This window comes from Veillonella sp. KGMB01456 (assembly GCF_023051165.1).
Taxonomy (GTDB): Bacteria; Bacillota; Negativicutes; order Veillonellales; family Veillonellaceae; genus Veillonella_A.
Genome location: NZ_JALKIG010000014.1, coordinates 1 through 53,494, shown reverse-complemented (window position 1 = coordinate 53,494; position 53,494 = coordinate 1). Strand labels below are relative to the sequence as shown.

At 41.4% G+C, this 53,494-nt stretch carries 58 protein-coding genes; 50 read left to right on the top strand and 8 right to left on the bottom strand.

All coding sequences use genetic code 11. The features are described 5' to 3' along the window. The first annotated feature begins 241 nt into the window (after window positions 1-241). From hsdR to MXE28_RS05825, 3 genes are read left to right on the top strand one after another with little or no spacing between them, the layout of a single operon-like run. Window positions 242-3,481, top strand: coding sequence for a type I restriction-modification system endonuclease (hsdR, locus tag MXE28_RS05835; RefSeq protein WP_226974676.1), 3,240 nt, complete (start codon window positions 242-244; stop codon window positions 3,479-3,481). A gap of 16 nt (window positions 3,482-3,497) precedes the next feature. Then, the gene (locus MXE28_RS05830; RefSeq protein ID WP_021840203.1) at window positions 3,498-4,937 is read left to right on the top strand and encodes an N-6 DNA methylase; all 1,440 of its coding nucleotides are present in this window, start codon (window positions 3,498-3,500) and stop codon (window positions 4,935-4,937) included. Further along, on the top strand, window positions 4,934-6,445 hold the full coding sequence (locus tag MXE28_RS05825) for a restriction endonuclease subunit S (protein WP_226974675.1): 1,512 nt from the start codon (window positions 4,934-4,936) through the stop codon (window positions 6,443-6,445). Before MXE28_RS05830 ends, MXE28_RS05825 begins: the two co-directional genes overlap by 4 nt. Window positions 6,446-7,096: 651 nt before the next feature. Here the strand turns inward: MXE28_RS05825 and tnpA are convergent. From tnpA to MXE28_RS05810, 3 genes are all read right to left on the bottom strand, one after another. Continuing rightward, window positions 7,097-7,561 carry an IS200/IS605 family transposase gene (gene tnpA, locus MXE28_RS05820; protein WP_156703932.1) on the bottom strand — a complete coding sequence of 155 codons (465 nt, stop codon included), beginning with the start codon at window positions 7,559-7,561 and terminating at the stop codon, window positions 7,097-7,099. 197 nt (window positions 7,562-7,758) lie between these two features. Beyond that, a complete protein-coding gene (locus tag MXE28_RS05815; RefSeq protein ID WP_021840201.1) occupies window positions 7,759-8,565 on the bottom strand; it encodes a tyrosine-type recombinase/integrase in 807 nt (268 codons plus the stop codon). 102 nt (window positions 8,566-8,667) lie between these two features. Further along, a complete protein-coding gene (locus tag MXE28_RS05810) occupies window positions 8,668-9,927 on the bottom strand; it encodes a restriction endonuclease subunit S (RefSeq protein ID WP_226974533.1) in 1,260 nt (419 codons plus the stop codon). 184 nt (window positions 9,928-10,111) lie between these two features. On the opposite strand from MXE28_RS05810, the gene MXE28_RS05805 reads away from it, so the two are divergent. Both MXE28_RS05805 and MXE28_RS05800 read left to right on the top strand, forming a co-directional pair. Then, window positions 10,112-10,540: a peptidylprolyl isomerase gene (locus MXE28_RS05805; protein WP_021842327.1), complete on the top strand. Its 429-nt coding sequence runs from the start codon at window positions 10,112-10,114 to the stop codon at window positions 10,538-10,540. A gap of 557 nt (window positions 10,541-11,097) precedes the next feature. Next, complete coding sequence (locus MXE28_RS05800) at window positions 11,098-12,513, top strand: aspartate ammonia-lyase (protein WP_021842328.1); 1,416 nt, start codon at window positions 11,098-11,100, stop codon at window positions 12,511-12,513. A 196-nt stretch (window positions 12,514-12,709) separates the two neighbouring features. On the opposite strand, the gene MXE28_RS05795 is transcribed toward MXE28_RS05800, so the two are convergent. The 5 genes from MXE28_RS05795 to thiS form a co-directional block, all read right to left on the bottom strand. Continuing rightward, a complete protein-coding gene (locus MXE28_RS05795) occupies window positions 12,710-13,465 on the bottom strand; it encodes a thiamine phosphate synthase (protein ID WP_021842329.1) in 756 nt (251 codons plus the stop codon). Continuing rightward, the gene (gene thiH, locus MXE28_RS05790; protein ID WP_226974534.1) at window positions 13,446-14,684 is read right to left on the bottom strand and encodes a 2-iminoacetate synthase ThiH; all 1,239 of its coding nucleotides are present in this window, start codon (window positions 14,682-14,684) and stop codon (window positions 13,446-13,448) included. Before thiH ends, MXE28_RS05795 begins: the two co-directional genes overlap by 20 nt. Window positions 14,685-14,802: 118 nt before the next feature. Then, entirely contained in the window at window positions 14,803-15,627 is an 825-nt protein-coding gene (locus tag MXE28_RS05785; RefSeq protein ID WP_021842331.1) for a thiazole synthase, read from the bottom strand. Between the two features lie 4 nt (window positions 15,628-15,631). After that, window positions 15,632-16,423 carry a sulfur carrier protein ThiS adenylyltransferase ThiF gene (thiF, locus tag MXE28_RS05780; protein WP_226974535.1) on the bottom strand — a complete coding sequence of 264 codons (792 nt, stop codon included), beginning with the start codon at window positions 16,421-16,423 and terminating at the stop codon, window positions 15,632-15,634. Next, window positions 16,423-16,617 (bottom strand): sulfur carrier protein ThiS, encoded by a 195-nt coding sequence (gene thiS / locus MXE28_RS05775; RefSeq protein ID WP_021842333.1) that lies wholly within the window; start codon window positions 16,615-16,617, stop codon window positions 16,423-16,425. Before thiS ends, thiF begins: the two co-directional genes overlap by 1 nt. 516 nt (window positions 16,618-17,133) lie before the next feature. Here thiS and rpoB point away from each other — a divergent pair. From rpoB to queF, 45 genes are all read left to right on the top strand, one after another. Beyond that, a complete protein-coding gene (gene rpoB / locus MXE28_RS05770) occupies window positions 17,134-21,285 on the top strand; it encodes a DNA-directed RNA polymerase subunit beta (protein WP_226974536.1) in 4,152 nt (1,383 codons plus the stop codon). Window positions 21,286-21,318: 33 nt separating this feature from the next. Beyond that, window positions 21,319-25,530, top strand: coding sequence for a DNA-directed RNA polymerase subunit beta' (rpoC, locus tag MXE28_RS05765; protein WP_295247110.1), 4,212 nt, complete (start codon window positions 21,319-21,321; stop codon window positions 25,528-25,530). A gap of 398 nt (window positions 25,531-25,928) precedes the next feature. Beyond that, the gene (locus tag MXE28_RS05760; protein WP_006555647.1) at window positions 25,929-26,174 is read left to right on the top strand and encodes a ribosomal L7Ae/L30e/S12e/Gadd45 family protein; all 246 of its coding nucleotides are present in this window, start codon (window positions 25,929-25,931) and stop codon (window positions 26,172-26,174) included. Window positions 26,175-26,251: 77 nt separating this feature from the next. Next, window positions 26,252-26,626, top strand: a complete 375-nt coding sequence (gene rpsL / locus MXE28_RS05755) for a 30S ribosomal protein S12 (protein WP_226974537.1) — start codon at window positions 26,252-26,254, stop codon at window positions 26,624-26,626. A gap of 46 nt (window positions 26,627-26,672) precedes the next feature. Continuing rightward, complete coding sequence (gene rpsG, locus MXE28_RS05750; RefSeq protein ID WP_006555649.1) at window positions 26,673-27,143, top strand: 30S ribosomal protein S7; 471 nt, start codon at window positions 26,673-26,675, stop codon at window positions 27,141-27,143. A gap of 22 nt (window positions 27,144-27,165) precedes the next feature. Beyond that, window positions 27,166-29,241 (top strand): elongation factor G, encoded by a 2,076-nt coding sequence (gene fusA, locus MXE28_RS05745; protein ID WP_226974538.1) that lies wholly within the window; start codon window positions 27,166-27,168, stop codon window positions 29,239-29,241. A gap of 57 nt (window positions 29,242-29,298) precedes the next feature. Next, on the top strand, window positions 29,299-30,489 hold the full coding sequence (gene tuf / locus MXE28_RS05740) for an elongation factor Tu (RefSeq protein WP_226980776.1): 1,191 nt from the start codon (window positions 29,299-29,301) through the stop codon (window positions 30,487-30,489). Between the two features lie 168 nt (window positions 30,490-30,657). Beyond that, window positions 30,658-30,969: a 30S ribosomal protein S10 gene (rpsJ, locus tag MXE28_RS05735; RefSeq protein WP_040770779.1), complete on the top strand. Its 312-nt coding sequence runs from the start codon at window positions 30,658-30,660 to the stop codon at window positions 30,967-30,969. A gap of 15 nt (window positions 30,970-30,984) precedes the next feature. Next, a complete protein-coding gene (gene rplC, locus MXE28_RS05730) occupies window positions 30,985-31,626 on the top strand; it encodes a 50S ribosomal protein L3 (RefSeq protein ID WP_006555653.1) in 642 nt (213 codons plus the stop codon). Window positions 31,627-31,649: 23 nt separating this feature from the next. After that, the gene (gene rplD, locus MXE28_RS05725) at window positions 31,650-32,273 is read left to right on the top strand and encodes a 50S ribosomal protein L4 (protein WP_021842136.1); all 624 of its coding nucleotides are present in this window, start codon (window positions 31,650-31,652) and stop codon (window positions 32,271-32,273) included. After that, window positions 32,273-32,557: a 50S ribosomal protein L23 gene (gene rplW, locus MXE28_RS05720; RefSeq protein WP_006555655.1), complete on the top strand. Its 285-nt coding sequence runs from the start codon at window positions 32,273-32,275 to the stop codon at window positions 32,555-32,557. The genes rplD and rplW overlap by 1 nt, the downstream gene beginning before the upstream one ends. Before the next feature lie 25 nt (window positions 32,558-32,582). Continuing rightward, window positions 32,583-33,413 carry a 50S ribosomal protein L2 gene (gene rplB / locus MXE28_RS05715; protein WP_247239917.1) on the top strand — a complete coding sequence of 277 codons (831 nt, stop codon included), beginning with the start codon at window positions 32,583-32,585 and terminating at the stop codon, window positions 33,411-33,413. Window positions 33,414-33,436: 23 nt separating this feature from the next. Continuing rightward, window positions 33,437-33,718 carry a 30S ribosomal protein S19 gene (gene rpsS, locus MXE28_RS05710; protein ID WP_021842138.1) on the top strand — a complete coding sequence of 94 codons (282 nt, stop codon included), beginning with the start codon at window positions 33,437-33,439 and terminating at the stop codon, window positions 33,716-33,718. Between the two features lie 18 nt (window positions 33,719-33,736). Continuing rightward, complete coding sequence (rplV, locus tag MXE28_RS05705; protein ID WP_006555658.1) at window positions 33,737-34,072, top strand: 50S ribosomal protein L22; 336 nt, start codon at window positions 33,737-33,739, stop codon at window positions 34,070-34,072. Between the two features lie 17 nt (window positions 34,073-34,089). Continuing rightward, window positions 34,090-34,758, top strand: a complete 669-nt coding sequence (gene rpsC / locus MXE28_RS05700; protein WP_006555659.1) for a 30S ribosomal protein S3 — start codon at window positions 34,090-34,092, stop codon at window positions 34,756-34,758. After that, entirely contained in the window at window positions 34,758-35,195 is a 438-nt protein-coding gene (gene rplP, locus MXE28_RS05695) for a 50S ribosomal protein L16 (RefSeq protein WP_006555660.1), read from the top strand. The genes rpsC and rplP overlap by 1 nt, the downstream gene beginning before the upstream one ends. Then, entirely contained in the window at window positions 35,185-35,385 is a 201-nt protein-coding gene (rpmC, locus tag MXE28_RS05690) for a 50S ribosomal protein L29 (RefSeq protein WP_006555661.1), read from the top strand. The genes rplP and rpmC overlap by 11 nt, the downstream gene beginning before the upstream one ends. 39 nt (window positions 35,386-35,424) lie before the next feature. Then, window positions 35,425-35,685, top strand: coding sequence for a 30S ribosomal protein S17 (rpsQ, locus tag MXE28_RS05685; RefSeq protein WP_277600414.1), 261 nt, complete (start codon window positions 35,425-35,427; stop codon window positions 35,683-35,685). Between the two features lie 24 nt (window positions 35,686-35,709). Next, a complete protein-coding gene (rplN, locus tag MXE28_RS05680) occupies window positions 35,710-36,078 on the top strand; it encodes a 50S ribosomal protein L14 (protein ID WP_006555663.1) in 369 nt (122 codons plus the stop codon). Continuing rightward, window positions 36,072-36,422 (top strand): 50S ribosomal protein L24, encoded by a 351-nt coding sequence (rplX, locus tag MXE28_RS05675; RefSeq protein WP_348644760.1) that lies wholly within the window; start codon window positions 36,072-36,074, stop codon window positions 36,420-36,422. Before rplN ends, rplX begins: the two co-directional genes overlap by 7 nt. A gap of 25 nt (window positions 36,423-36,447) precedes the next feature. Then, complete coding sequence (gene rplE, locus MXE28_RS05670) at window positions 36,448-36,987, top strand: 50S ribosomal protein L5 (protein ID WP_006555665.1); 540 nt, start codon at window positions 36,448-36,450, stop codon at window positions 36,985-36,987. Window positions 36,988-37,004: 17 nt separating this feature from the next. Further along, complete coding sequence (gene rpsN / locus MXE28_RS05665; protein ID WP_006555666.1) at window positions 37,005-37,274, top strand: 30S ribosomal protein S14; 270 nt, start codon at window positions 37,005-37,007, stop codon at window positions 37,272-37,274. Window positions 37,275-37,302: 28 nt separating this feature from the next. Beyond that, on the top strand, window positions 37,303-37,701 hold the full coding sequence (gene rpsH, locus MXE28_RS05660; RefSeq protein WP_006555667.1) for a 30S ribosomal protein S8: 399 nt from the start codon (window positions 37,303-37,305) through the stop codon (window positions 37,699-37,701). Window positions 37,702-37,724: 23 nt separating this feature from the next. Continuing rightward, the gene (gene rplF / locus MXE28_RS05655) at window positions 37,725-38,270 is read left to right on the top strand and encodes a 50S ribosomal protein L6 (protein WP_021842141.1); all 546 of its coding nucleotides are present in this window, start codon (window positions 37,725-37,727) and stop codon (window positions 38,268-38,270) included. Between the two features lie 31 nt (window positions 38,271-38,301). Next, window positions 38,302-38,664: a 50S ribosomal protein L18 gene (gene rplR / locus MXE28_RS05650; RefSeq protein ID WP_247239916.1), complete on the top strand. Its 363-nt coding sequence runs from the start codon at window positions 38,302-38,304 to the stop codon at window positions 38,662-38,664. A gap of 18 nt (window positions 38,665-38,682) precedes the next feature. Then, window positions 38,683-39,183: a 30S ribosomal protein S5 gene (gene rpsE / locus MXE28_RS05645; RefSeq protein WP_021842143.1), complete on the top strand. Its 501-nt coding sequence runs from the start codon at window positions 38,683-38,685 to the stop codon at window positions 39,181-39,183. A gap of 18 nt (window positions 39,184-39,201) precedes the next feature. Further along, window positions 39,202-39,381, top strand: a complete 180-nt coding sequence (gene rpmD / locus MXE28_RS05640; RefSeq protein ID WP_006555671.1) for a 50S ribosomal protein L30 — start codon at window positions 39,202-39,204, stop codon at window positions 39,379-39,381. 22 nt (window positions 39,382-39,403) lie between these two features. Next, complete coding sequence (rplO, locus tag MXE28_RS05635) at window positions 39,404-39,844, top strand: 50S ribosomal protein L15 (protein WP_006555672.1); 441 nt, start codon at window positions 39,404-39,406, stop codon at window positions 39,842-39,844. Between the two features lies 1 nt (window position 39,845). Then, entirely contained in the window at window positions 39,846-41,108 is a 1,263-nt protein-coding gene (gene secY / locus MXE28_RS05630; RefSeq protein WP_021842144.1) for a preprotein translocase subunit SecY, read from the top strand. A gap of 13 nt (window positions 41,109-41,121) precedes the next feature. Further along, window positions 41,122-41,685 carry an adenylate kinase gene (locus MXE28_RS05625; protein ID WP_021842145.1) on the top strand — a complete coding sequence of 188 codons (564 nt, stop codon included), beginning with the start codon at window positions 41,122-41,124 and terminating at the stop codon, window positions 41,683-41,685. Window positions 41,686-41,688: 3 nt separating this feature from the next. Further along, window positions 41,689-42,459, top strand: a complete 771-nt coding sequence (map, locus tag MXE28_RS05620; protein WP_127059297.1) for a type I methionyl aminopeptidase — start codon at window positions 41,689-41,691, stop codon at window positions 42,457-42,459. A gap of 21 nt (window positions 42,460-42,480) precedes the next feature. Next, window positions 42,481-42,699 (top strand): translation initiation factor IF-1, encoded by a 219-nt coding sequence (gene infA, locus MXE28_RS05615; RefSeq protein ID WP_005377071.1) that lies wholly within the window; start codon window positions 42,481-42,483, stop codon window positions 42,697-42,699. 29 nt (window positions 42,700-42,728) lie between these two features. Further along, on the top strand, window positions 42,729-42,842 hold the full coding sequence (gene rpmJ, locus MXE28_RS05610) for a 50S ribosomal protein L36 (protein WP_006555676.1): 114 nt from the start codon (window positions 42,729-42,731) through the stop codon (window positions 42,840-42,842). Between the two features lie 22 nt (window positions 42,843-42,864). Then, a complete protein-coding gene (gene rpsM / locus MXE28_RS05605; RefSeq protein WP_021842147.1) occupies window positions 42,865-43,233 on the top strand; it encodes a 30S ribosomal protein S13 in 369 nt (122 codons plus the stop codon). A 17-nt stretch (window positions 43,234-43,250) separates the two neighbouring features. After that, complete coding sequence (gene rpsK, locus MXE28_RS05600) at window positions 43,251-43,640, top strand: 30S ribosomal protein S11 (RefSeq protein ID WP_006555678.1); 390 nt, start codon at window positions 43,251-43,253, stop codon at window positions 43,638-43,640. A gap of 82 nt (window positions 43,641-43,722) precedes the next feature. Then, on the top strand, window positions 43,723-44,727 hold the full coding sequence (locus MXE28_RS05595) for a DNA-directed RNA polymerase subunit alpha (protein WP_226974527.1): 1,005 nt from the start codon (window positions 43,723-43,725) through the stop codon (window positions 44,725-44,727). A gap of 12 nt (window positions 44,728-44,739) precedes the next feature. Further along, entirely contained in the window at window positions 44,740-45,075 is a 336-nt protein-coding gene (gene rplQ, locus MXE28_RS05590) for a 50S ribosomal protein L17 (protein WP_006555680.1), read from the top strand. 295 nt (window positions 45,076-45,370) lie between these two features. Further along, on the top strand, window positions 45,371-46,213 hold the full coding sequence (locus tag MXE28_RS05585; protein WP_226974528.1) for an energy-coupling factor transporter ATPase: 843 nt from the start codon (window positions 45,371-45,373) through the stop codon (window positions 46,211-46,213). Then, window positions 46,204-47,073, top strand: coding sequence for an energy-coupling factor transporter ATPase (locus tag MXE28_RS05580; RefSeq protein WP_021842150.1), 870 nt, complete (start codon window positions 46,204-46,206; stop codon window positions 47,071-47,073). Before MXE28_RS05585 ends, MXE28_RS05580 begins: the two co-directional genes overlap by 10 nt. Continuing rightward, on the top strand, window positions 47,063-47,869 hold the full coding sequence (locus MXE28_RS05575) for an energy-coupling factor transporter transmembrane component T (RefSeq protein WP_226974529.1): 807 nt from the start codon (window positions 47,063-47,065) through the stop codon (window positions 47,867-47,869). The genes MXE28_RS05580 and MXE28_RS05575 overlap by 11 nt, the downstream gene beginning before the upstream one ends. Window positions 47,870-47,881: 12 nt before the next feature. After that, window positions 47,882-48,670, top strand: a complete 789-nt coding sequence (gene truA / locus MXE28_RS05570; RefSeq protein WP_021842152.1) for a tRNA pseudouridine(38-40) synthase TruA — start codon at window positions 47,882-47,884, stop codon at window positions 48,668-48,670. Window positions 48,671-49,335: 665 nt separating this feature from the next. Further along, entirely contained in the window at window positions 49,336-51,087 is a 1,752-nt protein-coding gene (locus tag MXE28_RS05565; protein ID WP_156705492.1) for a 2-oxoacid:acceptor oxidoreductase subunit alpha, read from the top strand. A gap of 1 nt (window position 51,088) precedes the next feature. Then, on the top strand, window positions 51,089-51,967 hold the full coding sequence (locus MXE28_RS05560; protein WP_156705494.1) for a 2-oxoacid:ferredoxin oxidoreductase subunit beta: 879 nt from the start codon (window positions 51,089-51,091) through the stop codon (window positions 51,965-51,967). Window positions 51,968-52,130: 163 nt separating this feature from the next. Continuing rightward, entirely contained in the window at window positions 52,131-52,709 is a 579-nt protein-coding gene (locus MXE28_RS05555; protein ID WP_021842155.1) for a QueT transporter family protein, read from the top strand. A 117-nt stretch (window positions 52,710-52,826) separates the two neighbouring features. Next, window positions 52,827-53,327: a preQ(1) synthase gene (gene queF / locus MXE28_RS05550; RefSeq protein ID WP_127008807.1), complete on the top strand. Its 501-nt coding sequence runs from the start codon at window positions 52,827-52,829 to the stop codon at window positions 53,325-53,327. Window positions 53,328-53,494: the final 167 nt, after the last annotated feature.

Below are 53,494 nucleotides of genomic sequence, written 5' to 3'. Positions count from 1 at the left end.
AAACCGACCTCCTTAAAATTAGATTTTTAGGTCTAACTTTAAGGGGTCGGTTCATGATGAAAAATTCATCAAGCGGTCTTTTTTGTTATATTTGAGATAATATCTAGAAGTCAAATATTTTATAATATAAAATCATATTTCATGGGTGATGTGATATAATAATATAAAATAATACTTCCTATAATAATAAATATATGGAAGATACTCATGGAAGCATAGATTAGGAAAATGGGGTATTTATATGAGTAACTTTGATATGATGAAGGATGAATGGAGTCTTTTGGGGCATCTGGGAGAAACAGCGGAGTACAATGTTTATAGAGATCCAAATGTAACATTGGTTAAAATTAGACAGTTTGCAGAAAGTATGGTAGAAGCAATATTTTCTCTCGAGCAGATTGAAGTTGATTCTGAGTGCTCGTTAATCAAACGGTTAAGAATATTAGAATTGAGAAATGTTTTAGAACCAGAGCTATTAGAAGTTTTTCATAATATTCGTAAACATGGTAATTTGGCAGTTCATACAAATTATGGTGATTTTACTACAGCACTAAATAGTGTTCGGTGGGCACATTTTCTTGCAAATTGGTTCATGGAAGTATATGTTTCTTATGATTATGAAGGGAAAGCTTTTTCCAATCCCGAAAAACCACAAGATAATCCTAATAGTACAATTGATGAGTTAAATGAAAAGATTAAATTATTAGAGGCTATACTGGAAAGCGAACGATTAGATTATGGTTTAAAATTACAAAAGTTAAGTAAAAATTCAGGAAACATTATTAATAAGAATGTTACTAAAGTTCGTAGATCTCAGTCTCAAAAATATCTTAAAAATAAACCCCTTTCTGAAAAAGAGACTCGGCTTAATTTTATTGATGAGCAGTTGCGTAATGCAGGTTGGTTAGCGGATACTGATAAAATAGCTTGGTCTCAAGGTGAAAGACCGGAAAAAAATAAGAATAAGGCTATTGCTGAAGTTCCTGTTAATGGGGGATATGCTGATTATGCTCTTTTTATTGGTTTGGATTTGGTGGGTATAATAGAAGCAAAACAATATAATTTTTCAATAGCCGGTCATATAGAACAAGCAAAGACTTATGCTAAAAATATAAAAGACATGGATGAATATGAGGTGCCATTTATAGATGGAGAATATAAAGTACCTTTTATATATGCAACTAATGGTCGTTCGTATATAGAACAATTCAAAGAACAATCTGGAATATGGTTCTGGGATAGTAGATACCCTGAAAAAACTTCTTTTCCTTTAGAAGGGTGGCATAGTCCGGATGATTTAAAAGAAAAGCTTAAAGTAGATGAAAATAAGGCTAATGCTGAATTAATTAATGAACCTTATCCAGATTTTGTAGAACGTTATTATCAAATTGAGGCAATAAAGGCTGTTGAAAAGGGATTAGCTGATAATAAACGTCGAATGCTATTGGCAATGGCTACAGGTACTGGAAAAACTCGTTTGGCGATAGCATTAATGTATCGATTAATTAAAACTAAACGTGTAAGGAGAGTGCTCTTTTTAGTTGATCGTAGAAGTTTAGGTATTCAGGCGGCCGATGCGCTTGGGGATATAAAAATTGAAAATTTATCTGTTGCAGATATTTATGATGTCAAATCGATAGGTGAACCTGATCCTGAAACGGCTACAAAGATTCATATTTCAACCGTTCAAGGTATGGTTAAGAGGCTTTTTTATTCTGATGATAGAATATTATCTGTTGGAACATATGATTTCATTATTGTTGACGAAGCTCATAGAGGATATCTTTATGACAAAGAAATGACTGATGATGAAATTTTATTTAGAGACCAACAAGAATATATTAGTCAATATAGAAGAGTTATTGATTATTTTGACGCTACGGTGGTGGGGCTTACGGCAACTCCAGCTTTACATACTACAAAAATTTTTAATGCACCTATATATACTTATTCGTATTCTGATGCTGTGATTGATGGTTTTTTAGTTGATCATGAGCCGCCATATAGATTTGAGACAGAGCTATTAAAAAATGGGATAACTTTTGCTGCAAAATCAGATGTCGATATATGGGATGAAGAAAAGAAGGTTTTTGATAAGGCCTATTTAGAGGATGAATTAAGTTTTGAAGTAGACAATTTTAATAAAAAGGTAATTACAGAGGATTTTAATAAAGTAATCTTAGAAAAATTAACTGATTATTTAGATACAGACGACGATGGGAAAACTCTTATTTTTGCAGCCAATGATTTACATGCTGATATGGTAGTTCGACTTTTAAAAAAGGCATATGAAGATAAGGGTATTCCGGTACATGATGATGCCATTATTAAAATTACAGGATATATTAAGAATCCAGAAGAAGCAATTAAGCGATTTAAAAATGAGAAATATCCTAATATAGTGGTAACCGTAGATTTATTAACTACAGGTATTGATGTGCCAAAAATAATTAATTTAGTCTTTTTGCGGAGAGTACGTTCTCGCATTTTATATGATCAAATGTTAGGTCGTGCAACAAGGCTTTGTCCGAAGATTGGTAAGACATCATTTTATATTTTCGATGCGGTTCATTTATATGATCATTTGAAGAATATTACTGATATGAAACCGGTTGTAGTAAATACTAATCTATCTTTAATGGAGTTGTATCAGAGAGCATTAGATGCTACAGATAACGAAACATATGAATATTTTAAAAATGAGCTCATTGCTAAAATGCAGCAAAAAAAACAACGAATTGATAGAACTGAAGAAAATAATATAGAAATATCAGCTTCTTTTGGTACATTGGATTCGTGGCTATTAGACTTAAAGAGCATGAGCCAAAAACAGTTGGGAGCCGAAAAAGATAAAATAGACTCTTTTGATCGTTTGCACACAAATTCAAAATATCCAAATATTAAATATATTTCTAAGCATCCGGATAAGCTTTTGGAAGTAATTCAAACGTATGGTCCTAAGAATATGAAACCTAATGACTATTTAGAAGAGTTTTCAAAGTTTATAAACGATAATATAAATAAAATTGCAGCTTTAAATATTATAGTTAATAGACCAAAAGATTTGACTTTTAACGAATTGCGCTCTATTCAATTAGAATTAAAACGTAATCATTACGATGAAAATATGTTGAATTCTGCGTGGCAAAAAGCCAAAAAAGAATATATTGTTGCAGATATTATTAGCTTTATTAGACAAGCTGCAATTGGAAGTGCATTAGTTTCTCATGAGACACGTATAGAAAATGCCATGGAAAAAGTATATAATATGAAATCTTGGACACCGAAACAAATGGAGTGGCTGAAACGTATTAGAGCCCAACTTTTGAGTACGCCGGTATTGGCGCCAACAGCACAGGTATATTTTGATGAGACAACTGTATGGCGTGAAAAAGGCGGATATAACGGGATGAAACGAAGAATAGGAGAAGATATAGACAAAGTTATTGAATTACTTAATGATGAATTGTATATATCATAGTGATAGGAGATAAATTGTGACAAATAATGAAATTGTACAAAAACTATGGAAAATGGCAGATATTTTACGAGATGATGGGATTAGTTATCAAAACTATGTAACTGAGTTAACTTATGTTTTGTTTCTTAAAATGATGAAAGAACAAAACTCTGAAGAAGTAATTCCGGAGATGTATCGTTGGGATGAGTTAGTTTCTAAAGAAGGTTTAAAGCTTAAGAAATTTTATAAAAGGTTATTGCTCGACTTAGGAGATCCTGCAATTACGGCGAATAGAACATTAAATATGATTTATGCAGACGCTTCAACCCATATAGATGAACCTAAGAATCTAGAAAAGATAATTAAATCTATTGATGATTTAGAATGGTATTCGGCCAAAGAAGAAGGTCTTGGAGATTTGTATGAGGGGTTATTAGAGAAAAATGCTAATGAAACAAAATCTGGTGCAGGTCAATATTTTACACCACGAGCTTTAATTGATGTCATGGTGGAATTAGTCAATCCAGTTAAAGGAGAAAAACTAAATGATCCAGCAGCAGGTACATTTGGTTTTATGATCGCAGCAAATCATTATCTTAAATCAAAGTATGACGAGTTTTTTGAACTATCGCCTGATGAGGTTGAGTTTCAAAAACAAAAGGCTTTAAGTGGTATGGAATTAGTTCCTAATACACATAAATTAGCATTGATGAATGCATTGCTTCATGACATAGATTGTAGATTAGTGCAGGGAGACTCTTTATCTTCTAATGGGAAGTGGATGAAGGATTTTGATGTTGTTTTAACCAATCCACCTTTTGGAACAAAGTCAGGAGGAGAACGAGCGACTCGTGATGATTTAACATACGAGACAAGTAATAAGCAGCTGAATTTTCTTCAGATAATTTATAATTCTTTGAAGCCCAATGGAAAATCAAGGGCTGCAGTCGTTGTTCCAGACAATGTTTTATTTGATAGTGGTGTAGGAGAGTTAATTAGGCGAGACTTAATGAATAAATGTAATTTACACACTATCTTGCGGTTACCAACGGGAATTTTTTATGCTAAAGGTGTTCAAACAAATGTATTGTTTTTTGAAAGAGGCGCAACAGAAACAAACAATACTAAGGAGATTTGGATATATGATCTACGTAATAATATGAGAACATTTGGAAAACGAAATCCTTTGAATAAAGATGATTTTAAAGAATTTGTTGAATGTTATAAACGAGATTATCGTGAGGAGCGTCAGGAACTTTGGAATGAGTCTAACACTAATGGTCGATGGCGTAAGTATAGCATTGAAGAGATCTTAAAAAGGGATAGTGTGAATTTAGATATTTCTTGGATTGAACCTGAAAGCGAGGAAACAGAATATACTATTTTAGAAATGTTAGATCTTATGCAGGAAAAATCAGATAATATAGCGCATGCTGTAGCACAACTGAAGGAGCTTTTAGGTGAGGTTGAAGAATGATAGATACAAAAGCGCTGAAAGATAAAATTTTAGATTTGGCAATGAGAGGGAAATTGACTCCCCAAGACCCTAATGATGAACCAGCAAGTGAACTCCTAAAAAGGATTAAAGCAGAAAAAGAAAAGCTAATTAATCAAAAAAAGATTAAACGAGAAAAAAATGGTTCTGAAATTTTTCAAGGTGATGATGGTTTACATTATGAGAAGTTTGCTGATGAGACTATTAAAGAGATAGAAGTCCCCTATGAATTGCCTGAAGGATGGGCATGGGCAAGAATATCACAATTTGCTCAAGCAAAAGGCGGTAAAAGAGTTCCTAAAGGAATGAATTTGCAAGCTATTAAAACCTTATATCCTTATCTTCGAGTGACAGATATGAAGGAAGAAACGATATTATTAGATAAATTATTATATGCCTCTGAGTCTATTTGGGAAAAAATTAAAGGTTATACTATTAATAATGAAGATATTTATTTGACTATAGCTGGCACCATTGGCAGAGCTGGAAGTGTACCATTGGAACTTAACAACTCCCTTCTGACAGAAAACGCTTTAAAAATCATTAATTATTCTCCCATGAATAAATCTTATTTAATCAAAGCGTTAAATTCTAATGTAGCTCAAAATCAGTTCAATAATTTATTCAAGCAAGTTGCTCAACCTAAGTTATCAATAAAAAGTACTTTATCTACATTAATACCGATTCCTCCTTTAGCAGAACAAATAAGGATCGTAGACAGACTATCGGAAGGAATGGAATTAGTTAAACTAATTGAGTTAGAGCAACATGATTTACAGGAATTATCATCTCGTCTAAAGAAATTAGTTTTAGACGGTGCTATGCAAGGGACACTCCTTCCGCAAAATTCGGACGATGAACCAGCTTCAATATTATTAGATAAAATTAGAGCCGAAAAACAAAAACTCTTTAAGGAAGGGAAAATAAAAAAGAAAGATTTAGAAGAAATTCAACCCACTTTAGATGAGGATAACGCCTATTATCAGAACCAACCTATCGGTTGGACTCAAACACAACTAAAAACAGTAATTGTATTAACTTCTGGAAGAGATTTACCTTCTGACAAATACTATGATGATTGCAAAACTGGAGTCCCCTATATTACAGGTGCTAATAACTTTTCGAAAGATACTATAAATACGAATCGTTATACTTGTGAACCAGAAACGCTTGCTTACAAAGGTAATATTCTTCTTTCTGTAAAAGGAACAATAGGAAAAATCGCCCAATCCCCCTATGAAAAAGCACATATTGCAAGACAAATAATGGCAATTGATTCACTTTTAATGTCATCATCATTTGTAAAATATTTTTTAGAATGGAAAGTGCCATATTTACAATTTTTAGCAAGAAGTATGATTCCCGGAATATCTAGAACAGATATTTTGAACTTAACAATACTATGTCCGCCATTAAATGAACAATATAGAATTGTAGGTTTACTCACTTTAATATATCAATATATCGAAAGCATCGAATTAAGTGTTTAACAATTCTCTTTTGTTCTAATACTGGAGGTACAGGAACCAAAATTTTTCGAATTTCTCCGGTAGTAATTGATTTAAATATAGTTCCACTAGCATTGGCATTCAAAAAATTCTTTAATCTAGATAAAAAATAGAGATATTCTAGTAATCCTATATACGGTTTTATAGCAGCTAAACTTCTGCTAATTACAATAGGTCTATCATATAATAATATTTACATCCCTAACTGGAGCACGAACTGACATAACTAAACTGGGGTAAATAATCTTCTTTGAAAGTTTTGATGTCCAACGGCCAGAATTCATGAAATAATCTCTGCCAAAATGAAACTTTCCTTGATGAAACTCAATGCCATTATTTATTGGCATTGAAAATATATCCTCATTTTTTGTGATTGTCCCATTACAATTAGTGCAATATTAATTAAAGGCATTAGCAACCAACTTGGTGATAAGTTTTGATAATAGGAGAAAATACTATAATTACTTAATAGTAAAGCGAGATATTAAATCATAACCACCCGTAGAACGGGTGGTTTGCTCTGACCCTATAAGGGTCTTTCTCTAGTGGTTGCCCTCTAAAGAGGGCTTTGAGTAATCTGACAACCACTCTATTACCACTGGCTGCCCCCTACTCGGGGGCTTTTATTTTTGCCTACTTTACCTGCTCACCCGTGAACGGGTCCATATATTCTTTAAAATTTAACGTATCTTGAGCTATATCTTCTTGTAATTGATTGCGAATATACTCCTTTATCGCTCCTTCGTATCTGCCTACCGTATCCACATAATATCCTCTACACCAAAAATGTCGATTCCCATACTTATATTTTAAATTAGCATGTTTATCGAATATCATGAGGCTACTTTTACTCTTTAAATACCCCATAAAACTTGATACACTTAAATGTGGAGGTATAGTAACGAGCATATGTATATGATCGGGGCAGCACTCCGCCTCTATAATCTCCACATTCTTTCTTGTACATAAATCTCTTAATATTTTCCCTATATCAACTTTTATTCGCCCATATATAACTTGTCGTCTATACTTAGGTGCAAAGACAATATGGTATTTACATCTCCATTTACTATGTGATAAGCTTTTTACGTCATTCATTGACATTGAACCTCCTAAGTTGAAATGTTGTGGTTGCCAGACCAACTTCATTGTATCATTAGGAGGTTCTTTCCTTTTCTATAAGAATTTTTTACCGACCCCCAGTTTAACTGGGGGTTTTGTCATGCCTATTCGGCGTACAACGAAAAAGCGTATGATATTTTATTAATATCATACGCTTTTTCTAAATCAAAATTTTACCAAGTTACAATTTTATCTACCAGTTGCTGTTGTTCACTCGTAGTCCTTCTTAAATAGATTCTGGTTGTTTCTATTGATTCATGCCCCAATAGGTCAGCTAATAAAGAAATATCATTAAATTTTTCTAAAAAACGTTTGGCATACATATGGCGAAAAGAATGAGGATAAATAACTTTTTTCTCTAATCCATATTTATCAGCATAAAATTTTAATTGTTGAGAAATTCCACGAGGGCTAATTGGCTCTTTATATCGATTTAAAAAAAGATAGCCGGTATTACGATTTTCCGTACTCAACCAATCTAAAGCTTCGAATTTTAACCTTTTAGGAATATATAATCGACGTATTTTTCCACCTTTTGAATAAACATCAAAATAGCCAATATGAATATGTTCTACTTTTAGCCTGATAAGCTCGCTAACACGTGCTCCTGTAGCGCCTAAAAACCAAACAACAAAATGCCATTTTAAATTTTCTTCTTTTTTTAGAGCTTTTTTTAAAAATAAGTAATCAGCATAACTAATTACATTTTCTAAAAAGTTTTTTTGCTGAATTTTCAATGCACGTAAACATAAATCTTCTTTTCCTATAAATTTCAAATACGAATTTATCGCTTGTATTCGTAAATTTACTGTTTTGGGTTTAAATTTTTCAATTAGATATCCTTTATACTCTAAAATCGATTCTAGATTTAACTCATAATTAGCTCTAAAATAATTAATCGCAAAAAGATAAGCTGATACTGTATTCTTAGATAACCCTTCTTTTTTTAGGTGTAACTCAAATTCATTTACCGATTTCACATAATTCTCCTTTTATTGAATTTGAAATTCCACCGCACGTTATTCTATTGTACTCGTATTTTAGCAAGTGTGCATCTTGAATTATATTGCAATTCAAAGAAACTATTTTATAAAGTCAACAATATTATTGACTCTATAGATTGCTCTCAATATTTTATGTTGTTGCATTTTTGGAGGCAAAGCAATCACAAATTTTGAAAGATCCGAAGCGGCCAAATTAGGTTGTGCCGTGCCATTATTATATTTGTTTAATTCACTTGATATTTGGGTAGAGTTACAATATGCCAATAAAAAAAGAGGAGAAATTAATCTCTTATTATAAGAGCGTAAAATTACTAATGAAGATGCTATAGCACCTTTTGTAAATTTAGAAATACCATTTTTTGCCAATGAGCCTCTAATACAAAAAAGAATATCGTCCTTTTTTATTTTGCCACTTCTTAAAAGATTATATTGCTCATCATTTAAATATTTTAAAGATTCTTTAGATACAAGGCCATTTTTCAAATTGATAGCGCTAATAAATGGAATATTTCCAGAAAAACTTAATTTCTCTTTAGATGGGTAATTTTTACCGCGGTCACCATTTAAAATATATACAATTGTCTTCAAACAAACTAAACTCCAACTTTTAGGAATATTCTGATAATAGGCGTTATCCTCATCTAAAGTGGGTTGAATTTCTTCTAAATCTTTCTTTTTTATTTTCCCTTCCTTAAAGAGTTTTTGTTTTTCGGCTCTAATTTTATCTAATAATATTGAAGCTGGTTCATCGTTAATATTTTGTGGAATTAATTTCCCTTGCATAGATATATCTAAAATTTTTTGTTTCAAATTAGTACTAATCAAGTTTAATTCATTTTGATTTTGTTTAATCGCACAAACTAAGACAAGAGATTTATTAATTTGCTTTATTATACGCGTCTGTTCATTTAATGGTGGAACTGCGATTAGATGTTTTTTTATACCTTTCACAGTGATAGATTTAAACGTACTTCCAGATGCATTTTGTTCAAGACCTTCTTTTTCTAAAGATAAGTAATAAAATAAGTACTTTATATTAATTTGAGGGATAAGCCCTGCTATCCCGCGACCAATTACAATTGGCCTATTAATTATATTAACGTCACCAACAGGTGCTCTTACCGACATTAATACTGCATCAGTTTCTATTAATTGTGTAATTTCCGTTGTCCATTTTTTTGATTCATTTACATAAACTTCAGAAAAATGACTTTTCCCCTGATGGAATTCAACGCAATTTAAAATAGGTTTATTATAAATATTATTACCTGATGGTGATGAACCCATAACAATATTTGTGACTTGATTAAGATTTGCCCATGCCCATCCTTCAGGCAATTCATAGGGGACTTCTATTTCTTTAATAGTCCCATCAGCAAACTTCTCATAATGTAAATTATATTACCCATTAAGAATTGGAATTAGCGATTATTTAGATAGTTTTACTTTATGACTTACTTAGTGTACAATGAAAAGGATTTGAATATTTTTCAGAAATTCTCTAAACAGAATGGAGCTAAACATGAGCAACGAAAACAAAAAAGTACAAGTACATTACACCGGCACGTTTAATGACGGCACGAAGTTTGATTCTTCTTACGATCGTGGTGAACCATTAGAATTCATTTGTGGTGCCGGCATGATGATTAAAGGTTTTGACGAAGCCGTTAAAGACATGGCTGTAGGCGAAGTAAAAGATATTCACTTGATGCCTGCTGATGCTTACGGCGAAGCAAATCCTGCTTATATTTTAACAATTGAAATTGCTGAATTACCGGGTTCTGAAAAACTCGAAGTAGGCAATCGTGTTCAGTTAACTAATACTGCAGGTCAACCGGTACCGGCTAAAGTAATCGACAAAACTGAAACAATGATTACTTTCGACGCTAACCATGAAATGGCCGGCAAAGAACTTAACTTCAAAATTGAATTGGTGTCTGTAGAAGACTAATATATCGGACATTTACTCAAACCATAATTGAGCTGTAGCGAAAACAGTGCATCTGTATTTCGCTGCGGCTCTTTTTATTTGTAGGAAGAGGCTGATGAGCCTTTATATTCTATAGTCTTAGCCAAATGCATATTACCGTACTAAAAAGCGTCAAAACTCGTCAGAGCTATGCGTCAAACTCATTGTTGTTATACCGTTGTAGCTAGTGGCTTTGTTAACTGTTCTATAGAAAAAGACATGACCTATGCCAGCTATATCCTTATTTGATATAGCTTTATGGCCCTTTTAGCCTTTGTTGTACATTGTATACATGTTATAATGAACGTGTCCGGTAGATATTGGATGGAGCGAACTTAGCCCATACCGGACATTTCCTATATGCAGCTTGAATAATGAAGTTTTAAGACAAAGGATAATACAGTCTTAAAGTTGTACAGAAGGAATCCAATGAGCGAACAAAAACTAACAGTAACATAACAATAATATAACAATGATTTTAACCGGTTTGCGATAATCGGTTCAACATAGTAGGTACTAGAAGAAATGAGGTAAAACGTATGCGTAAGGAACATGATTTTTTAGGCGAATTAGAAGTTGCTGACGAATTGTATTATGGTGTGCAAACTCTTCGCGCAATGGAAAATTTTACAATTACAGGGAAACATCTTGACCGTGATTTCATTAAATCCATGGCTATGGTTAAAAAAGCCAGTGCTTTGGCTAACATGAAGACAGGTCGTATGGATCCGACTATCGGTAATGCCATCGTGCAGGCTGCCGATGAAATCATTGCCGGCCAATGGGTAGAACAATTCCCAATCGATCCGATTCAAGGTGGTGCCGGTACATCCTTCAACATGAACATGAACGAAGTGTTGGCGAACCGTGGTCTTGAAATCTTAGGTCATGCCAAAGGCAGTTATGACATTATTTCTCCAAACAACCACTGCAACATGGCTCAGTCCACGAACGATACATTCCCGACAGCTATTAAAGTGTGTGCTATTTTAAAAAGCAAACCGTTAATTGAAGCATTGCAGCGCTTAGTTGACGAATTGGAAAAGAAAGCGGAAGAATACAAAGAAGTTTTGAAAATGGGCCGTACTCATTTACAAGACGCTGTGCCGATTACCCTTGGTCAGGAAATGGGCTCTTACGCTTCCGGTATTCGCCGTGGCATTAAACGTATTCAGTCTTCCATTGAAGGTGCTCATGTTGTGAACATGGGGGCGACTGCTGTAGGTACGGGTCTTAACGCCGAACCTTCTTACATCGAAGACGTAGCTCATGAATTATCTGAAGTGGTTGGTGAAAAATTTGTTACCGCTGATAACTTGATCGATGCTACGAACAACACCGATATTTTTGCCGACATTTCCAGTGGCATGAAAGTAACGGCTCTCGTGTTGATTAAAATGGCGAACGATTTCCGCTTGATGGCATCCGGCCCTCGTTGCGGTATTGGCGAATTGAAATTACCACCTCGTCAACCGGGTTCTTCCATTATGCCGGGCAAAGTTAACCCTGTAATTGCGGAAGTATTGAACCAGGTCTGCTACCAGGTAGTAGCTAACGACTTAGCCGTAACCTTGGGCGTTGAAAACGGCCAGTTCGAATTGAACGTTATGGAACCGGTTATTGCGTACAACTTGTTCAATGCTATGTGCTATTTGAAAAACGGCGTAAATACTTTCGTTGATAAATTATTAATCGACCTCGAAGTTGACCGCGAACGTTGCGAATACTGGTTGAACCGCAGTGTGGGCATCGTAACCGCTTTGTTACCGCATGTTGGTTATGAAAACGCATCCGCTTTGGCTAAAGAAGCGTACACAACGGGCCGCGCTATTAAAGAAATCATTTTGGAAAAAGGTTTGTTGACCGAAGCCGAAATGAACCATATCTTATCGCCGGCTGAAATGACAAAACCTGGTATTGCCGGTGCTGACATTTTAAAAGTAAAAGGCAACTAATAATACAAAGTATTAGATACTGAATGCCGAATACAAAGTATTAGATATTGAGTACTGGATTTTAAATCCTAGATGCGGAATATCAAATACTACATATTCAATACAATAAAAATATAGCCAATGACCCTTATAAAAGGCGCCTGAATCTATCTCTGCTTAGATTCAAGCGCCTTTTGTAGTTAATAGAAAACTAAGTTTATTCAATGCCGCTTAACAGTTGCCGCCATTTTTTCGTGTAACCGTAAATATCTTCCTGTTCCATGGTTTCCGTCATTACATAGATGCCCGCAAATCCTTTTGGAAGTTGGCTGAACGTGTTAAAGTTTATGCCGCCGATAGCGTGAAGGGGGATATGGTGGGCTTTCGCGAACTCAAGCACGTCCTGGCATTCGGCGCTATTTCGCGGTGCCAGTCCCGGTTTGCAGCGAGAAGGGAATAAGTGCCCTAAGACTAACCATTTGGCACCCTGAGATTCTCCTTTTTGGGCTTCACCTAAAGAATGAACTGAAACCCCAAATTTAAACGGGGCAGGCATAAGAACTTTATATCCTAAAACAGACTCTGCCTGGGCTTGAGCCGTTATATCGAGACATTCGGGCACTGAAAGTTGAGCCGGCAAATTATATTTTATGGCTAAGTCGATATGGTGGCTGATGATGAGCTCCGTGCCGACCGTTTTAGCTATGGGAAGAAGTTCTGTGAGTAGGTCCTCATACTCTTTGATGGATAATTCCTTAGCTCGAAGCAATACTGCATCGGGACCGGACTTAATTAGAGCTCGTAAATAGTCGGTCGGTGACAAGGGTGAATTTATTTTTCCTAAAAACTCATAGAGTGCGGGTAAATGAGTGACATAGGTTAGTTTCATAGAACCTTGTGTGGTTGCGTCCCCTTGCGCAGTTGAGGGAGCTTTTAAGTTGAAAACTTCGTTTTTAGACACGGATGTGGTCATGGTACACTACCTGGAGGCCCAGTTTTTGAATATCATCATGCATTTCGGCAACGCTGCGGGTATCGCTAATGTCAAATTGGTCGCTACTGCGATGTTTATTACTGGCACTGTGGCCGCCCACATCCACTTGAACGCCGGCCGATACTTTGGTGGCACAAATATTCATGACTGCATTGCGGAATTCTTTGCTTTCGCGGCTGGATACGGTAATTTGTGCTTGCGGAACAAACAAACGATAGGCACACATGATTTGTAAGAAGTCACGGTCGCTCACTAAATGGTTGAAGTGTCCCAGTTCACCGTTAACCGGACGCAAGCGTGGTACGGAAAAACTGAGTTCGGCGGCCGGGAAGGCTTGTTGCGTAGACCAGACGTGAAGCCCGGTGGCTAAGGCATCGTAGCGGAAATTGCTAAGACCTAATAAAGCGGCAAAGCCGGCGCCTCTAAAGCCGCTGTTCAAAGCCCGTTCTTGGGCATAAAAGCGATACGGGAAGGAGCGTTTATTGCCGTAAGGGTGGTAGTATTCATACGCTTTAAGGTCGTAAGACTCTTGGAATACAGTGATGAAGTCCGCGCCTGCTTGATGGAGAATTTCGTAGTCCGCTTGATTGGCCGGATAGATTTCTATGCCGATGTTGGCAAAATATGGTTTGGCCAGTTCGAGGGCGGCTGCAATATATTCGATGGAAGAGCGCGATTCTGATTCACCGGTTAAAAATAGAATTTCTTGTAAGCCTGTTTGAGCAATGCTTTCTAACTCGCGTTTCACATCATCCATGGAAAGTTGGGCGCGTTTAATCGTTTGTTTACTGTTAAAACCACAGTAACGACAACCGTTATGGCAGTAGTTGGCGATATAGAGGGGCGTGAATAGTTGCACGTTATTGCCGAAGCGAGCCCGCGTTAAGGTTTTGGCTTTTTGCGCCATCGCCTCTAAATAGGGAGCGGCAGCCGTACTGAGGAGGGCCATAAAATCTTCCGGCTCCAATGTGTCTTTGGCCAAGGCTTGCTCTACATGGTGGGCGGTAAAGTTTTTATCAGAAAAGCTGTTTTTAGTATTCAGCACATAGTTGAGCCGCGTCATATCCAATTGGTCCATGGACGAAGTGTAGGCCATGATGTTATTTTTTAATACAGCTTCGTCGTCGGGCGTGGCCGTTTTGATGTGGCCATTGAGCTTGGGCGGCATCATATGACGAGGAGTAGGTAATATATTCATTATGATCTCCTAAATTATTTAGCTTGAGTTTAATTGCGCATTAGGAAAGTAATCCGGTGATCAATGTCGGAAGAACTTGTCTTGAAGATGCGCACGTAATCATTTCGTGTGTATGTATTTAATCGTTCAAGAAGCCCGTGAGTGGGCTGGATGCTTCCGCTTGGTCCGCAATAACGCGGCCCGTTTGGCCAAGGTACGCCAGGCGACCGGCTTCGATGGCGAGGCGAAAAGCTTTACACATTTGCGCTACATTGCCGGCCGTGGCGATGGCCGTGTTGCACATGATGGCGGTGACACCCATCTCCATGGCTTCGCATGCTTCCGACGGTTTGCCGATGCCTGCATCGACGATAACCGGCAAGTCCGTACTTTTTAGAACAATGTCGATGAAAGCTTTGGTACAAAGACCGCGGTTACTGCCAATCGGTGCGGCGAGGGGCATGATGGCGGCTGCGCCGGCTTCTTCAAGAGCCTTAGTGGCATAGTAATCGGGATACATATAAGGGAGTACGACAAAGCCTTTATCGGCCAGCATTTTGGTGGCACGGATGGTTTCTTGGTTATCCGGCAAGAGCCAGCGGGCATCGCTAATGATTTCTACTTTGACAAAATCGCCGCAGCCCATGGCACGGGAGAGTTCGGCAATGCGCACCGCTTCTTCCGCTGTGCGGGCACCTGAGGTATTTGGCAATAAGGTTACATCTTTAGGCATAAAGTCTAAGATGTTTTCTTGCCCGTCCGGCGTGGCGCGACGCAAAGCTAAGGTGATGATTTGAGCCTTGCCTTCTTCGGCGACGGCTTTTATAAGGGGTAGTGAAAATTTGCCGGAACCTAAGATAAGGCGGGAAGAAAATGTTTTGCCGCCCAGCGTGAAGGTATCGCCTTCCGGTGTAAATTTAGAACTTGGTTCGATGGTGGCCTGTTGTGAGGCTGTTGTTGACATAGTGTCACTCCTTTTGAGTCAGTAATAAATGTAAGAGCATGGTTGCTTCGTGAGCGGCACAGAGCATGACACGCGGTGCCAAAAGTCCGAGGGTGCTTTCGCTGTGGCCGTCACCTGTTTGGTAATAGCGGCTGAATAATTCTTTGGTTTGGACCGTATTCGGATGATCGTAACCGCTGACGCCGCTGGCCCCGATTAACGTTGTTGCGGGATAATGCGTTAGTACATAGCTTGTTAATTCCGCCTTGTTTTCAGCCGAGTCGAAGGCTTCGATGATGTAGGGGAAGCCTTTTAAATAGTTGTCAAAATTACTGCTGTTGATGGTGGTGTGGACGGCGTTCACTTTGATGAACGGATTGATGCGGTGAAGAATATCTTTTAAGGCTACAACTTTCGGTTTGCCCAAATCCGTCATTTCATAAGCTTGGCGACCAAGGTTCGTAATGTCTACCACATCCTTGTCGATGATGGTGAGCTCGCCGATGCCAAGCCGCGCGAGGCTAATGGCGATATGTGAGCCAAGACCGCCGGCACCGCAGATGGGAATGTGGCTCGACTTTAGCTTGTTATAAATGGTTTTGCCGTAACGAGCGTTCCATACGGCGTCGTACGTTGCTTCGTCAGGTGCTTCAGTGCGTGACACGCGTAATAAAGCATCGCCCTCTTTGAGGGGCGTTGCCCCATCGACGGCAAAGCCGTTTAGTAACCAAAGGTCATCGCTGCCGTTGGTAATGATATCCGCCGTAACCGAGCCGGGAGCTACCGACCGGGCTTGGCCGTTTACTGTAATATTCATCAGCCGCCTCCTACGAAGTGAACAATTTCCAGCGTGTCGCTGTCCAGTAACCAAGTTGATTCGAATTCGCTTTGCGGAATGATGATGCGGTTTCGCTCCACCACAACGCGTTTGGAATTGTAGCCCGCAGTTTCGAGAAAGGCGGAAACTGTCACAGATTCCGTAAGCGTTTGTTCTTTGCCGTTGACAATCATGGATGCCTCCTTATAAAATTCCTATAAAAAAAGACATGAAGGGAGAGCACCCTTTTGGTGGTGCTCCCCCTTCATGTCATGGTTATATATTGATTTCAGTATAGCAGAGTTTTGAGAATGGGCAAAGTGATTTTTCAAAAAATTTTTTGCAGTCATTGTCCGGGAATTTTTTTTGTAAAATATTTTTGACAAAGCAATTTTATAATGATATAATACTAAATTGCAAATGTACTCAGATATATATTGATTAATGTATAATATTATTTTATAGGCGTACGAATGCGTCGTATAAATTAAGGGGTACTCAATAATATGACTATAACATCGTTACTGATAAAGGGTAAATCTTCCAAGGTTGTGTTAACCGAAGGCGAAGCAAGGTTCAAAATAAAAAAATGAGAGCCTTGCTTATTTTGTCATTGCGTTAACAGGAAAACTGAGACCTGGATTTTTGTCTGATGTCATACCGTTATAGAATAGAAGGTAAGCCAATTGAAATGAGGGGTGAAAGCTGGTATGTTCAAACCTGAGAAGGTAGGTAAAAGAACGCGTTATACGTATGCTAAAATTAACGAAGTTCTAGAAATGCCACATTTATTGGACGTGCAACGCAAGTCTTATGAGTGGTTTTTGGAGAGCGGTTTACAAAATATTTTTGACGATATTTCTCCGATTAAAGACAATTCAGGTAATTTAGTGCTTTCTTTTGAAGGATTTAGCCTTGGGGAGCCAAAATACGATATTAACGAATGTAAGAACCGTGATGCTACTTATGCGGCGCCATTGCGTGTTAACGTTCGTTTGATTAATAATGATCCTGAAAACCAGGATATTAAAGAACAGGAAGTTTTCATGGGCGACTTCCCGTTGATGACCGAAACCGGTACATTCATTATCAACGGGGCGGAACGTGTTATCGTATCCCAGCTGGTTCGTTCCCCGGGTGTATATTACACTCGTGAAATCGATACTATGGGTAACCGCTTGTACGGTTCCACAGTCATTCCTAATCGTGGTGCTTGGATTGAGCTTGAAACAGATGCTAACGAAATCGTATCCGTACGTATCGACCGTAATCGTAAATTACCGGCTACAATTTTAGTTCGTGCCCTTGGTTGGAGCACGGATGAATCCATTTTGGAATTGTTCTGGAATGGTGAAACTGACGAAGAAGGCAATCGCGTATATGACGAACGCTTGCTTCGCACCCTTGAAAAAGATACCACCGAATCTTCCGAAGAAGCGTTGGTTGAAATTTACAAAAAATTACGTCCGGGCGAACCGCCTACAGTAGAAAGTGCACGTAATTTATTCGACAATTTATTCTTCGATCCGCGTCGTTACGATTTAGCGCGCGTAGGTCGTTATAAATTGAATAAAAAATTAGGCTGGCGTCAACGTATGTTAGGTCAGACTTTGGCTCAGCCAATCGTAAACATGGAAACCGGCGAAATCATCGTTGATGCTGATACAGTAATGAACGAAGAACAGCTCGATATCGTTGCGAATAGCGGCGTTTTCAGCGGTGAAGGTTTTGCGGAATTCTATGTGAAGAGCTCTGAAGGCCACTCCTTCAAAGTTATCTGCAATAACAGCAACTTGCCGTTTGAACATCGTACGGTAACTCGCGAAGATATGATTGCCAACATCAGCTACTTGTTGAACTTGATGGATGGCGTTGGTCATGTGGATGATATCGACCACTTGGGTAACCGTCGTTTGCGTTGCGTAGGCGAATTGTTACAGAATCAGTTCCGCATCGGTTTAACTCGTATGGAACGTGTAGTTCGCGAACGTATGACGATTCAAGACAATGCTATGATTACGCCACAGGCGCTCATCAACATTCGTCCGGTAGTGGCAGCTATTAAAGAATTCTTCGGTTCCTCTCAGTTGTCCCAGTTCATGGATCAGACTAACCCACTTGGCGAATTGACGCACAAACGTCGTTTGTCCGCGTTGGGACCTGGTGGTTTGTCTCGTGAACGTGCGGGCTTCGAAGTTCGTGACGTGCATCACTCCCACTATGGTCGTATGTGTCCGATCGAAACACCTGAAGGTCCGAACATCGGCTTGATTTCTTCCCTTTCCAACTATGCGAAAGTTAACGAATTCGGCTTTATTGAAGCGCCATATCGTCGTGTAGAAAAAATCTACGGTACCGGCGATCAGGCCAACAAAATTATTAAAGTACAAGTTACGGATCAGGTTGTGTACATGACGGCCGACGAAGAAGAAGGCATGACCATTGCACAGGCTAACTCCATTCTCGATAGCGAAGGTAACTTCGTAGATACGCATATCGCTTGTCGTCGCGGTTCTGAAGTCCTTGAAGTAGCACCTGAAAAAGTTGACTACATGGACGTTAGTCCGAAGGAAGTTGTTTCCATCGGTACCGCTATGATTCCGTTTCTCGAAAACGACGATGCTAACCGTGCTTTGATGGGTGCGAACATGCAGCGTCAGGCCGTGCCTTTGCTCCGCGCTCAGGCTCCGCTTGTAGGTACCGGTATGGAATACAAAGCAGCCACTGACTCCGGCGTTTGTGTACTGGCTAAAGAAGAAGGTATCGTTACTCGTTGTTGGGGTAATGAAATCCATGTACAGCGCGACAACGGTCGTGTTGACGTTTACAAATTAAATAAATTCCTTCGTTCCAACCAATCCACATGTTTCAACCAGAAACCAATCGTATTCCGCGGCGACCGCGTTGTTAAAGGCCAAGTATTGGCTGACGGCCCGGCTACTGACGGCGGTGAATTGGCACTCGGTTTTAACGTGCTCGTGGCGTTCATGCCGTGGGAAGGTTACAACTACGAAGATGCTATCTTGCTTAGCGAAGAGCTTTGCAAAGAAGATATTTATACATCCATTCATATTGAAGAATACGAATGTGATGCACGCGACACCAAATTGGGTGCCGAAGAAATTACCCGTGAATTGCCGAATACGGGCGATGACAATCTTCGCAACTTGGACGAAGAAGGTATCATCTGCATCGGTGCGGAAGTTCATCCGGGGGATATCTTAGTTGGTAAAGTTACACCAAAAGGTGAAACTGAATTAACGCCGGAAGAACGCTTATTGCGTGCCATCTTCGGTGACAAAGAACGTGAAGTACGTGATACTTCCCTTCGTGTGCCGCATGGTGAATCCGGTAAAATCGTTGACGTTAAAGTTTTCACTCGTGAAAACGGTGATGAATTGCAACCGGGCGTTAACAAATTAGTTCGTGTATATATTGCACAAAAACGTAAAATCCACGAAGGCGATAAAATGGCCGGTCGTCATGGTAACAAGGGTGTCGTTTCCCGCGTAATGCGTCAGGAAGACATGCCATTCTTGCCGGACGGCACACCGGTTCAAATCGTATTGAACCCATTGGGCGTACCTTCTCGTATGAACATCGGTCAGGTATTGGAAACTCACCTCGGTTGGGCTGTTCAGGGCCTCGGTATGCAGATTAAAGCTACCGACCTCAAGATTCAAAATGTATTGAACCAAGCGAAAGCCGACAGCCGTTATTGGGATAATATCGACCGCATTAAAGAATTATACGGCGAAATGGACGCTTTAAAAGCTAAAGTGGCGGAAAACGTAACTGTTGCCCATCTTGATGTGGACAGTGAAATCGATGCACGCCGCGAAGAAGCGTTGAGCTTAATCTTGGCGGAAGCACAGAAACAATTGACTGAACTCGGTGGCCGCGAACGTTATGACGAATTGCGCGCTATCGAAAAAGAATACAGCGATGCTGAAATTGAATATTTTGACGATGAAGACCAAGCTCCGGAAATGGAAGAATCTTTACAGATTGAATTAAAAGACATTTCGGTAGTGGTTGACATCATCGATGCTATTGAATCGGCTCGTGTAAAACGCGAAGAAATCCGCAAAGATTTGGAATCTTACGGTTATGACTACGAAACTTACGGCATGCCAAAACCTGATGTAGCCGGTATCCATATCGCTACACCGGTATTTGACGGCACGCACGAAAGTGACGTATTCGATACCCTCCGTATTGCCGGTAAAAATGATGACGGTAAAACCGTATTGTACGACGGCCGTACGGGCGAACCGATGGATAACAAAGTTACCGTTGGTTACGTATACATGTTAAAACTTCACCATTTGGTTGATGATAAGATCCATGCTCGTTCAACCGGTCCTTACTCCTTAGTAACGCAACAGCCATTGGGCGGTAAAGCTCAGTTCGGCGGTCAGCGTTTCGGGGAAATGGAAGTATGGGCGTTGGAAGCCTATGGTGCAGCGTATACCTTGCAGGAATTGCTCACTGTTAAGTCTGATGACGTGGTAGGTCGTGTGAAAGCATACGAAAAGATTGTTAAAGGTGAAAATATTCCTGAACCGGGCGTACCGGAATCTTTCAAAGTATTGCTTAAAGAACTTCAGAGTATCGGTCTTGATGTGAAGATTTTGAACGAAGATCAAGAAGAAGTTGTAATCAAAGAACTTGATGACGACGATGATGTAGATACCAATGAAGATGAAATCAAAGAAGTAATGGAAGGCTCAGATGCAGTAGCTGACGATACGGAAGAAGCGAATGTTATCGAAGAAGAACCGGTAACGAGCGGGGAAGATGACGACATACTTAGCACTATGGCTACGTATGTCGGCGAATCCGAAACTGATGAAGACTAATATTTGAGTATCCGAAAGAAGGGAGCGATACTTGTGCTAGACGTTAATGAATTCGATTCTATGCGAATCGGCTTGGCTTCGCCGGAACAAATTTTAGATTGGTCCTATGGGGAAGTTAAAAAGCCGGAAACAATTAACTATCGTACGCTTAAACCGGAACGTGACGGCTTGTTCTGCGAGCGTATTTTTGGACCGACCAAGGACTGGGAATGTCATTGCGGTAAATATAAACGCATTCGCCATAAAGGCGTAGTCTGCGATAAATGTGGTGTAGAAGTGACTCGTTCTAAAGTGCGTCGTGAGCGCATGGGTCATATTGTATTGGCTACACCGGTATCTCACATTTGGTATTTCAAGGGTATCCCATCTCGTATGGGTCTTATCCTTGATGTATCACCACGTTCCTTAGAGCGCGTACTTTACTTTGCTGCTTACATCGTAGTTGATCCGGGCAGCACGCCGCTCATGAAACGTCAGTTGTTATCTGAAACTGAATTCCGTGAATATGAAGCGCAATTCAATGAAGAAGATTACAAAATCAACGGCAAACAGGTTGAAATTGAAACTGTGGCTCAGCGCCGCGACCGTTTGGCGATTATTGCCGAAGCACAACGCAAAATAGCTGCTAATGAAGCATTAAAAGCTAACACTGAAATTGCCGAAGAAGAAAAAGAATATGAAGAATTGACTCGTGAAGAACGTTACGAATTAGGCGCTCAAGAAGAAGTGGAATTCGTGTGCGTTGACATGGGGGCCGAAGCCATTAAAGCATTACTTGCCGAATTGGATTTGGAAAGCCTTAATGTTGAACTTCGCAGTGAACTCGAAACGGCTACGGGCCAACGTAAAATTCGTGCCGTACGTCGTTTGGAAGTAGTTGAAGCATTCCGTCAGTCCGGCAATAAACCGGAATGGATGATTATGGATGTAGTACCGGTTATTCCGCCGGAATTACGCCCTATGGTTCAGCTCGACGGCGGTCGTTTTGCTACATCTGACCTTAACGATTTATATCGTCGTGTAATTAACCGTAACAACCGTTTAAAACGTTTATTAGATTTAGGCGCTCCTGATATTATCGTGCGCAACGAAAAACGTATGTTGCAAGAAGCGGTTGACGCTTTGATCGACAATGGTCGTCGCGGTCGTCCTGTAACAGGTCCGGGCAACCGTCCTTTGAAATCTTTATCCGATATGCTTAAAGGTAAACAAGGTCGTTTCCGTCAGAACCTCTTGGGTAAACGTGTTGACTACTCCGGCCGTTCCGTAATCGTAGTTGGTCCGGAACTCAAAATGCATCAATGCGGTTTGCCTAAAGAAATGGCGCTCGAATTATTCAAACCTTTCGTTATGAAACGTTTGGTAGAACGCCAACAGGCAAGCAATATTAAAGCTGCTAAACGTCAGGTAGAACGAATCGGCCCGGGCGTTTGGGAAGCTTTGGAAGAAGTAATTAAAGAACATCCGGTACTCTTAAACCGTGCACCGACATTGCACCGTTTGGGTATCCAGGCATTCGAACCTATCCTTTGGGAAGGTCGTGCCATTAAATTGCATCCGTTAGTATGTACTGCGTTCAACGCTGACTTCGACGGTGACCAGATGGCTTGTCACTTGCCATTGTCCGTAGAAGCTCAGTCCGAAGCGCGTACCCTCATGTTGTCGTCCCATAACATCTTATCCACTAAGGATGGTAAACCGGTAGCGGTTCCTTCCCAGGATATGATTTTGGGTACTTACTACTTAACCGTAGTACGTCAACATACGAAGGAAAAAGCTAAATACTTCGCTAACTTTGACGAAGTTATGTTGGCTTATGATTCCGGCGTAATCGGCTTGCAAGATATTTTATACATTCGTGAAGAAGGCCATGGTCGTGTTGAAACGACGGCCGGCCGTTTGATCTTTAACAACGCCCTCTACCCTGAACTTCGTCAATACGAATTACAGGAAGACGGACATTATACATTAGGTCGCGTTATGGACAAGAAGATGGTTGGTAAATTAGTTGACCAATGCTTCCAGTTATTCGGCAACGAAAAAACCGCTGAACTTCTTGACCGCGTAAAATCCTTAGGTTATTCCTACGCTCGTCGTGCCGGTATGACTATCGCGATTGCGGATATTAAAGTACCGACTGAAAAAGCGGAAATTTTACAAAAAGCGGACGAAGATGTAGAAAAAGTATCCCGTAACTACCGTCGTGGTTACATGTCCGAAGACGAACGTTATCGCAAGACTATCGAACTTTGGACTCAGGCTACGGAAGACGTAACGGATGCCATGATGGATACCATGATGCGTGACCAGGAAGGTTTCAACCCGGTTTACATGATGGCTATCTCCGGTGCCCGTGGTAACAAACAGCAGATTCGTCAGTTGGCCGGTATGCGTGGTTTGATGGCCGACCCATCCGGTCGAATCATCGACTTGCCAATCAAGGCTAACTTTAAAGAAGGCCTTACTGTATTGGATTACTTTACATCCAGCCATGGTGCCCGTAAAGGTTTGGCCGATACGGCGCTTCGTACAGCTGACTCCGGTTACCTCACTCGTCGTCTCGTTGACGTATCGCAAGACGTTATCGTTCGCGAAGAAGATTGTGACGTAGTAGGCATTGACTTAGTGCGTGAACGCGCTCGTTTGGCAAGCTCCACTCGTCAGGCTCTTTCCTTGTTGAAAGATAAATTGATTGGTCGCGTACTCGATAAAGATGTTGTAGATCCTGCAACGGGTGAACTCGTATTGGCCGCTGAAACTATCTTGACTCTTCAAGATCTTGAAGCTTTAGCCGATCATAAGATCACCGATATCGATCTTCGCGGTGCTCATTTGGGTAGCGACAGCGATATTAACCATACTAACTTGGTTCAAAAAATCAGCCTTGGTGAAACCGATGAAGGCATTCGTCAGACATTGAGTGAAACCATGGTTCAAAATATGCTCGGCAAAGATACCGTTAACGCTGTAGTTGACAGCGAAGGTAACGAAGTATTCCCGGCTCACAGTGCTCTTACTGAAGAAGGCATTGAAGCGATTCTTGACAGTGATGTTAAGGAAGTACAGGTACGCAACAATGATATCCACGGCATTGAAGTGGAAGCCATCGTTGAAGGTTCCGGTATTATTGAACCGCTTAAAGACCGTATCGTAGGCCGTACGGCTGCTGAAGAATTAATCAACAAAGAAACCGGCGAAGTTATCGTGCCGCTTAATGGCGAAATTACGGAAGAATTGGCTGATGAAGTAGTTAAACACTATGAAACGGTTAAGATTCGTTCCGTATTGACTTGTCATTCCCCTTATGGTGTATGTATGAAGTGCTATGGCCGTGACCTCGGTACCGGCAACCAGGTACAGGTTGGTGAAGCTGTTGGTATTATCGCAGCTCAGTCCATCGGTGAACCGGGTACACAGCTTACAATGCGTACATTCCATACAGGCGGTGTTGCCGGTGATGATATTACGCAAGGTTTGCCACGTGTTGAAGAATTGTTCGAAGCACGTCGTCCTAAACGTCATGCCATCATCAGTGAAGTGGAAGGTACAGTTCGCGTAGTTCCTAATGACAATAAAAAAGGTACTAACACTATCTTTGTTACCGACAAAGACGGTGTGGAATATGATTACCTCATTCCATACGGTGCCCGCATTATCGTACGTGACGGTGATGTAGTTAAATTGGGTGCCCGTTTAACAGAAGGTTCCATTAATCCGCATGACATCATGCGCGTAATGGGTACTGAAGCTACTCAGCGCTACCTCGTTTATGAAGTACAGAAAGTATATAAATCTCAAGGTGTAGAAATTAACGATAAACACATTGAGGTTATTGTGCGCCAGATGCTTCATAAAGTGAAGGTAGAAGAAGTGGGCGATGCCGACTTATTACCTGGCGATCCTATCGATGTTAACACCTTTGAAGAAGAAAACCGTCGTCTTATCTTGAACGGCAAACAACCGGCTACGGGTAAACGTATTTTACTCGGTATCACTAAAGCTGCGTTGGCTACTGACAGCTTCTTGTCGGCAGCATCCTTCCAGGAAACGACGCGTGTTCTTACCGATGCTGCTATTAAAGGCAAAATCGATCCATTATTGGGCCTCAAAGAAAACGTTATTATCGGTAAGTTGATTCCGGCTGGTACCGGCATGAGCCGTTATCGTAAGATTAAGGTTACTAAAAAAGAACCTCAAATCGAAGATGTAGTAGCGGTTGAAGCTTCGGCTGCAGTTGAAGAATAAGTAAGAATTTGACAATGGTGCATCGGTAGAGAGGGAACTTACAGGTTTCATCTTTACCGGAGCCAATGTCATAAATAGAGTTATGTAAGAGAGTGTTATTATGTAAAAATAATGGCACTCTTTTATATTTAATTCGAAATCTATGTATGCTAATTTTGCAACTAATGCATAGAATTGTATAAAATGAAGAAAAATTACGTAAATTTTGTATAAAATTATGTGAAATATGCAAAAATAAGGCCTTTTGAAACACACGGATAAGTGTACATATAAAATGTTGATTTACTGCGGTGAAAAGGCTATAAAAGTTGTTGACAGGCATGGGGTAGTAATGCTAAACTGTTATAGTGCTCAGGGGAGAGTGTGCCTGAGTACAAGAAAAATCAAGGAGTAATGGTATGGAAATCGAAGTATTAACATCAGCGAAAAAGACAATCGGAGCTAAACAAACGTCGAAAGCGATTATGCGCGGCGAAGTTCAGATGGTGTTTGTTGCTAATAACAGTGACGATCGAGTGGTGTTGCCCATACTTGAACTTTGTGAGAAACACGCCGTACCGGTAAATCAAGAACACTCCATGGAAGAACTTGGTAAGGCCGGCAAGATTAAAGTAAAAGCAGCTGCCATCGGGGTGCTGCGCTAAATTTGGTAATATCTGTGGTGATAATTCGTCATTGCAGATCAATTATAAATCTAATTGTTTGGAAAGGAGGTGCCCACATGCCAACTATTAACCAGTTAGTACGCAAAGGCCGTCAAACTTTGACAAAGAAATCCGACGCTCCTGCACTTAAAGAAAGTCCGCAGAAACGTGGTGTATGTACTCGTGTATATACAGCTACTCCAAGGAAACCGAACTCCGCGCTTCGTAAAGTTGCCCGTGTTCGTTTGACAAACGCTATTGAAGTAACTGCTTACATCCCAGGCATTGGTCACAATTTACAGGAACACAGTGTAGTACTTATCAGAGGTGGTCATGTTAAAGACTTACCCGGTGTGCGTTATCACATTGTTCGTGGTGCTTTGGATACAGCCGGCGTACAGAATCGTATGCAGAGCCGTTCCAAATATGGCGCGAAAAAAGCTAAGAAATAATTATAGCTAAACAATTGAAATCACACATCGTAGAGGAGGAAATAACATGCCAAGAAAAGGCCCTGTGTTGAAGCGTGATGTACTTCCGGATCCGGTGTACAACAGCAAATTGGTTACACGCTTCATTAACAAAGTAATGTACGATGGTAAAAAAGGTATTGCCGAAACTATCGTATATGATGCATTTGAAATTATTCGTTCCAAAATGGGTCAGGACCCAATGGAAGTATTTGATCAGGCTTTAAAAAATGTAATGCCTGTATTGGAAGTTCGTGCTCGTCGTATCGGCGGTGCCAACTACCAAGTTCCGGTTGAAGTTCGTGCCGATCGTCGTCAGACGTTAGGTATTCGTTGGATGGTAAACTACGCTCGTCTTCGCGGCGAACGTACCATGAAAGAACGTTTGGCCGGTGAATTAATGGATGCGTTCAACAATACTGGCGCAGCTATTAAGAAAAAAGATGACACTCATAAAATGGCAGAAGCTAATAAAGCGTTTGCTCATTATCGTTGGTAATTAGTAAGAGGAGTTGACATTCGTGGCAAGAGAATTTTCGCTAGAGAAAACTCGTAATATCGGTATCATGGCTCACATCGACGCCGGTAAAACAACCACAACGGAACGTATTCTTTACTACACAGGCCGAGTTCACAAGATCGGTGAAGTTCATGAAGGCGCTGCGACGATGGACTGGATGGCACAGGAACAGGAACGTGGTATTACAATCACGTCTGCTGCGACTACTTGTCACTGGAAAGAACATCGCATCAACATCATTGATACCCCGGGTCACGTTGACTTTACTGTAGAAGTAGAACGTTCGTTGCGCGTACTTGACGGTTCCGTTGCAGTATTCAGTGCTAAAGGTGGCGTTGAACCACAGTCTGAAACTGTATGGCGTCAAGCATCTACCTATGGCGTACCACGTATCGCTTATGTAAATAAGATGGATACCGTAGGCGCTGACTACTTCAATGTTGTAAACATGATGAAAGAACGCTTGGGTGCAAACAGTGTTGCTCTTCAAGTACCAATCGGCGCTGAAGATACTTTCAAAGGCATCATCGACTTGATGACTATGAAAGCCGAAATCTACATCAGCGATGATGGTAAAGAATTCGAAATCACTGATATTCCTGAAGACTACGTACAAATAGTTCAAGAACGTCGTGAAATGTTAGTAGACGCTATTGCCGAAACTGACGACGAAATCATGATGAAGTACTTGGAAGGCGAAGAAATCAGCATTGATGAATTAAAAGCGGCTCTTCGTAAAGCAGTTTGTGAAAACAAATTGTTCCCTGTACTTTGCGGTTCTTCTTATAAGAACAAAGGTGTGCAGATGTTATTGGATGCAGTTATTGACTACATGCCATCTCCACTTGATATTCCAGCTATTAAAGGTGTTAACCCTGATACAGGCGCTGAAGAAACTCGCCCTGCATCCGATGAAGAACCATTCTCCGCATTGGCCTTCAAAATCATGGCTGACCCTTATGTTGGTAAATTAGCGTTCTTCCGCGTATACTCCGGTTCCTTAGAATCCGGTTCTTACGTGTTCAACTCCACAAAAGGTAAGAAAGAACGTATCGGTCGTATCCTTCAGATGCATGCTAACAGCCGTCAAGAAATCGAACGCGTTTACTCCGGCGATATCGCAGCTGCTGTAGGCTTGAAAGATACAACCACCGGTGATACTCTCTGTGATGAAAAGGCTCCGGTAATTCTTGAATCCATGGAATTCCCAGAACCTGTTATCTCCGTAGCAGTTGAACCTAAAACTAAAGCTGACCAGGAAAAAATGGGTATCGCTTTAGCTCGCTTGGCTGAAGAAGATCCAACCTTCAAAGTTCGCACTGATGAAGAAACCGGTCAGACAATCATTTCCGGTATGGGTGAACTTCACCTCGACATTATCGTTGACCGTATGAACCGTGAGTTCAAAGTTGAATGTAATGTTGGTAAACCTCAGGTTGCTTACCGTGAAACGATTCGCAAATCCGTTAAATCTCAAGGTAAATTCGTACGTCAGTCCGGTGGCCGTGGTCAATATGGTGACTGCTGGTTGGAATTAATTCCGCAAGAACCTGGTGCAGGCTTCGAATTTGAAAACAAAATTGTCGGCGGTGCTATTCCTCGTGAATACATTGGACCGGTTGAAAACGGTGTTAAGGAAGCTATGGAATCCGGTGTTATCGCCGGCTACCCAATGGTTGACATCAAAGTAATCGTATTTGACGGTTCCTACCATGATGTTGACTCCTCCGAAATGGCGTTTAAAATCGCCGGTTCGATGGGCTTCAAAGAAGGTGCTCGTAAAGCCGACCCAGTACTTCTCGAACCATACATGGCGGTAGAAGTTGATGTACCGGAAGAATACATGGGCGACGTAATCGGCGACTTGAACTCTCGTCGTGGTCGTATGGAAGGCATGGAAGCTCGTAACGGCAGCCAGCATATCAAAGCATTCGTTCCATTGAGCGAAATGTTCGGTTATGCAACGGACCTCCGTTCCAAAACTCAGGGTCGTGGTAACTACTCTATGACAGTAGACCATTACGAAGAAGTGCCTAAGAAAATTGCTGAAGAAATTCAAGCAAAGAAAAACGGCTAATCCCTTAAGGGTTAACACAATAAGTAAAATTTTAATTATCCGGGAGGACAATTCAAAATGGCAAAAGCAAAATTTGAACGTACTAAACCGCATGTTAACATCGGTACTATCGGTCACGTTGACCATGGTAAAACTACTCTTACTGCAGCAATCACTAAAGTACTTGCTGAAGAAGGCAAAGCTCAGTTCCAGGACTACAGCATGATCGACAAAGCTCCTGAAGAACGTGAACGCGGTATCACAATCAACACTTCTCACGTAGAATATGAAACTGAAAACCGTCACTATGCTCACGTTGACTGCCCAGGCCATGCTGACTATGTTAAAAACATGATCACCGGTGCTGCTCAGATGGACGGCGCTATCTTGGTTATCGCTGCAACTGACGGCCCTATGGCTCAGACTCGTGAACACATCCTTCTTGCTCGTCAGGTAGGTGTACCAGCTATCGTTGTATTCTTGAACAAAGCTGACATGGTTGACGATGAAGAATTGATCGAATTAGTAGAAATGGAAGTTCGTGACCTCCTTTCCACTTACGAATTCCCTGGCGACGAAGTACCTATTATCGTAGGTTCCGCTTTGAAAGCTTTGGAAGGCGACGCTAAATACGTAGAAAAAATCAAAGAATTGATGCAGGCAGTTGACGACTACATCCCAACTCCTGAACGCGACACTGACAAAACTTTCTTGATGCCGGTCGAAGACGTTTTCACAATCACCGGTCGTGGTACTGTTGCTACCGGTCGTGTTGAACGTGGCGAAGTTAAAGTTGGTGACACTGTAGAAATCGTTGGCTTGAAAGAAAAAGCTGAAAGCTATGTAGTTACCGGTCTTGAAATGTTCCGTAAAACTTTGGATTCCGCACAAGCTGGCGACAACGTTGGTGCTCTTCTTCGTGGTGTAGACCGTAAAGACATCGAACGTGGTCAGGTATTGGCTAAACCGGGTTCCATTCACCCACACACTAAATTCAAAGGTGAAGTTTACGTATTGACTAAAGAAGAAGGTGGCCGTCATACTCCATTCTTCTCCAACTATCGTCCACAGTTCTACTTCCGTACAACTGACGTAACCGGTGTTATCCAGTTGCCAGAAGGTACTGAAATGTGTATGCCTGGTGATAACATCACTATGACTATTGAATTGATTACACCAATCGCTATTGAAGCTGGTCTTCGTTTCGCTATCCGCGAAGGTGGCCACACAGTAGGCGCCGGTGTTGTTACTGAAATTATCGAAGGATAATTAGTAGTAAATGTAGGTCACAAACCTATACTTTGTGCAGCGCAGAGCGGCATTTGCATGCCGCTCTTGTGTTGTGTTTTTAAACTATGATATAGAAGGTTGCCTCTGCGGAGGAGAATTTCTATGGAGCAGTTCATTCATGAAATGAGCGACAGGAGGAAGTTATTCATGGCTAAACAGCAAAAAATTCGTATTCGTTTAAAATCATACGATCACAAAGCTCTTGATCAGAGCGCGGCAAAAATTGTTGACACTGCAAAACGCAACGGTGCATTAGTATCCGGTCCAATTCCATTGCCAACTGAAAAAAATATTTTTACAATTCTTCGTTCACCACATGTCAATAAAGACTCTCGTGAACAATTCGAAATGCGTACACATAAACGTTTAATCGATATTCTTGAATCAAATGCGAAAACAGTAGATGCTATCACCCGTCTTGAATTACCGGCTGGTGTGTCTATTGAAATAAAATTATAATAAGGAGGTGCGATTATGTCTAAAGCTATTTTGGGTAAAAAGTTAGGAATGACTCAGATCTTCACTGCTGAAGGTAAACTCGTTCCTGTCACTGTAGTGGAAGCAACCCCAAGCGTAGTAGTGCGTGTTAAAACTGTTGAATCTGACGGTTATGACGCAGTACAGCTCGGCTATGGCTCCATTAAAGAAAAACATTTAACTAAACCTGTAAAAGGCCAGTTCGACAAAGCCGGCGTAGCACCGGTTAAATATCTTCGCGAACTTCGCCTTGCTGAAGCAACTGATTACACAGTGGGCCAAACTCTGGCAGCTGATATCTTCGCAGAAGGTGAGTTGGTTGATGTTGTAGGTACAGGTAAAGGTAAAGGATTTGCGGGCACTATTAAGCGCCACAACTTCCATCGTGGTCCTGTAACTCACGGTTCCAAATCTCATCGTGAACCTGGTTCCATCGGTCCTATGATCTCCGGTGGCGGCGGTAAGGTATACAAAGGCAAGAAACTCCCTGGACAAATGGGTGGCGGCAGAGTTACCGTACAGCGCTTATCTGTAGTAAAAGTTGATGCAGACCGTAACTTACTTTTAGTTAAAGGTGGCATTCCGGGCGCTAAAGGCAGCCTAGTAATGGTTCGCAACACGGTGAAACCTGTTAAATAACATTGTCGAAAGGAGGATCTCTAATGCCAACAGTAACAAAATACAATATGTCCGGCGCTAAAGTCGGTGAAATACAGTTAAATGATGCAGTATTTGCAGTTGAAGTTAACGAAGCTGTTATGCATCAAGCCGTAGTTCGTCAGTTATCTAACGAACGTCTTGGCACTCACGCAACTAAAACGAGAGGTCTTGTTCGTGGCGGTGGTCGTAAACCTTGGAAACAAAAAGGTACTGGCCGTGCTCGTGTAGGCTCCACTCGTAGCCCATTGTGGGTTGGTGGTGGTACCGTATTTGGTCCACAACCTCGTAGCTATTACAAGGCAATGCCTCGTAAAGCTAGACGTCTTGCAGTTAAATCTGCTCTTAGCGATAAAGTAAACAACAACGAATTAATCGTATTGGACGAATTAACCTTAGCAGCTCCAAAAACGAAAGAAGTATTAAACATCCTTAACAACTTCAACGTAGGTGACGCTAAAGTATTATTTATCACCGAAGGTGATATTAATGTAGAACGTTCCGCTCGTAACATTCAAGGCGTTAAAGCTTTGGCTTGTGAAGGCGTGAACATTTTTGATCTTCTCCACTACGATAAGCTCTTCATCACTGAAGGTGCCGTAGCAAAGATTGAGGAGGTGCTCGCATAATGGAATTACGCGATGTTCTTATTCGTCCGATTATTACAGAAAAAACAACTCTGCTTATGGAAGAAGGCAAATACACTTTCCGTGTGCCTTTGACTGCAAACAAAGTGCAGATTCGTCAAGCTGTAGAAAAAATCTTCAACGTACAGGTAGAAAAAGTAGCTACCATTCGAGTTCTTGGTAAAGTAAAACGCATGGGCCGTACACAGGGTAAACGTAGCGATTACAAAAAAGCTATCGTAACTTTGAAGGCTGGCGAATCCATTGAATTCTTTGAAGGTGTTTAAGATAGTCTAGTAAGGAGGCCCCATAATGGCAATTAAATCATTCAAACCGTACTCCGCTGGTCGTCGGTTTATGACAGTATCTGCCTTCACTGAAATCACTGCAAGCAAACCTGAAAAGTCTTTGCTCGCTAAGGTTTCTCAGACAGGCGGTCGTAATAACACCGGTAAAATGACTGTACGTCACCAAGGTGGCGGTCACAAGCGTCAGTACCGTATTATTGACTTCAAACGTGTTAAAGATAATATCCCGGCTAAAGTAGCATCTATCGAATACGATCCTAACCGTAGCGCTCGTATCGCGTTGCTTAACTATGCCGATGGTGAAAAACGCTACATTCTTGCTCCACATGGCTTGAAAGTAGGCGACACTGTATATAGCGGTCCTGAATCCGATATCAAACCTGGTAACTGCTTACCATTACTCAACATTCCTTTGGGTACTCAAGTACACAACATCGAAATGAAAATCGGTAAAGGTGGCCAGATCGTTCGTTCCGCAGGTACTTCTGCTCAGCTTATGGCTAAAGAAGGTTCCTATGCATTACTTCGTTTACCATCCGGTGAACTTCGTCGTGTTCATATCAACTGCCGTGCAACCGTAGGTGTTGTAGGTAACATTGATCATGAAAACATTACAATCGGTAAAGCCGGTCGCCATCGTTGGATGGGCGTTCGTCCTGGCAACCGTGGTGTTATAATGAACCCTTGTGACCATCCACATGGTGGTGGTGAAGGTAAATCTCCTGTAGGTCGTAAACATCCTGTTACACCTTGGGGTAAACCGGCACATGGTGTTAAAACTCGCGACAAGAAAAAAGCTTCTAGCAGCTTGATTGTTAAACGTCGTACAAAATAGGATAGCAGGAAGGAGATAAGACAGTGTCCAGATCTATAAAAAAAGGCCCTTTCGTTGCAGCTTCGCTTGCAAAGAAAATTGATGCCTTAAATGAAACTAATGATAAGAAAGTTGTAAAAACCTGGTCTCGTGCCTCTACTATTATCCCTAACTTTGTAGGCCATACAATTGCTGTGCATGATGGTCGCAAACACGTACCTGTATTCGTTACAGAGGATATGGTAGGTCATAAATTAGGCGAATTCGCTCCGACTCGTACTTTCAAAGGTCACGTTAAGAGTGAAAAAACAACCGGTAAGAAATAATATAGGAGGAATTAGATAATGGAAGCAAAAGCAATCGCTAGACACGTGCGCATCGCGCCTCGTAAAATCCGTATTGTTGCTGACCTCGTTCGCGGCAAGAATATCGGCGAAGCATTTGCCATCTTGAAGTTCACTCCGAAAGTTGGCGCCGATGTAGTAGAAAAAGTAATGCGTTCCGCAATCGCAAATGCAGAACACAATTTTGATATGAATGTTGACAATCTTTATGTATCCGAAATCTTCGTTGATCAGGGTCCAACAATGAAACGCATTCATCCTCGTTCCCGTGGACAGGCTTTCAAAATTTTGAAACGCTCCAGCCACGTAACAGTAGTAGTTTCTGAAAGAGCTTAATAGAAGGAGGGAATATAGTGGGTCAGAAAGTTAATCCCCATGGTTTGCGTGTTGGTATCGTAAAAGATTGGGACGCAAAATGGTATGCTGATAAAGATTACGCTGCAAATCTTCACGAAGACGTTTTAATTCGTAACTTCTTGAAGAAAACCCTTTTCATTGCCGGTATTTCCCGCATTGAAATTGAGCGTATTAATAAACGTATTAAATTGACTATCCACACTGCTAAACCAGGTATGGTTATCGGTCGTGGTGGTGCAGGTATCGAAGATATCCGCAAAGCGTTAAAACGCTTCACTGATAAACAAATCGATGTAAACATCGCTGAAATTAAGCAAGCTGATATGGACTCCGTATTAGTTGCTGAAAACATTGCCAGCCAGTTGGAACGCCGTATCGGTTTCCGCCGTGCAATGAAACAAGCCGTAGGTCGCACAATGCGTCTTGGTGCAAAAGGTATTAAAATCATGGTTAGCGGTCGTTTAGGCGGCGCTGAAATCGCTCGTAGCGAATCCTACCGTGAAGGCAGTATCCCATTGCACACACTTCGTGCCAATATCGACTACGGTACTGCTGAAGCTCATACAACTTACGGTTGTATCGGCATCAAAGTATGGATCTACAAAGGTGAAGTATTGCCGGAGGCAAAACAAGCACCTGCTAAGAAGGAAGAAGGTGACAACTAATGCTTATTCCAAAGCGCGTAAAGCATCGTAAACAATTCCGCGGTCGTATGAAAGGTCGCGCAATGCGTGGTAACACAGTTGCTCACGGTGAATTCGGTTTAGTAGCATTAGAGCCATCTTGGATCACAAACCGTCAGATCGAAGCTGCTCGTATTGCTATGACTCGTTATATTAAACGTGGTGGTAAAGTTTGGATCAAAATTTTCCCAGACAAACCAATCACTGCTAAACCAGCTGGTACTCGTATGGGTTCCGGTAAAGGTTCGCCTGAATACTGGGTTGCTGTAGTAAAACCAGGTCGCGTAATGTTCGAAATGGACGGCGTATCTGAAGAAGTAGCTCGTGAAGCTATGCGATTGGCAGGTCATAAACTTCCAATCAAAACTAAGTTCGTTGTTAAGGGTAAAGAATTGGGTGGTGACGTAAATGAAGGTTAATGACATCCGTAACATGAGCGCTGCCGAAATGGAACAAAAAGTTTCCGGCCTTAAAGAAGAGTTGTTTAACCTCCGTTTTCAGCTCGCAACTGGTCAATTAGAAAATCCAATGCGTATTCGTGAAGTTAAGAAAACTATTGCGCGTATTAAAACAATTCAGCGTGAAGCTGCTCTTAAAGGAAACGCATAATAACAAATTTGTTTTGGATTGAAAAGGAGGCTAATGGTCGTGGCAGAAGAAAGAAATGTACGAAAAGTACGTGTAGGCAAAGTTGTAAGTAACAAAATGGACAAAACCATCGTTGTGTCCGTTGAACGTAAAGTGCCTCACGCTTTATATAACAAGCCAATGGTAACAAGCAAACGCTTTAAAGCTCATGATGAAAACAATGAGTGCCAAATTGGCGATACAGTTAAAATTGTAGAAACTCGTCCACTTTCCAAAGATAAACATTGGAGATTGGTTGAAATTATTGAAAAAGTAAAATAATACGTGATGTAAGGAGGAAATACGATGATCCAGCAACAAACAATTTTGAATGTTGCCGATAACACTGGCGCAAAACGTATTATGTGTATTCAAGTTTTGGGCGGTTCTTATCGCAAATTCGGCAATATCGGTGACGTAATCGTTGCTTCTGTAAAAGATGCATCACCCGGTGGCGTTGTCAAGAAAGGCGACGTAGTTAAAGCCGTTATTGTTCGTTCTAAAAAAGGTATCCGTCGTCAGGACGGTTCTTATATTCGTTTCGACGAAAATGCAGCAGTAGTAATTAAAGATGACAAGAGCCCACGTGGCACTCGTATTTTTGGACCGGTAGCTCGTGAGCTTCGTGAAAAAGACTTCATGAAAATCATCTCCCTTGCTCCGGAAGTATTATAAGAAGGAGGAACGCGACGATGTCCCAAACTAAACTTCTAGTAAAAAAAGGCGATACTGTTGTTGTTATCTCCGGTCGAGATAAAGGCAAACAAGGTGAAGTTATCGCAACTGAACCTAAGAAATCGCGCGTTTTCGTGAAAGGTGTTAACTTAGTAAAACGCCACACGAAACCAAGCCAGGCTAACCCTCAGGGCGGCATCATCACTAAGGAAGCTCCTATCCATGTTTCCAACGTAATGGTAATCGATCCTGAAACTAAACAGCCTACTCGTATCAAAAAAGTAGAACAAAATGGTAAATTCGTACGTGCGACTGTGAAAAGCGGTGCCGTACTCGATAAATAATAAGGGAAAGGAGGGCTTTTAACTAATGTCTCGTTTAAACGAAAAATATACTAGTGAAATTCGTCAGGCTTTACAGGAAAAATTCCAGTACAAAAACGTAATGGAAATTCCTAAATTGGAAAAAGTCGTTATCAATATTGGTGTTGGCGATGCAGTTGGTAATGCTAAAGCATTGGAAGCTGCCGTTAACGACCTCACTATTATCGCCGGTCAGAAACCGGTAATCACCAAAGCTAAGAAATCCATCGCTAACTTTAAAGTTCGTGAAGGTATGGCCTTAGGTACTAAGGTAACTCTTCGCGGCGAACGCATGTATGAGTTCTTAGACAAGTTGATCAACGTAGCTTTGCCACGTGTACGTGACTTCCGAGGCGTGAGTGCAACGGCTTTTGATGGCCGCGGTAACTATGCATTGGGTCTTAAAGAACAGCTCATCTTCCCTGAAATTGAATATGATCAGGTAGAACGTGTAACAGGTATGGATATCATCGTAGTTACAAGCGCTAAAACTGATGAAGAAGCGCGTGAGTTGTTGACTCTTTGTGGCATGCCTTTTGAAAAATAATTAGGAGGAACTTATAGATGGCTAAAAAATCTATGATTGAACGCGAAAAGAAACGTGCGAAAATCGTTGCTAAATATGCTGCTAAGCGCGAAGCTTTAAAAGCAGCCGGCGACTATGAAGCATTGGCACAATTGCCTGCAAATGCTTCTCCAACTCGTTTACATAATCGTTGCAACTTGACCGGTCGCCCTCATGGCTACATGCGTAAATTCGGTATTAGCCGTATTGCGTTCCGTGAACTTGCATACAAAGGACAGATTCCTGGCGTTAAAAAAGCCAGTTGGTAATTGGATTACGGGAGGAGGTTTTTAGAATATGGTAATGACCGATCCGATTGCGGATATGCTTACGCGCATCCGTAATGCAAATGCTGCTCTTCATGAATCCGTAGAGATTCCTGTATCTCGCATGAAGGCTGCCGTTCTTGAAATCCTTAAAGAAGAAGGGTTTGTAAAGAGCGTTGAAACCGTTGAAAACGGCAAACACACAGTTTTAAAAGTAACGTTAAAATATGGTTCCAATAACGAAAAAGTAATTACTGGAATTAAACGTATTTCCAAACCGGGATTACGTGTTTATGCGAAGAAGGAAGAACTCCCTCGCGTACTTGGTGGTTTAGGTATTGCAGTTATCTCCACATCTAAAGGCGTTATGAGCGACAAACAAGCTCGTAAAGAAGGTCTTGGTGGCGAAGTACTCGCATACGTATGGTAATCAGGCAATAGGAGGTAGAAATAATGTCACGTATCGGTAGAATGCCTATCGAGATCCCTGAAGGCGTTACAGTTAACTACGAAAACCACGTAATGACTGTTAAAGGCCCTAAAGGTGAATTATCTCGTGAATTGCATCCGGATATGATTATTACTGTGGAAGGTAACACAATCACAGTAGCTCGTCCGAGCGAAGATAAAGCACACCGTTCTTTACATGGCCTCACTCGAGCTCTTGTTGCTAACTTGGTAACAGGCGTTCATGATGGCTTTGCTAAAACATTGGAAATCAACGGTGTTGGTTACAGAGCGGCCAAACAAGGTAACAAATTAGTGCTTACCCTTGGTTTCTCTCATCCAGTAGAGATGGAAGCTCCTGCTGGTATTACCATTGATGTGCCGGCTCCTAACAAAATCATTGTTAGTGGTGCTGACAAAGAAGTGGTTGGTGCTGTAGCTGCTAATATTCGTAAATGGAGAGAACCAGAACCTTACAAAGGTAAAGGTATCCGTTATGAAGGCGAAGTTGTTCGTCGTAAAGCTGGTAAAGCTGGCGCTAAAGGCAAATAATATCAGTAGAATTTAGAAAGGAGTGAACATCTTGGCTCGTAAATCCACAAGAAATATTGCTCGAGCAAAACGTCATCTTCGTATTCGTCGTCACATTTCCGGTACGGCGCAATGCCCACGTTTGAACGTATTCCGTAGCCTTAGCAACATTTATGCACAGGTTATTGATGACGTAGCTGGTACTACTTTGGTAGCAGCAAGCTCATTAGATAAAGAATTAAACTTGAACTATGGTGGCAACATTGCTGCAGCTAAAGCTGTTGGTGAATTAGTTGCTAAACGTGCTATCGCAAAAGGCATCGAAACAGTAGTATTCGATCGCGGTGGTTACATCTATCATGGTCGTGTAGCGGCCCTTGCAGAAGGCGCTCGTGAAGCTGGCTTGAAATTCTAAGAAGGAGGAACTTTAGACATGGCGAGAATTGACTACACCAGTCTTGATCTTAAAGAAAGAGTAGTATTCATCAACCGCGTAGCCAAAGTAGTAAAAGGCGGTCGTCGTTTTTCCTTCAGCGCTTTAGTAGTTGTCGGTGATGGCAACGGTTACGTAGGCGTTGGCTTAGGTAAAGCGGCAGAAGTGCCTGAAGCAATTCGTAAAGGCATTGATGATGCTAAGAAAAATCTTATTCACGTTGTTATTAAAAACGGTACAATTCCTCACACTGTAACCGGTCGTTTCGGTGCAGGCAGCGTTTTCTTGAAACCGGCTGCAGAAGGTACCGGGGTTATCGCAGGTGGCCCTGTGCGTGCCGTATTGGAATTAGTAGGTGTTCGTAACATCCTTACGAAATCCCTTGGTTCTTCCAATCCTAACAACATGGTTCGCGCAACAATTGAAGGCTTGGCACAGTTAAAACGTGTTGAAGAAGTGGCAGCACTTCGCGGCAAAACTGTAGCTGAGATTTACGGCTAATAAGGGGGATTGACTGTAATGGCACAGGTAAAAATTACATTGACCAGAAGCTTAATCGGTCGCCCTGAAGATCAGCGCGCAACTGTAAAAGCTCTTGGCTTAAAGAAAACTAACTCTCAGGTAGTTAAAGAAGTTACACCTCAAATTCAGGGTATGCTTCACAAAGTTAGACATTTAGTTACTGTAGAAGAAGTATAATATAGATAAGGAGGTGCACTGAATGAAACTTCATGAATTAGCTCCAGCAGCAGGTTCTAAAAAGACACGCACTCGTCGTGGTCGTGGTCTTGGTTCCGGTCTTGGTAAAACCGCTGGCCGTGGTCAGAAAGGTCAAAACTCCCGTAGTGGTGGTGGCGTACGTTCCGGCTTCGAAGGTGGCCAGATGCCTCTTTATCGCCGTTTACCAAAACGTGGTTTCAAAAATGTGTTCGCTAAAGAATATGCGGAAGTTAATATTTCCCAACTTAACCGCTTCGAAGATGGTGCTACGGTTGATCCGGTAGCTCTTATCGAAATGGGCATTTTGAAAAACGTACGTGATGGTATTCGCATCCTTGGTAATGGCACGTTAGAAAAGAAATTAACAGTTATTGCTAATGGTTTTACTAAAACTGCCGAAGAAAAGATTGTAGCAGCAGGCGGAAAAGTAGAGGTGATCTAGGGTGCTAGAAGGCCTCTCGAACATCTTTAAAATAACAGAGCTACGCAATAAAGTAGCGTATACATTACTTATGTTTATCGTGTTTAGGGCAGGCGTTCATATCCCGGTCCCTGGCGTAGATGCCTCTGTTATTGAAAGCTTATTTACATCCGGCGGCTTATTTGGTCTCTTAGACTTATTCGCCGGTGGTGCGTTAAGTAAGTTCTCCATCTTTGCCATGAGTATTACCCCATACATTAATGCGTCGATTATTATGCAGCTCTTAACAGCGGTAGTACCGACCTTTGAACAGTGGAGTAAAGACGGCGAAGACGGACGTAAGAAAATTGCCAAAGTAACACGCTATGGCACCGTAATTCTTGGATTTGTCCAAGCTTTCGGTATGTCCTATGCGTTACGTGCTAATAGTGCACTTATTGACAACAGTTTCTTATCAGTTATTGTAACTGCCATCATCCTTACAGCAGGGACTTGTCTCCTCATGTGGATTGGTGAACAGATTACAGCATACGGCATTGGTAACGGTATTTCCCTTATCATCTTTGCCGGTATCGTAGCGCGTTTCCCATCCGGATTCAGCACTATCTACGAATATTTACAAGTAGGAACAATTAATATTTTCCAAGCAATATTATTTGCGATTATCGCTGTTGCAATGATCGTATTTGTAATTGCGGTAACACAAGGTCAACGTCGTATTCCGATTCAATACGCCAAACGCGTTGTTGGTCGTAAAATGTACGGTGGACACTCAACCTTCCTTCCTCTTAAGGTCAACCAGGCAGGTGTTATTCCAATTATCTTTGCGTCATCCGTTTTGATGTTCCCTGTGACGTTAGCTCAGTTTGTGCAGGTTGACTGGGTGAGAACACTGGCTAATTATTTCACATGGGGAACCCCATTGCAGACAGTATTATATGCTGTATTGATTTTTATTTTTACGTACTTCTATACAGCTATCTCAATTAACATTACGGATATGGCAGATAATATGAAAAAATACGGTGGATTTATCCCTGGCATTCGTCCGGGTAAACCTACTGCTGATTATGTAGATCGCGTAATGACTCGCATTACCTTCGCGGGCGCCTTATTCTTGGCTCTCGTTGCTATTTTACCTAACTTTATCGGTGGTATTACAGGCATCGAAGGTGTGTATTTTGGTGGTACAGCGTTACTTATCGTTGTCGGCGTTGCTTTAGATACAATGCAACAAGTTGAGTCTTTAGTTTTAACCCGTCACTATAAGGGCTTTGTTAAATAGGAGGAAAATAGCTATGTATATTTTGTTAATGGGACCTCCCGGTGCCGGTAAAGGTACTCAGGCTACTCGTTTAATCGATAAATATGGTATTCCTCAGATTTCAACCGGTGATATGTTCCGTGCAGCGGTAAAGGAATGTACCCCTCTTGGTCTTGAGGCTAAGAAATACATGGATGCGGGCCAACTCGTACCGGATAGTGTTACGGTTGGTATCGTACGTGAACGTCTTGCTAAAGATGATTGCAAAAACGGCTTCATCCTTGACGGTTTCCCACGTACGACCGCCCAAGCAGTATCATTAGATGCTATATTAAAAGAAATGGGAATTGTTCTTGATGCTGTAGTTAATCTCAACGTTCCTAACGATGAGTTAGTACGTCGCATCAGTGAACGAGCACGTCTTGAAAATCGTGACGATGATAAACCGGAAACAGTACAGAAACGTCTTGCTGTATACGACGAATCTACTAAGCCTTTAATTGATTACTATCGTAACAGTGGTTTATATGTAGAAATCAACGGATTACAGGATGTGGATGCAGTATTTACAGATATCATTAAAGCGTTGGAGAAATAATCAATGATTATTTTGAAATCGCAACATGAAATTGAGTATATCCGTCAGGCATGTAAACTCACTGCTGATACGTTAACAGAGCTTATCGCATTAGCTAAACCGGGTGTAACAACACTTGAGTTGGATCAATTTGCCGAAGAATATATTCGCAGCCACGGTGGTGAACCAAGCTGCAAAGGTTACTATGGGTATCCTGCAACAATTTGCGCTTCTATCAACGATGAAGTGGTTCATGGTATTCCCAATGCTCATCGCAAGCTGAAGCACGGCGATATTATTAGTATCGACCTCGTGTCTTCAGTTAATGGGTATCATGGTGATTCCTGCGTAACCATTCCTATTGGGAAGGTCAAACCTCAAGTTATGAAACTTCTCAAGGTGACAGAAGAAAGCTTGTTCAAAGGTATTGAACAAGCAGTTGTCGGGAACAGAGTGGGGGACATTTCCCACGCTGTTCAGACGTATTGTGAAAAATTTGGATTTGGTGTTGTGCGAGACTTCGTAGGGCATGGCCTCGGTCGTGAAATGCACGAAGATCCGCAGATTCCAAATTACGGTCCGGCTGGGCATGGCCCCTTATTAAAGCCGGGTATGGTGCTTTGTATAGAGCCAATGATTACTATGGGGACTTACGAAGTGCAGGTTCTGGACGATGACTGGACAGCCGTTACTCGTGACGGCAAACCGGCAGCGCACTTTGAACATACAGTGGTTGTTACTGAAAACGGCCCTGAAATTTTGACCATGCGTGATGAACCCAGGTTGATAAAATAACCAGTAGCCGGAGGAAATGATATGTCAAAAGAAGACGTTATTGAAGTGGAAGGTACGGTCGTAGAGGCATTACCTAATGCCATGTTTCAGGTAGAACTTGAAAATGGTCATGTGGTACTTGCTCATGTGTCAGGCAAAATGCGTATGAATTTTATTCGTATCCTTCCCGGTGATAAAGTTACTATGGAACTGACACCATATGACTTAAATCGTGGTCGTATTACCTACCGTTTTAAATAGTAAGCGGCAGCGACACAAAGGAGGTACTTATGAAGGTTAGACCATCAGTTAAAAAGATATGCGAAAAATGCAAAATCATTAAACGTAAAGGCCGTGTAATGGTAATTTGCGAAAACCCGAAACATAAACAAAAACAAGGATAATTGATAGGAGGTGGATGAATAGATGGCACGTATAGCCGGTGTAGATTTACCACGTGACAAACGTGTGGAAATTGGTTTAACTTATATTTATGGTATCGGACTTACTTTGTCCAAAGAAATTTTGGAAAAAACTGGTATTAATCCTGATACTCGCGTTCGTGACCTTACTGAAGATGAAGTTGCGAAAATTCGTGCGATTCTTGATGAAGATTATAAAGTTGAAGGTGACCTTCGTCGTGAAGAAGCACTCAACATTAAACGCTTAATCGAAATCAACTCCTATCGCGGCAAACGTCATCGTGCAGGCTTGCCTTTGCGCGGTCAACGCACTAAGACAAATGCTCGTACTCGTAAAGGTCCTAGAAAAGCAATTGCTGGGAAGAAGAAATAATAAAGGAGGGATAAAGCGTGGCTAAAAAGGTAGTAAGAACTAAAAGAAAAGAAAAGAAACACGTTGAATCCGGTGCGGCTCATATCCGTTCCACATTCAACAACACTATCGTAACTATTACTGACACAAACGGTAATGCACTTTCCTGGGCTTCTGCAGGCGGTCTTGGATTCCGTGGTTCCCGTAAAAGCACTCCATTCGCAGCTCAGATGGCAGCTGAACAAGCAGCTAAAGCAGCTATGGAACATGGCTTACGTCAGGTTGAAGTATTCGTTAAAGGTCCAGGCTCCGGCCGTGAAGCTGCAATCCGTGCATTGCAGGCTGCTGGTCTCGAAGTAAACAGCATTAAAGACGTTACTCCGATTCCTCACAATGGTTGCCGTCCTCCAAAACGTCGTCGTGTATAATTTATAGTTTTAAGTAATCGCATTTTGCGATTGCTATGATATACTATAGATAGACGACGTGTTTTATAGGAGGATTGTCCTGATGAGCGAAGAAAAGAAATTAAAAATCGAGAAAGTTGAAGTACGCGACAACGGTCGTTATGGTAAATTCGTCTGTGAACCATTAGATCGCGGCTACGGGATTACGCTCGGTAACAGCTTACGTCGAATTCTGCTTTCGTCTTTAGATGGAGCAGCTATCACTTCTATTAAAATTGATGGTGTGCTTCATGAATTTTCTACAATTCCTGGTATTCGTGAGGACGTAACGGATATAATCCTAAACCTCAAGCAATTGTGTTTCCGTCTTGACGGCGAAGCACAAGTGCCAGTAGATCTCCACGTAGATATTCAGAAAGAGGGCGTTCTAACAGCCGGTGAATTGGAACGATTCTGTCCACCGGAATTAGAAATTTTAAATCCTGACCTCGTAATCGCTACGATGGATGAAGTGGCTCATCTCGTAATGGATGTTCGCATTGAACGTGGTAAAGGATATGTGCCATCTACGAAGAATAAAAAAGATGATGATGTAATCGGTCGTATTCCAATCGATTCCATCTTCTCTCCAATTCTTCGTGCGAAATATGAAGTAAGTGATGTGCGTGTAGGTAATGAAATGGACTTTGATAAATTAACTCTCGAAGTTGTTACCAATGGTTCCATTACCGCTGCGGAAGCAGTAGCACGTTCGGCTAATATTATGATTGGCTATTTGAAAAACTTCACCAAGCTTGCTCATTCGGTTGAAGAATTTGACGTTCCAAGTGAAAATAGTGACTTGGACGGTAAAGGCGAAGTGGGCGGCGTAGATGTACCGGATGATGACGGTCCATCTAAAATCCTTATCGACGATTTGGAATTATCCGTTCGTGCATACAATTGTTTGAAACGCGCAAGCATCAATACAATTGCGGACCTCTTGGATAAGAGTATGGATGATTTAGGTAAGGTACGTAATTTAGGTAAAAAATCCATTGATGAAATTGAAGAAAAACTTCAGAAACATCCTTTGGGACCATTTTACTTGAAGAAAAAAGGCGAATAAGGAGGATGACTAATGTATAGAAAATTAGGCCGTGACAGCTCTGCTCGCAAAGCTTTATTCCGCGGTATGTTAACATCTTTCTTCCAGTATGATCGCATTGAAACGACTGAAGCTAAAGCTAAAGAATTACGTGGCTTAGCTGACCAGATGATTACCCTTGCAAAACGTGGTGATCTTCATGCTCGTCGTCAGGTGCTTGCATACCTCATGGACGAAGATGTAGTAAAAAAATTATTTGACGAAATTGCTCCAAAATATGCTGATCGTCAGGGCGGTTACACTCGTGTAATTAAGCTTGGCCTTCGTAAAGGCGATGCGGCTCCATTAGCACTTATCGAGCTTGTTTAATAATTAAGAAGTCGGTGTTGCAACGGATGTTAGCAACACCGCTTTTTTATGCTCGTTAATACTGTGCTATAATGAGATATCTGTTTTTTACGATAGGATTAGTTATGGCTGATGTGGCGTGAGGCTAAATATTTCTAATTTTGAGGGAATACCTTCAAAATTGGTAATATACAAATAGAAACGATATTGACAACCTAAACAATTTAATAGGTTGACGAATCGTTGCTATTTTTATATTATCAATATAGTGATATTAGAGTTTAATCATATAAATTTACTAAGATTTGAGGATATTATGAGCACACAGGATATAATGATACAAACCGAACACATGAGTCATACCTATCAAGATGAGTCCGGCAATGTAGTATATGCCCTTGATGATGTGAGCCTCGCCATTCGTAAAGGGGAATTTGTAAGTATCATCGGCACGAACGGCAGTGGTAAAAGTACCTTAGCTAAGCATTTTAACGTTTTGTTGACGCCTAGCAAAGGGGCTGTTACCGTACTTGGCATGGACACGAAGGATCCTAAAAATTTGTGGGATATTCGTCAGCATGTGGGCATGGTTTTCCAAAATCCGGACAATCAGATTGTAGCCGCCGTAGTTGAAGAAGATGTGGCTTTCGGACCGGAAAATTTAGGTGTAGAGCCTTCTGAGATTCGCCGCCGGGTGGATGAAGCCTTGGCCAGTGTTAATATGACGGATTATGCCCTTCATTCCCCGGGACTTTTATCGGGCGGACAAAAACAGCGCATCGCCATTGCCGGTGTATTGGCTATGAAACCGGATTGCATCGTACTGGACGAACCAACGGCTATGCTTGATCCGGTAGGACGTAAAGAAGTATTGGAGACAGTCCATCGTTTAAATAAAGAAGAAGGCATTACGATTGTTTACATTACGCACTTCATGGAAGAAGCGGTGACTTCGGACCGTGTGGTGGTAATGAAAAACGGTAAACTCTTGCATGACGGTACACCACGTGAAATCTTTTCACAGGTACCGATGCTTAAAGAGTTAGGCCTGGATGTGCCGGTGGCAGCAGAAGTAGCCGCTAAATTGCGACTCGATGGGGTAAGTCTGTCGAATGAAATTATTACTGAAGAAGAATTGGGGGACCAATTATGCCAATAATTTTAAACAACGTTTCTTATGTGTATGGGGAACATACGCCGTTTCGCAAAGAAGCGCTGAAAGGAATTAATTTAACAATCAATGAAGGCGATTTTGTGGGCATCATCGGTCATACCGGTTCCGGCAAATCCACTTTGGTACAGCATCTGAACGGGCTGTTGCATCCGACGACGGGCCAGGTTACTATCGATGGTGTCGATGCGGCGCTTAAGACAGAAGAAGCCAAATTAATGCGTCATAAAGTAGGCATGGTGTTCCAATATCCGGAGCATCAATTATTTGAAGAAACGATTGCGCAAGATATTGCTTTTGGTCCGAAGAACTTAGGACTCAGCGCCGATGAAGTAGACGCCCGCGTACGGGAAGCGATGGACTTTGTAGGACTTGACTACGAAACCTACGCTAATCGTTCGCCGTTCCAACTTTCCGGTGGACAAATGCGCCGTGTCGCTATTGCCGGCGTGGTAGCACTGAATCCAAGTTATCTTATTTTGGACGAACCGTCGGCCGGCCTCGACCCATTTGGTCGTGAAGAGATTTTCCAAAAAATCATCGACTTACATGCTAAAAAAGGCATTACCGTAGTTCTCGTATCTCACAATATGGAAGATATTTCGCGCATGGCGAATCGCCTTATCGTCATCGATAACGGTAAGATTCAGCTTGATGGTAAACCTATCGACATTTTTATGAACAAACGACAGGAATTGCAATCTGCCGGTGTGGATGTACCTCCTGTTTCCAAGTTGGTGGAATATTTGCGTGACCGCGGCTTACCGGTTTCGCAGCAGGTTATCTCCGTAGATGATGCTGTTAAGGCGATTGAAGTTGCTTTAAAGGAGGTAAATCATGCTAAGTAATATTACTATCGGACAATATTTTCCGGGCGACTCTTTTTTGCATCGCATGGATCCGCGCGCTAAGATTGTGGCGACTATGATTTTTATTATAGCTATTTTCTTGGCGGAAACGACTTTGGCATATACGCTGGTAGGGTTGTTTACGCTATTTACGGTGGCGTTATCGCGCTTACCGATGCGCCTCGTTTGGAACTCCGTTAAACCGCTGTGGATTATCATCGTATTTACCATGGGTGTTCATGTTTTCACAACACCGGGCACGATGATTTGGCAGTACGGCTTCTTACACATCAGTGAAGAAGGCTTGCGCATGGGTAGCTATATGGCGGCCCGCTTGGTATTTTTGATTATTTTCTCGTCATTACTTACGTATACAACATCACCAATTCGTTTGACTGACGGGATTGAGCATCTCTTGAATCCGTTCCGCCTTTTCGGTGTACCGGCTCATGAACTCGCTATGATGATGACCATTGCCCTACGTTTTATTCCCACTTTGTTGGAAGAAACGGATCGTATTATGAAGGCTCAAGCTTCGCGTGGTGCCGACTTTACGACCGGTAGTTTGGTAAAACGTGCTAAAAATATGGTGCCTTTATTGGTACCGCTTTTTATCAGCGCCTTCCGTCGTGCCGATGAATTGGCGGTAGCTATGGAAGCACGTTGTTATCGCGGTGGTGAAAACCGTACGCGCATGAAAGAATTAACCATTACAAGTTATGATTACATCGGCATTGCCGGCGTACTGGTGATTACTGTAGTACTATTAGTTTTACGCTTTGTGCCGATTGGCTAAGGAGGGTTGTCATTGGCGACAGAACAACGCAATATTCGTTTAATCGTTGCTTATGACGGCACGGAATTAAACGGCTATCAAAGCCAAGTTAACGGCATTACGGTGCAGGACTGCTTGGAAGCGGCGCTCACTAAAGTGTGTAATGAGCCCATCTCTATTTATGGCGCTTCGCGCACTGATGCAGGCGTGCATGCTAAGTTTCAGGTAGTGACCTTTTTTACAACCGGGCGTGTTCCCGTGGAAAACCTGACACGTGCTTTAATTGCACATTTACCGCCTTTTATTGTAATTCGCCGGGCGGAAGAAATTCCGTTAGATTGGCGTCCCCGTTGGAAAATAGTAGGGAAGGAATATATCTACACTATTCACAATGATGTCATTGAAGATCCCCTTGGCATGCGCTTTCACTGGCATGTAAAAAAGCCGCTAAATCGCGAGGCTATGGTGGCAGCGGCTAAAGCGCTGGAAGGAACGCATGACTTTACTACTTTACAGGGCGCCAATTCAACGCCGGCTAATCCGGTAAAAACTATGTTTGCCGTGTCTTTAAAGTTTAACGGCCCGGCCGTGTATATTCACGTTATCGGGGATGGCTTTTTGTATCATATGGTGCGAAATATAGCGGGGCTTTTGGTGGATGTAGGGCTCGGGCGAATCGAGCCGGCTAAGATACCGGAACTGTTAGCCGCTCGCAATCGGCGGCTTATCGGTAAAACGGCACCGCCACAAGGGCTCTGTTTGGAGGAAATCTTCTTTGACGAAGAACGACGCCAAGCGGTTATTGACAGCTTGCAAGCATAATGGCAAAAGTTTGAGCATATAGTACCTTAACTTTTTAGAATTATGTTTAAAACGAGCAGCAATTAAATCGTTGTAAAGCGTTAAAGACGAACTATTTTGTAGGGATATATCATTTGCTCATAGCTTACTGAATACAGTCAAGATTTGAGCTTAGAATTTGACTATGAATTTGACTATATTCCTTTATAGCGTATTTCAAGTCATTTCTAATTTGAAAATGCAATTTAGCAGTTTACTTATATACATAAGTAAAAAATTAATAAAATGCAAAAGTTTAGTTGTAAAATTTTTACTATTTTGCTTGTCTTTGTTGCCCGATTTAATGCTTAACTTTATGAAAAATCATTATGGTAAGGCTATTTCTAATGAAAAAGTCTTACCATTGAGTACTTTAAAGCGGCTGTTTAATAGTAATACTGTGTGAATAAATATTCTGTGGTGATGAGTTAATATGTATTGCGTGATTAATGCTTCACTTTTTATACACTATAGAATATTACGATAATATAGCGAATTTAGCGGATTGCATCCAAGGCATAGGCATAATTTATCTTTAGCTGATGATGATTGATGATTTTGTATAAAAATGTTAAAATGTAAAGTAGTTGAAAGATTTAACAGATCCACTATACCAAGTAATGTTAATCCTAAGGAGGGTGAATCTTTTGCAAAAACGTAAAGATTTTATCTGGAAAATGGGTGGCCAGCAGGGCGAAGGTATCGAAAGCTGCGGCGAAATTATGGCCACAATCTTAGCTAAAGAGGGTTACTCTTTGTACAGCCAACGTTTATTTGCTTCCCGTATTAAAGGTGGGCATACAACGTTTGCATTGCGTATTGCTCTTGAGCAAATCATGACAGTAGGCGAATCCATCGACTTCTTAGTTGCTTTGGATCAGGAAACTGTTGACATGCACGGCAAAGAAGTTCGTGAAGGCGGTTATATTATTTGCGACAGCAAAGTTAACCCGGACTTCTCCAAATATGAAGGTGAGCCAATCACTTGCTTAGCCGTTCCTATTACCGAAACCGCCATGAAGCAAGGTTCCTTGTTAATGCGTAACATTGTTGCTTTAGGTATGTCGGTTGCTCTATTAGGATTTGACAAAGCTCCGTTCAGAACAGCGATTGCCGCTCGTTTTGCGAAGAAAGCCGAAGATGTAATCGACAAAAACTTAAACGCTTTTGAAGACGGTTACAAACTTATCGTAGAAAAACGCGGCGAAGGCGACGTAGATACATTACCTGTTCCGGAACCAAAAGACCAGATGTTCTTATTGGGTAATGAAGCCTTGGCTTTAGGTGCTATTGCGGCAGGTTCCCGTTTCATGGCATCCTATCCGATTACGCCGGCGTCTGAAGTTATGGAATACATGATTAAGAAAATGGACCATATCGGCGCTACCGTTGTTCAGACAGAAGATGAAATTGCTGCTTGTATGACTGCTATGGGCGGTGTATATGCAGGCGTTCGCGGTTTCACTTGTACTTCCGGCCCGGGCCTCAGCCTTATGGCTGAATCCTTATCCATGGCTTCTATGGCGGAACTTCCTATGCTCGTTATCGATGTACAACGTTCCGGCCCATCCACCGGTATGGCTACTAAAGTAGAAACTTCCGATATCAACGCTGCTTGCCATAATGCTCATGGTGACTATGCCAATATTGTTATTTCCCCAACCAGCATTGAAGAATGCTTCTACGAAATTCAAAAAGCATTCAACTTGGCTGAAATGTATCAATGTCCGGTAATCTTTATGCCTGACTTACAACAGGGCCTTAACAAACAGTCCGTTCCTTCCTTTGATTTGAACCGTGTACCTATCGAACGCGGTAAACTGATGAAAGAAGAAGACTTACCTGCATTGGAACGTCCTCATTACTTCAAACGTTTTGAATTGACTGAAGACGGTATTTCCCCTCGTACTATTCCTGGTATGAAGAACGGTATGTTCTTGTCCACCGGTCTTGAACATAATGAAGAAGGTAAACCTGCTGAAGCTCCGACTATGCACGTTAGCCAGACTGACAAACGCTTGCGTAAATTGAGCACAGTTGCCGAAGTATATGAACCATTCCTTAACAATGCAAAACATGATGAATGTGATGTATTGGTAATCGGTATTGCTTCCAGCCGTGGCGCTATTGAAGAAGCAGCAGCTGAACTTGAAGCTGAAGGTGTTAAAGTTAACCACTTACAACTTCGCTTGATTAAACCGTTCCCTAAAGAACAGTTAATGCCATTCTATGAAAAAGCAAAAAAAGTTGTTATTTGCGAACAAAACGCAACGGCTCAATTAGCTGATATTTTCCGTATTAATATGCCTAATAAATGTAAGCTCCATAGTTGCTTAAAATATGATGGTAATCCATTCACAGCAACCTATGTGAAGAAAGCAATTAAGGAGGTTTTATAATATGGCACAAGTGACCGATTACAGAAATGATATTCGCCCTAACTGGTGTCCCGGCTGTGGGCACTATGGGGTACAGGCTGCCATTACCGATGCGGTAGCTCAGCTTGATATTAGTCCGGATAATTTAGCCGTTATCTCCGGTATCGGCTGCTCCAGCCGTATTGGTGGTTACTTCTATGCATACGGTGCTCATACGACTCATGGTCGTGCGTTACCTTATGCTCAAGGGGTAAAATTAGCTAATGAAGATTTAAATGTTGTTGTTTGCGGCGGTGACGGTGATGCCTTCGCTATCGGCATGGGCCATACGATTCATGCATTCAAACGTAATGTAAATATTACTTACGTTGTTATGGATAACCATGTTTACGGCTTGACCAAAGGTCAGACATCCCCTCGTTCCGATATTGGCTTTGTAACTAAAACGTCCCCACATGGTTCGTTTGAATCTCCATTGCCAATTTGTGAAACAGCAATTGCCTCCGGTGCTACTTTCGTAGCGCAAGGCTACATGATTAATCGTGCGGAACTCGTTGAATTGATTAAACAAGGCATGCAGCATGAAGGGTTCTCTTTCATCAACGTATTTAGTCCTTGCGTAACCTACAACAAACGTAACGGTTATGATTACTTCAAAGAAAACTTAACGTCCTTAACGACGATTGAAGGCTATGATCCTACCGATCGTGCCGCTGCCCTTAAAACATTGGGCGAACATGAAGGCTTGTTGACCGGTCTTATCTACCAAGATACGACGAAACCATCCTTCGAAAAAGCAATGGCTGCCGCTAACGGTGGTTCTCATGTACGTGCTTTGGTTCATGACGTAGTAAAACCTGATGCTGCCATGTTCCGCGGCTTGTGCAATGAATTCAAATAAGATGTACGACAACAGTAATTTTAACAAGTGATGTGACGTCTTACCGGGTGCCATAGCGCTTGTATCGGTAACAGGCGATACCAAGGTGTCGCCTGTTACTCTGTTTACTGTTAGACAGTTCGTAACCATCCTGTCTTTAAATAAAACTAAGGAGATTATAAAAATGAATACTTTAAGTACAACAAAAAAGCTGACTATTTCAGGGCTTTGTTTAGCCATGTATATTGTGATTATGATGATGACGCAAGGATTTGCTTTCGGGCAGTATCAAGTGCGTATTGCTACGGCTTTATACGGTTTAGCCGCCTTATTCCCGTTTTCCGTACTGGCCTTCGGTATCGGTAATTTGGTGAGTAACTTGCTTATGGGCGGTTTAGGGCCGATTGATGCCATCGGTGGCTGCTTGGTAGGTCTTATGACGGCCGGCGGTATTGCGTATGGTAAAAAACGCGGCCTCGGTAATTGGATTGTCATTCCCTTTATTACATTGGTTCCCAGTTTGGTAGTGCCACTTTGGTTGGCACCGATTTTGAATTTACCGTATTTACTACTCGTAACTTCACTATTAGTGGGGCAGGGCATTTCTGCAGTAGTGAGCTTTTTTATTGTTAACGGCTTAGAACGCTATGCCGGTACCATGCTCGGTGTGGTACAATCTAAGAAAGAGACTGTTAAAACAGCTGAAGCGGCTGCCGGCGATGAAGAAGCTATACTTGATGTGAATGAAGCCAGCCGTTTATAATACGAATAATTATGGTGCATACAAACTACACAAACATGAAATTGCACTCTAAATAATTACCAATTCTATACTATGTAATTAGTTTTACTATTAAAACTGTGTAAGGAGGTGCCGTTAATGGCAAGCGGAAGAACCAGTGAAGAACTGCAGGGCGTACACGGCCTTGGCAGTCAACAAACCAAGTATCCTATGGACTATGCACCGGAAGTGCTTGAATCATTCGTCAATAAACATCCGGGCAATGATTATTTTGTAAAATTTAATTGTCCTGAGTTTACAAGTCTTTGTCCGATGACGGGGCAACCTGATTTTGCGACCATTTACATTTCCTATGTGCCGGATGAACGTCTGGTAGAAAGTAAATCGCTTAAACTGTATTTGTTCAGTTTCCGCAATCACGGTGATTTCCACGAAGACTGTGTAAACATCATTATGAAGGATTTAATTAAGCTCATGGAGCCAAAATATATCGAAGTATGGGGCAAATTTACGCCACGTGGCGGTCTTGCTATCGATCCGTATGCAAACTACGGCAAACCGGGCACTGAATGGGAAAAAGTAGCCAAAGAACGTCTTCATTTCCATGATATGCAGCCGGAACGGGTGGCCTATCGCTAAAAGGAATACTTAGCACAACGTTAAAACGCTAATTTTATTACGTGAAGAATCGTAATAAAATCTCTATTAAAATGAGTATTAAGCAAAAGAATTAACTGAATACTTAAAACAGGGTTCTATAATTTATTTTGGGGCGCTAAAGAGAAACGCTAGTTGCGTGTCCTCTT

What these genes read in the sequence shown, in the direction of transcription:
- infA (WP_005377071.1), top strand. Translation starts at nt 42,481, where the DNA reads ATGTCAAAAGAAGACGTTATTGAAGTGGAAGGTACGGTCGTAGAGGCA.
- MXE28_RS05795 (WP_021842329.1), bottom strand. Translation starts at nt 13,465, where the DNA reads ATGACCACATCCGTGTCTAAAAACGAAGTTTTCAACTTAAAAGCTCCC.
- rplV (WP_006555658.1), top strand. Translation starts at nt 33,737, where the DNA reads ATGGAAGCAAAAGCAATCGCTAGACACGTGCGCATCGCGCCTCGTAAA.
- rplC (WP_006555653.1), top strand. Translation starts at nt 30,985, where the DNA reads ATGTCTAAAGCTATTTTGGGTAAAAAGTTAGGAATGACTCAGATCTTC.
- rpmC (WP_006555661.1), top strand. Translation starts at nt 35,185, where the DNA reads ATGAAGGTTAATGACATCCGTAACATGAGCGCTGCCGAAATGGAACAA.
- MXE28_RS05760 (WP_006555647.1), top strand. Translation starts at nt 25,929, where the DNA reads ATGGAAATCGAAGTATTAACATCAGCGAAAAAGACAATCGGAGCTAAA.
- tnpA (WP_156703932.1), bottom strand. Translation starts at nt 7,561, where the DNA reads ATGAATGACGTAAAAAGCTTATCACATAGTAAATGGAGATGTAAATAC.
- thiS (WP_021842333.1), bottom strand. Translation starts at nt 16,617, where the DNA reads ATGATTGTCAACGGCAAAGAACAAACGCTTACGGAATCTGTGACAGTT.
- rplP (WP_006555660.1), top strand. Translation starts at nt 34,758, where the DNA reads ATGCTTATTCCAAAGCGCGTAAAGCATCGTAAACAATTCCGCGGTCGT.
- rpsH (WP_006555667.1), top strand. Translation starts at nt 37,303, where the DNA reads ATGGTAATGACCGATCCGATTGCGGATATGCTTACGCGCATCCGTAAT.
- MXE28_RS05585 (WP_226974528.1), top strand. Translation starts at nt 45,371, where the DNA reads ATGAGCACACAGGATATAATGATACAAACCGAACACATGAGTCATACC.
- rpsG (WP_006555649.1), top strand. Translation starts at nt 26,673, where the DNA reads ATGCCAAGAAAAGGCCCTGTGTTGAAGCGTGATGTACTTCCGGATCCG.
- rplE (WP_006555665.1), top strand. Translation starts at nt 36,448, where the DNA reads ATGTCTCGTTTAAACGAAAAATATACTAGTGAAATTCGTCAGGCTTTA.
- MXE28_RS05625 (WP_021842145.1), top strand. Translation starts at nt 41,122, where the DNA reads ATGTATATTTTGTTAATGGGACCTCCCGGTGCCGGTAAAGGTACTCAG.
- rplW (WP_006555655.1), top strand. Translation starts at nt 32,273, where the DNA reads ATGGAATTACGCGATGTTCTTATTCGTCCGATTATTACAGAAAAAACA.
- MXE28_RS05825 (WP_226974675.1), top strand. Translation starts at nt 4,934, where the DNA reads ATGATAGATACAAAAGCGCTGAAAGATAAAATTTTAGATTTGGCAATG.
- thiF (WP_226974535.1), bottom strand. Translation starts at nt 16,423, where the DNA reads ATGAATATTACAGTAAACGGCCAAGCCCGGTCGGTAGCTCCCGGCTCG.
- rplD (WP_021842136.1), top strand. Translation starts at nt 31,650, where the DNA reads ATGCCAACAGTAACAAAATACAATATGTCCGGCGCTAAAGTCGGTGAA.
- MXE28_RS05555 (WP_021842155.1), top strand. Translation starts at nt 52,131, where the DNA reads ATGAATACTTTAAGTACAACAAAAAAGCTGACTATTTCAGGGCTTTGT.
- rplF (WP_021842141.1), top strand. Translation starts at nt 37,725, where the DNA reads ATGTCACGTATCGGTAGAATGCCTATCGAGATCCCTGAAGGCGTTACA.
- rpsN (WP_006555666.1), top strand. Translation starts at nt 37,005, where the DNA reads ATGGCTAAAAAATCTATGATTGAACGCGAAAAGAAACGTGCGAAAATC.
- hsdR (WP_226974676.1), top strand. Translation starts at nt 242, where the DNA reads ATGAGTAACTTTGATATGATGAAGGATGAATGGAGTCTTTTGGGGCAT.
- MXE28_RS05805 (WP_021842327.1), top strand. Translation starts at nt 10,112, where the DNA reads ATGAGCAACGAAAACAAAAAAGTACAAGTACATTACACCGGCACGTTT.
- rpmJ (WP_006555676.1), top strand. Translation starts at nt 42,729, where the DNA reads ATGAAGGTTAGACCATCAGTTAAAAAGATATGCGAAAAATGCAAAATC.
- rpsJ (WP_040770779.1), top strand. Translation starts at nt 30,658, where the DNA reads ATGGCTAAACAGCAAAAAATTCGTATTCGTTTAAAATCATACGATCAC.
- rpoB (WP_226974536.1), top strand. Translation starts at nt 17,134, where the DNA reads ATGTTCAAACCTGAGAAGGTAGGTAAAAGAACGCGTTATACGTATGCT.
- MXE28_RS05560 (WP_156705494.1), top strand. Translation starts at nt 51,089, where the DNA reads ATGGCACAAGTGACCGATTACAGAAATGATATTCGCCCTAACTGGTGT.
- tuf (WP_226980776.1), top strand. Translation starts at nt 29,299, where the DNA reads ATGGCAAAAGCAAAATTTGAACGTACTAAACCGCATGTTAACATCGGT.
- rplB (WP_247239917.1), top strand. Translation starts at nt 32,583, where the DNA reads ATGGCAATTAAATCATTCAAACCGTACTCCGCTGGTCGTCGGTTTATG.
- rpsE (WP_021842143.1), top strand. Translation starts at nt 38,683, where the DNA reads ATGGCGAGAATTGACTACACCAGTCTTGATCTTAAAGAAAGAGTAGTA.
- rplQ (WP_006555680.1), top strand. Translation starts at nt 44,740, where the DNA reads ATGTATAGAAAATTAGGCCGTGACAGCTCTGCTCGCAAAGCTTTATTC.
- MXE28_RS05580 (WP_021842150.1), top strand. Translation starts at nt 46,204, where the DNA reads ATGCCAATAATTTTAAACAACGTTTCTTATGTGTATGGGGAACATACG.
- rpsL (WP_226974537.1), top strand. Translation starts at nt 26,252, where the DNA reads ATGCCAACTATTAACCAGTTAGTACGCAAAGGCCGTCAAACTTTGACA.
- MXE28_RS05575 (WP_226974529.1), top strand. Translation starts at nt 47,063, where the DNA reads ATGCTAAGTAATATTACTATCGGACAATATTTTCCGGGCGACTCTTTT.
- thiH (WP_226974534.1), bottom strand. Translation starts at nt 14,684, where the DNA reads ATGAATATATTACCTACTCCTCGTCATATGATGCCGCCCAAGCTCAAT.
- rplN (WP_006555663.1), top strand. Translation starts at nt 35,710, where the DNA reads ATGATCCAGCAACAAACAATTTTGAATGTTGCCGATAACACTGGCGCA.
- MXE28_RS05595 (WP_226974527.1), top strand. Translation starts at nt 43,723, where the DNA reads ATGAGCGAAGAAAAGAAATTAAAAATCGAGAAAGTTGAAGTACGCGAC.
- MXE28_RS05800 (WP_021842328.1), top strand. Translation starts at nt 11,098, where the DNA reads ATGCGTAAGGAACATGATTTTTTAGGCGAATTAGAAGTTGCTGACGAA.
- map (WP_127059297.1), top strand. Translation starts at nt 41,689, where the DNA reads ATGATTATTTTGAAATCGCAACATGAAATTGAGTATATCCGTCAGGCA.
- MXE28_RS05785 (WP_021842331.1), bottom strand. Translation starts at nt 15,627, where the DNA reads ATGTCAACAACAGCCTCACAACAGGCCACCATCGAACCAAGTTCTAAA.
- rpmD (WP_006555671.1), top strand. Translation starts at nt 39,202, where the DNA reads ATGGCACAGGTAAAAATTACATTGACCAGAAGCTTAATCGGTCGCCCT.
- queF (WP_127008807.1), top strand. Translation starts at nt 52,827, where the DNA reads ATGGCAAGCGGAAGAACCAGTGAAGAACTGCAGGGCGTACACGGCCTT.
- rpsM (WP_021842147.1), top strand. Translation starts at nt 42,865, where the DNA reads ATGGCACGTATAGCCGGTGTAGATTTACCACGTGACAAACGTGTGGAA.
- rplO (WP_006555672.1), top strand. Translation starts at nt 39,404, where the DNA reads ATGAAACTTCATGAATTAGCTCCAGCAGCAGGTTCTAAAAAGACACGC.